Source organism: Nocardioides stalactiti (assembly GCF_014180715.1).
In the GTDB taxonomy this organism is placed as follows: domain Bacteria; phylum Actinomycetota; class Actinomycetes; order Propionibacteriales; family Nocardioidaceae; genus Nocardioides; species Nocardioides stalactiti.
Genome location: NZ_JACEFC010000017.1, coordinates 1 through 51,795 on the forward strand (window position 1 = coordinate 1; position 51,795 = coordinate 51,795).

The following is a 51,795-nucleotide window of genomic DNA, read 5'->3' on the forward strand; positions in this document are numbered from 1 at the left end:
TGCTGACCCCGCGCAACCCGTCGCCGCGCATCAGCCGATGCACAGTGCACCGGGCGATCCGATGCCCGCGCCGGTTCAGCTCGGCGTGCATCTTGCGGACCCCGTACACGCCGTAGTTGTCGACATGTACGCGACGGATCATCTCCAGGCGTTGCTGATCGGCGACTGCGCGTGGAGACGGTGGCCGGGTCTTGGCGGCGTAGTAGCTGCTCGGGGCGATCTGTATCCCGGCCCGGCGAAGGACCCGGCAGATCGGCTCGACCCCGAACCGGTCGCGGTGCTGATCGATGTAGTCGACCACCACCGCGCTACTCACTTCAGCTTGCGGTCGAGCTCCGCCGCGGCGAAAAACGCTGCGGACGTCCGCAAGATCTCATTCGCCCGACGAAGCTCACGGACCTCACGCTCCAACTCAGCGATGCGCTGGGCGTCCTCGCTGGTGACACCGGGACGGTGCCCCTGGTCGATCTCGGCCTGCTGGACCCAGTTGCGCAACGTCTCGGGATTGATCCCGAGCTGCTCACCGATCCGGCGCAGTGCACCGGACCTGGTCGCAGGGTCACGCCGCAGATCGACTGCCATCCGAATCGCTCGCTCCCGAAGCTCGTCGGGATACTTCCTCGGTGCTGCCATGACTCTCATCCTTCCGTGGAATGAGAGCCTCCATCAGACCGGCACGCGACATAGCGCGCCGTTGACGCTTGGCCCCGCGGATGCAGATGGCTCAGATTGGCCCTGAGAGCGGCCGGTGGAGGTCGAGCGCACTGTCACCCAACCTCGGCGTCTCGGCATGCTGGCACAATCCTGACGTGACGTCGCTTGCCCCGGATTTGGAGAGCTGGTTTCTCCACCACGACCTAGTCTTTAAGGTTCTTGGCGCTGAACGGGCCGCCCAACTGTCATTGCAGATGCCACATATGGACCAGGCCTTTGCGCGTGCAAGAACGCGAAATCTCTTAGAGGGCGCGCTCGCTCTTGCGTTTCAGGCGCTGGAAGTGCCGTCCCTTAACGAGCTACATCTCAAGGGAGAGTTGGCGGTTGGCAGGCTGATCTGGTTGGAGCAGAGTTTGCACTTCCGTGGGATCGAGGACGCCTACTACAAGTCGAAGCGAGATTCGCTCGACCATCGAGGACTGGTCTGGGGGAAGTTGGCAACCGATCCGACGCTGGAGTTCGAGGCTGAGGTAAACGCCTCCCGTGTTACGTCTGACACTGGCGCACATCTCATGTCACACACGCGGAAGGGCTTCATGCTCGCGTTCATCGACGATGCCGGGGAGGGGCGCATATCTCTTCGCGCCGTTGCCGTCGGGCAGCGGCTTTTTTCATACGGTAACCGAGTCATTTCGCAGGCCATTGGCGACGTGGCGCACGTTTGGCCGCAGCAAGTCGATCAATTCAAGGACGTCGACTTCTCTCGCGGAGCAGCGTCCGATTTGGACATGCTTCGGACGGTGCCCGAGGAGGCTGTGAAGAATTGGTTCGCTGAAATCGTCGGGCAGTCAGAGGTGCCAAAGGACTGGGGTGGGGAGCAGTACGATCTGTGGACGCGCTTCTTGTCAATCGACGGGGAACCGGTGCGGGCCGCAATAGCGTTTAAGGGTCCTGCAGCGTTCCGACCCATGCAGATCGCCGACCTCGGAAAGAATGGGGACCAGATTCAGCGTCTTGCAGAGAGTCCTGCGGATCTCCTAGTGGTCCAGCATTGCCACACCATCACGTCTCGGGTGGAACACATGCTCCGGACTTACGCCACCTCCCCGGCTCTGGTCCGCAAGTACATGCTGATTGACGGGTATGCGACAGCTGCGATCCTCAAGCACTTCGAGTACTTGCCTGTCGAGTAGGTCACCAGCGACGAACTGTGCGAACGGTCCTATCAGTTCGGTGGCTAGTCCTTCGCAGATCCACGCTTTCAGCGAGCTCGCTCGCGCCGGATAGAGGCAGGTATCACCGACTCGTGCAGCAGGCCGGGTCTCGTCCTCAGCGGTGTCTGCAACTGAGAGCGACGTAGGCTCCGATCATGGACGAAGAGGTTGCCGACACGACCAAGTTGCATGCCCAGACGCTTGAGGCGTGGAAGGCGGTGCAAGACCCTGCCTCGATTGAGTTTCAGCCCGTCACCGTCACTCAAATTGCCAACCGCGGTCCGTTCGAATCAGTTCGGCTGATTTCGGAGTACCTCCTTGCCACCCAAGGCGACGACTGGGTAGTCAAGCGCGACGGCGACACCGGCGAGCTATTCGTCCTTGCACCACAGCCCGCGGGCGAGTAGGCGACTGCCTTGTCGCAGGCCGGCGGTTTGACGCACGCATCGATATACGACCGGTGCTCTGGGTGCACCAAGGGCGCTCGAGGGAAACTAGGTGGTCGAGCCGCCGGAGATCGCGCGGATCTCGGACTCGCTCATGCTCGCAAGACGATCGATCGCTGCGGCGGTCTCTTCGACACCGCGGAACGCGACGGTTAGGTCGGTCGACCTCGGGATGCCGGGGCGTCGTTCGAGGTCCTCGGCGCGGAGTCCTGGAACGCACAGCTGCAACTCAGGGGGTGCGTAAATCTCGTAGTCGAAGATGATGGGCGTAGTGACCCAGGCTTGAAACTCGCGCATGGTCAGCCCGCTCGTTGCGGCGAACCTGCCGAGTTGTGGACGACCTTCGGGACGTACGGCGGGATGCCCGAATGCCCACGCAAAGTCAAGGTCTGCGGATGATCGACCGAGCGCGATCGGTGCACCAGCGATGGCATCAACGGTGTCCTCGTAGACCGCTCGCGCAAGGCTTGATGGCGGCACGACATAGTCCTCTTCGAGTTCGTCCACATCGCCGAAATTCGCGGTGTTCCCGTCGATTTCGCACAGTAGAAGATGGCGGGTGAGCAACCACTTACGCAGCGTCAGATTCAACCCTTCGTCCAGTGATCTGTCTCCGGCGAAGAACCACGCGGCCACATTGGGCATAGCTTGCTCAAGCTGGTTCATCCATCCGTTGTTGCAAGCAACACAGACAGACTTTCGCTTGAGGCCGTTTAGACGCACCGTCGAGTTCCTGCGATCCCCGCTGAACCGGGACACTTCGCCATTGTCGCGATCGATGCCGAAGGCCCTGGCCACGGGTCGGCTCAGGAGATGCTCAGCACTCCGCCTGATGTTGCTGCCACGCTCGGCAAAACAGAACATGCATGGCTTCGACTGGGACACGATCCTCATCGTGCCTGTCACCACCGACAACGGCTCATGAGGTCTGTGCCGAAAACGGTCGTCGGCAGCCGAGGTCCATGTCTGCTCGTTCGCGGGTGCGCGACGACCTTTGGGTCTCTTGGGTCCGCCGCGACTCAGCTACTCGGCATCGCGACCTTCGCGCGCTTGCCGGACCAGCCACTGGAGCTCGCGATGATCGGCGATCCTCTCGAATACTCCGCTGCCGGCTTCCGCCTCGCGCAACAGGTTCATCGCAAACAGCCAGTACAGCTGTTCCGCCAGAAGGTGCTCGCCCGCCGTCGCGTTCAGCCGGAAGCCGGCGCCGTGGTGGGCGAGGTCGTTGCGGGCGCGCACCACACTGGTGAGCCACTCGTCGAGGGTGCCGACGATGAGGCTCGCGAACGGCGGGCCAGCGTTCGCGACGCTTGCTCGAACGCGCTCCTTGAACGTCGCCTCGCCCTTCTGAACGGTGCGTCGAACTTCGTCGAACGACTCCAGAGCGGCACACGTGTTCGAGATGCGATCTTCGAGGTACATCGTGTCGGTGTACCTGGTGGCCATCACCCGTCGGAGCTCGGTCGGGTACGTGGCTGCGATTAAGAGCCATCGGGTGATCACGTCGGGGCCACCAAGTTGAGCGAGGTTGAAGTACATCTCGCGGCGCTCGACTGGTTCGGTGTCAATGCTGCGGTGAGACCAGCGCGAGTAGTAAGTGATGTCGTCTCGGAACTTGGGGATTGGTTGGCCTGCAAGATTGTGTCTGGCAAGGTTGGGGTGCTGAAGAACGACCTTCTCGATATCAGCGGTCTTTCCGGTGCCGATAGTTACGAGTGCCCGGATGTCGGTTGCGATGTCGGTGAACTTCTCGAGCCGACTCATCTCGTCGGCCGCGATCGCCAGGCGCCAAGAATGGTTGACGCCGCTGTGGATGTGCCGGTCGCCGGTCGGTTCAAGTTCGTTGAAGACGCGTATCTCGGTGTCCGCGAACCTTGCGCTGAAGGTGGGCGCTTGCCGGGCAGTGATCGTGACATACGGACCATCCGGATCCCCGTCCAGATGGGGATGCCTCGTGATGAGGCTGTCAGTATCAATCCACTCGGTGAGATGTCGCATATGAACAATTGCGCGGTCGGCTTCGACATCGTCGCTGTCGATATACCAGGCGCCGACAAGTACGCCGTTCGTCGCGACATGTTCGGGCGACTCCTCGAGCCCTGACAGGTCGATACCGTTGAGGCTGAAGGAATTCAATAGTGTGTACGCCTGTTGCCGCACCACGCCGTGGATGACAGAAAACTGATTCTGAAGCTTGGTCCGCCGCTCCCTGTACTTCTGGACCCGTCCACTGGCGAGGACGTTGTCCTTCAGGTTTAGTGGAATGAGTTCCCCGAGAAGATCGAGGTCGCCACCCTTCTCTGGGTCCCAGGTGAACCGGCCGGGAACCTTGTGGTCTTCATGATCTGGCAGCCACCAGTAACCGAGCGCGTCCAAGGACTGGTTATCGCCGTCGTTCGTGCTCCGGGGCGCCACTGGTCCCTCCTCGCTGCCGACTTGTCCCGGCCACTTTGCCACCGGCACGGTCTCTTCGCCCGCACTGTTGCTCTCCTCCTTTGCGCGCTACAGGCCGGCCACCGCTTCGGGGCGCGACCGACTTGACGGCATGGGATCCGTGCTCACGCTGATGCGCTCCCGCCGACCCGCTGCAATCTAGGCGGTTCGACGCGGCGGGTGCGTCAGAAGCCAGCGCCATCGCGGTGGTGTCGGAAGTGGTCGTGGTAGATCAGGTGGCCGGCCTTCACCGTCAGCGTCCCCAGGTCGTGCCCGTGGTGGTCGAGAACGCCGAGGTCGTCGGTGATGACGATCGCACCCTTGTCGAAAAGGACGTGGTGCGTGGGGCAGAGGCACAGCATGTTGTCGACGGTGTCGGGTCCGTGGTGCGGGGCGCCGAGTGGGCGAATGTGGGCGCCTTCGGCGTAGTTGCCGACGGGCAGGTCGAGGATCTGATCACAGATCTGACAGGCGTAGCCGTAGAGCTCCTTGACCCAGTGCGACACGGCGGTGTCACGCACCACGCGCACTTGGACGCCGGCATTGCGTGACGGCTTCTTCGCTCCCAGCGGCGGAGGTCCGGGCTTTCGACGCTTGGCTCCGTCCTTGACCAGAGCGCCTCCTGGTGCTCCGACTGCGGAACCCGGAGCGTCACCTGGAGCAAGGGAGTAGGGCTCTGCCTCGGACGGCGACAGCTTGACGAGCCGGTATCTGCAGATCCGGTATCCCTGGAGTCCGGTCTCGTACCAGTGCGATTCGACCCGATACAGGCCGTCGTACCTGAAGCCAGTCGCGGGGGAGTGGAGAGGGTCTCCGCCGCTACCCCGGATGACACGGACGGGGAGTCCATTTTCCTCGCTGAGGATCAGGCCAGCGTTTCCGTGCTGCGAGAAGCTCTGATGATCGATCTGAGTCTTCGTCTGCGTGTCGTTGCCGCCGGCGCCCGTGTAGATGATGACGTCGCCGTGGTCTTCATCATCCGCGTAGCCGCCGCTGACGACGATGCTGTTGGCGCCAACGTGGCCGTTCCCGCTGATGCCCTGCATCTGGACTTGGTGGACGCCAGCTCTCATCGCGGCGCCGCGGTCCGCGTAGGTGGTGCCGACAGGATTTCCCGGGATCTCTCCGAAGACGTACGTCGTCACCGCGGGATCCGACTGTCGACCGTCGAGGAGGGAGTTATCGAATGTGGCACGGACCTAGCTTGCGTGACCACGGGTGTCGACGTCAGGCGAACAGCACACGTCGTGGGACCCCGCTCAAGGTGATGCAGTGACGCGTGGGGCTGCTCCGCCGTGCGCGTGGTCGCGGTTAACGCCTTGGGGCCGTCACACCCGCCCCTCCCAGCTCGCGTGCGCGTGAATGAGAATTCGTCCGCGCCTCCTCGATCGCGATTGGCATCGGCCTGCAGTACGGCGTGCCGCTGGAGACCTACGTGTCGAAGTTCAGCAACCTGCGCTTCGAGCCCGCCGGCCTCACCGACGACCCGGACGTGCGGATGAGCCAGTCGATCATGGACTACATCTTCCGTCGCCTGGCGCTGGACTACCTCGACTTCGACGCCCGCTCGGCGCTGGGCATCTACTCCGCCGAGGAGCGCCAGCGCCACCTCGAGACCGGCTCGTATGAGCCATCGAGGAGACCGGCTCCGCCGCCGAGCTCATCGAGCAGCCCGTGGTCGTCCGCGGCACCGCCGCCCCGGCCGAGGCCGAGGTGGTCGAGGCCGAGGCCGAGATCGTCATCGGCGACAAGTCGCCCGCGGCCCCCTAGGTCCGGACGTCCGCCGAGCTTCTCGAGCAGATCACCGGCCACGCCGTCGACAGACCCCTCTGCATGACGTGCGGCACCAAGATGCGGCCTGCGTGCTCCTGCTACGTCTGCGAGGGCTGCGGCAGCACCAGCGGCTGCAGCTGAGCTGAGCTAGTACGGCGAAGGGCGGTCGCCCGAGAGGGTGGCCNCAGCGGCTGCAGCTGAGCTGAGCTAGTACGTCGAAGGGCGGTCGCCCGAGAGGGTGGCCGCCCTTCGACGTCCTGTTGATCTGCAGGTCCACGCGCAGCCCGTATGGGGCTATATGCTCTCAGGCGTAGCTGCTGGAGAGGGCACGACAACGGAGGCGCGTGCGTCGATCAAACTAGACGGTCCCGCAACTTCGGGTTGCGAGATACGACGATCTAGTCCCGACGAAACTCCAGCCGCTCGTAGTCCTCGACCGTGCCATCAGGGCGTGTGCGGCGCCCGCGCTCCGCGGCTTCGACCGTCTGGTTTCCCTGCGACTCGTACCGATTCAGGTCTCGCCCGACGCGCGCTGCGGCCTTGATGTCCTCGAAGAGAGGGCTTTCCTCCATGGTGACCTCCGTTAGCCGCTGATGAGTGGACGTGAGGAGAAGTTTCTGCTCCTGCACTGTGGGCAATACGCAGGAGGCCGCTTGGTATCGGCGTGGCTTGTCCACTCGTGCTTGCATTCGTGACAAGTGCATCGGTACCGAATCGTTGGCATGGCCGGACTCCTGGCGCGGTGAAATCTACGACACAGAATCTACGTTGGGCGTTGTTGAGCGACAAGACAAATTTGGCTCCTGTGAATGAGATGGACCCCAAGAAGCGGATCATTGACGAGAACCGAATCGGCACTGGATTTCGTTCCTATGCGTTCCCTTGGCCGGCGAGTGCTGGATGGGTCAATTTTTGGGCCGCGTTGTACGCGACCTCGAGCGGGGTGGGAGACGTACGTCTCGAAGTTCACCAACCTGCGCTTCGAGCCGGCTGTCTGACCGGCGACCCGGACGTCCCGATGTCGCAGTCGCTGATGGACTACGTCTCCCGTCGGCGGGCGCTGGACTACCTCGACTTCCAGGCCCGGTCCTCGCTGGGCATCTACTCCGCTGAAGAGCGCCAGCGCCACCTCGAGACCGGCTCGTACGAGCCGATGGAGGTGAGCGGGTCGGCCGCCGAGGTCATCGAGAGGCCCGCCGTGCGCTGCGCTGCGGGAGCCCCATGCTGCAGCCGAGGATTCGACTGAGAAACGGCCGCCGCAAATTTGGCGCAGCGTTTCTCGTCGCGGGCGCCCGGCTTCAGTAAAGATATGACCGTCATGCGGATCATCGACAACGTGAACGAGTTGCTGGGTGACGATCTCAAGAAGGAGATCGCGCCTGGTTCGAGGCTGCGCATTGCCGCGTCAACCTTCTCGATCTTCGCCTTCGAGGCGCTCCGCAAGGAGCTCGAGCCGGTCGGGGAGTTGGAGTTCATCTTCACCTCGCCCTCGTTCGTCACGGACAAGGTCACTGACAAGCTGCGCAAGGAACGGCGGGAGTTCTTTATCCCGACGGCAGGCAGCGGCGAGTCGAGCCTCTACGGCTCCGAGTTCGAGATTCGGCTGCGCAACAAGCTGACCCAGCGCGCGATCGCGAAGGAGTGCGCGGAGTGGGTCCGGCGCAAGGTCCGCTTTCGGTCGAACTCCACCGGCAACCCGATGCAACAGTTTGCCGTGGTCGATGACAAGGCTGCGTACATGCCGCTCCAGGGCTTCACGACTGCGGACCTCGGCTACGAACGGGGCAACGCGGTGTCGAACATGGTGCATCGAATCGACGACGCCCCGATGACGTCGCAGTACATCGCGCTGTTCGACCAGATCTGGAACAACCCAGCGCAGCTCGACGACGTGACCGAGGCGGTTGTCGAGCATATTGCCAGCGTGTACGCCGAGAACTCCCCAGCCCGGATCTACTTCCTGATCCTTTACAACCTCTTCGCTGAGTTCCTCGACGACATCAGCGAAGACGTGCTCCCGAACGACCGCACGGGCTACCAAGAGACCCTGGTGTGGAAGAGCCTCTACAACTTCCAGCGTGACGCCGCCACCGGCATCATCAACAAGCTCGAGACCTACAACGGCTGCATCCTCGCCGACAGCGTTGGCCTCGGTAAGACCTTCACCGCGCTGGCCGTCATCAAGTACTACGAGCTGCGCAACAAGTCCGTACTCGTGCTTGCTCCGAAAAAGCTGTCGGAGAACTGGACCAACTACAACGCCAACCTGACGACGAACATCTTCGCCAGCGACCGGTTCAACTACGACGTGCTGGCCCACACCGACCTCTCGCGTACTCGCGGGGAGTCGATGGGGCTCCGGCTGGACCGGATCAACTGGGGCAACTACGACCTGGTGGTCATCGACGAGTCGCACAACTTTCGCAACGCCGACTACGCGGAAGAGAAGGAGTCGCGGTACCAGCGCCTGATGCGCCAGGTGATCCGCGAAGGGGTCAAGACCAAGGTCCTGATGCTCTCGGCCACACCGGTCAACAACCGGTTCAACGACCTGAAGAACCAGCTCCAACTCGCGTACGAGGGAGAGTCGGAGAACCTCGCCCAGCACCTCAACCTCTCGACAACGGTCGAGAAGGTCTTCAGCGATGCGCAGCGTGTGTTCAACGACTGGTCGAAACTGCCACCCGAGGCCCGAACCACCGACCAGATCCTCAAGATGCTCGACTTCGACTTCTTCGAGCTTCTGGACTCGGTGACCATCGCCCGATCTCGGAAACACATCCAGGCCTTCTACGACACCACGGAGATCGGAGCGTTCCCCGAGCGGCTTCCACCCGTCTCGATCCGGGCACCGCTGACCGACCTGCCCGGTGTCGCGACGTTCAACGAAATTTTCGAACAGATCCAGGCACTAACGCTCGCGGTCTACACACCGCTCGCGTACGTTTTTCCGAGCAGGATCAGCAAGTACGAGGACCTCTACAACGTCAAGGGCGGTACCGCGCGGTCCAACCTCGGTCAGCTGGGCCGCGAGCAGGGGCTGAAGAAGCTCATGACGGTCAACCTGCTCAAGCGTCTGGAGAGTTCGGTCGAAGCGTTCAGGCTGACCGTCGGGAAGATCGAGGCCGCCGTCGACAAGACCATCGGGCGACTCGAGACTCGCCCAGGTGCCATGTCTGAACTCGATGTGGACTTCGCCAACCTGGATCTCGACGTCGACGACGATGACGACGCCAACGTCGAAGCCCTGTCTTTCGGCGAGAAGATCAAGATCGACCTGGAGGACATCGACGTCGAGTCTTGGCAACGCGACCTGTGGAACGACCGCGAGACCCTTCGCGAGTTGCTGGAGGAGATGGAGAAGGTCGCACCCGACCACGACGTCAAGCTCCAGCGACTCAAGAAGTTGATCGAGGACAAGGCCGCCAACCCCATCAACCCAGACAACCGCAAGGCGCTGATCTTTTCGGCCTTTGCCGACACGGCCAACTACCTGTTCCGCGAGCTCGCGCCCTCCTTCAGCAAGGCGGGCCTCGAGAGCGCGATCATCACCGGGGGAGCGCACGCAGCTAAAACGACCCTCGGTCCTGGCCACGACTTCCAGCAGGTCCTGACGCTGTTCTCGCCCCGCTCGAAGCAGCGCCACCTCACCATGCCGAAGGAGACCGCCGAACTCGACGTCCTCATCGGAACTGACGTCATCAGTGAAGGTCAGAACCTCCAGGACTGCGACTACCTGGTCAACTACGACATCCACTGGAACCCCGTCCGGATCATCCAGCGGTTCGGCCGCGTCGACCGCATCGGCTCGACCAACGCACAGATCCAACTCGTCAATTTCTGGCCTGACATCTCGCTCGACGAGTACATCAATCTCAAGGAGCGCGTCGAGAACCGCATGGTCATCGCGGACCTAGCGGCCGTGGGCGATGACAACATCCTCGACCCCGCAAGTGCTGACGCGGCCTACCGAAAGGAGCAGCTCCGCAAGCTCCAGGACGAGGTCATCGAGCTCGAAGACGTTCGCGCAGGCGTCTCCATCACAGATCTCGGCCTCAACGACTTCCGGATGGACCTGCTCGGGTACATCAGCGAGCACGGTGAACTCGACACCCTCCCGAAGGGCCTCCACGCTGTCGTCCCGTCCGACCGGGCCAAGGGACTCAAGCCGGGCGTCATCTTTGCCCTTCGCAATGTGGACGCTGACGAGAGCATCGACCGCGGCAACCGCCTCCACCCTCACTATCTCGTCTACCTGGACGAGGCCGGCAACGTGATTGCAGACCACACCGAGGTGAAGCACCTACTCGACGTGATCCGAGCCGGCTGCCGCCCGTACGACGAACCGGTCGGTGCGGTCACACGTGTCTTCAACGCCGCGACCGGCGAAGGCGCCGAGATGGGCAAGTACTCCGAACTTCTCACTGCTGCTATCCGCTCGATGATCGAGGTCACCGACGAACGCGACCTGGACAGCCTCTTCACCGACGGCCCAACCACAGCCCTCAGCCAGGCCATCGGAGGCGTCGAGGACTTCGAGCTGATCGCCTTTCTGGCCGTCGTTGATCCAGAGCAGGGGATCGCATGACGGCGCTTCTCTACCGGTGGCCGCAAGCGGCGGAAGTCGGACGGGTCGTTCCAAAGAGCAAGTTCTACGAACACGCCAGCCTCGGATCAACGGTCAAGGACCGCTTCGTCTCCGACGTACGACGCATCACGTGGGCCTATAAGCTTGCCGACTCCACTATCCATCTTCCAGGCAACGCTGAGGTCCCAGAGATCCAGGTCTTCGAGATTGCAGCCAAGGACGGCGACGTTGCGGAGGGCGTGGTCGCCGCGATCGACAAGGCGGTCCGAACGCCGATCATCTTCGAGATCAGCCAAGGGGATGGCGCGGGCGGAGCCGTCCGCATGGTCGCCGCTCACAAGCAGCTGGGCGCCGGTGCGCCGAAGCTCGGACCCTACTTCAGCACCGACTGGCAACCCGCGTCCGACGATCGAGCCCCGCTGCCGACAGCCATCGACCTGACGAGCATGTACACGGCACTGCTGCAGCCGCTGACGCCCGTCGCGTCGCGCGCTGGCGAGAATGTGTCGGACGTGGTCGGCAGACTCACGACGGTGCGGGCGCTCGAGCGCGAGATCGCCGCCTTGGAGCGGAAGCTCCGGAACGAACTGCAGCTCAATCGAAAGGTCGAGCTTCGCCGAACCTTGAAGACCAAGAAAGCCGCACTCGTAGATCTGACGAGTGCAACCGATGGCCCCGCCGTGGGCAACAGGAACTGAGGACCACCGTGGAGAAGCTTCGAATGACGTCACCGGACCTGAGCGCGGGCAACGTCGCCAAGATCGCCGAGTTGTTCCCGGGCGTCATCACCGAAACTGTCGACGCGGAAGGAAACGCGCTCAGTGCCGTGGACTTCGATCTGCTCCGCCAGGAACTGTCCGATCACGTAGTCGAGGGCCCGCAGGAGCGATACCAGCTCGACTGGCCCGGCAAGCGCGCTGCGGCGTTCGCGGCCAATGCTCCGATCGCAAAGACGCTCCGACCCATTCGGGACGAGTCGGTGGACTTCGACACGACGCAGAACCTGTTCATCGAGGGCGACAACCTCGATGCGCTGAAGCTGCTCCAGGAGTCGTACCTCGGCAAGATCAAACTCATCTACATTGACCCGCCGTACAACACTGGGAACGACTTCATCTACGAAGATGACTTCGCGGAGACGATCTCCGAGTACCTGGAGCGTTCGGGCCAGAGATCTGACTCTGGCGAGCGGCTCGTCGCGAATCCGGAGGCCAACGGCCGCTACCACTCGAGCTGGCTAAGCATGATGTACCCGCGCCTCAAGTTGGCGCGCAACCTGCTTGCCGACGATGGCGTGCTTATTGCTGCGATCGACGATCACGAACACGGGAATCTTCGAGAGCTGCTCGACCTGGTGTTCGGCGGCGACAATTTCCTTGCGAACGTCGTGTGGCAAGGCGGTAGCAAGAACGACGCTCGTTTCACGTCGCAAGGCCTCGACTACATGCTCATCTATGCGCGGAATGTCGCTGGCCTGGTTGAGGCTGATGTGCGATGGACGGAGCCTAAGAAGGGCCACGCTCAGGTGATGGAAATTGCGCGAGAGGTCTGGGACGCATCCGGCCACGATTCTGCCAAGGCCACGCCGGCGTTTCGGAAGAGGCTCAGAGAAATGCGTGCTGACCTTGAACCAGCCGTATTTCGATACGACCAGATTGATGAGACGGGCCGACCCTTCCGTACAGACAATCTGGCGAAGCCATCTGCCACTGGTACGTCTCGATACGACCTCGCTCATCCGGTTACGGGGCTGCCAGTCAAGATGCCGAGGGAGGGATGGCGGTTTAGCCCTGCCACGATGGCCGATCGTATCGCCCAGGGTCGCGTGATCTTCGGGCCTGATCACACCAGCACGCCCGCGCTGAAACGGTATCTCGAGGAGATGGATACCCAGGCCATCAAGCCGGTGTTTACGCAGGAGCGGGCTAGCGCGGCATACGCACTAAAGAAGTTGTTGGACTCCGACGCCTTTCCCTACACCAAGGACGTGGGGGTTCTGGCCAGGTGGATCGACGCCGTAACGCAGGGCGACCGCGAGGCCGTCGTTCTGGATTTCTTTGCGGGGTCCGGATCGACTGGGCACGCCGTCATGAGCCTCAACGCAGCGGACGGCGGGCGCCGCCGATTCATCTTGGTTCAGCTGGACGAGGCCGTTAATCATGCTGGCTACAGCACCATCGCTGATATCGCTCGCGAGCGTCTTCGCCGCGCCGGTGCGCAGCTCAAGGCCGACGCCGGCCTCCTGGGTCAGGAGTTCGACACCGGGTTCAGGTCGCTCCGGGTTGACACGACAAACATGGCCGACGTGTTGCGGACTCCAGACGACACGGACCAACAGGCGCTTTCCGGCCTCGAAGACAGCGTGAAGCCCGGGCGCACCGGCGAAGATTTACTGTTCCAGGTCCTGCTCGACTGGGGGCTTGATCTCGCCGTCCCGATCGAGGTCGACCAGACCGAGGGGAGAACCGTGTTCGTGGTCGATGAGGGTGCACTGGTGGCCTGCTTCGACGATGACGTCACCCCAGAACTTGTTCGCGCGCTCGCCAAGCAGGAGCCCCTCCGCGCCGTATTCCGCGACTCTGGGTTTGCCTCAGACGACGCGCGGATCAACGCCGACCAGGCTTTCAAGGAGCTCTCGCCGGCGACCGACGTGAAGGCCATCTGACCTGATGAAGCTCCAGTTCAAGATCCAGCAGTACCAAACCGAAGCAGTCGACTCGGTCGTCGAGGTATTCGCCGGGCAGGCACGTCGAACTGGCGTCTCCTACCGCATCGACCCGGGCAAGGTGAAGCCCAGCGCGGCGCCGGCCCTGTTCGAGACCAGCACGGCGCCCGACTCAGGACTTCGTAACGCCGAGATCGAACTTTCGGCGGCCCAGCTGCTCGCCAACCTTCATAAAGTGCAGAAGTCCCGCAACCTGCCGTTGGCGCCGAAAATCGTTGACAGCAAGGCCGCGCCAGGTGCACCCAACCTCGACGTCGAGATGGAGACCGGGACGGGCAAGACCTACGTCTACATCAAGACGATCATGGAGCTGAACAAGCGCTACGGCTGGTCGAAGTTCATCATCGTCGTGCCGTCCGTGGCGATCCGCGAGGGTGTGAAGAAGTCGTTCGACGTGACGGCCGAGCACTTCCAGCAGACCTACGGGACAAAGCCCCGGTCGTTCATCTACAACTCGTCGCAGCTACACGAGATCGAGCGGTTCAGTTCTGACGCCGGCGTGCAGGTCATGATCATCAACATCCAGGCCTTCAACGCCACAGGCAAGGACAACCGGCGCATCTACGACGTCTTGGACGACTTCCAGTCCCGCAAGCCGATCGACGTGATCAGCGCCAACCGGCCGATCGTCATCATCGACGAGCCCCAGAAAATCGGGGCCCCTAAGTCGCTGGAGGCACTGTCGAGATTCAACGCACTGATGGTGCTGCGCTACTCGGCCACCCACAAGGTCGAGCACACCAAGGTGCACCGGCTCGACGCACTCGACGCGTACAACCAGAAGCTCGTGAAGAAAATCGCCGTCCGTGGCATCACGGTGAAGGGCCTGGCAGGTTCGACGGCGTACCTCTACCTCGATGCCATCGAAGTCAAGAAGGGCCAGCCGCCCACGGCCCGAGTGGAACTCGAAGTCCAGACCAAGGGCGGCCCGATCAAACGGCAGCTCAAGCGCGTCACCGTGGGAACGCGGCTGCATGACCTTGCAAACGGCATTGAGGCGTACAAGGACCTTGTCGTCACCGACGTCAGTGCGATCGACGACACCATCACGCTGAGCAACGGCGACGTGGTCGTCGCTGGGCAGCTGTCGGACCGCGACGTCACCGAAGAGACCAAGCGACGCATCCAGATCCGCGAGGTCATCCGCGCGCACATCGACAAGGAACGGGAACTCTTCAGCCAGGACATCAAGGTCCTCTCACTCTTCTTCATCGACGAGGTCGCCAAGTATCGGGACTACGACCGTGAGGACACGCTGGGCGATTACGCCCGACTGTTCGAGGAGGAGTACGCCGCACTCGTCGAGGAAGTGCTCGGGGAGCTGGAGCTCGATGGCGCAACAGCGGCCTACAAGAAGTACCTCGACCGGGACAAGCCACGCGAGGTGCACCAGGGCTACTTCTCGATCGACAAAAAGAGCAAGCGCCTCGTCGACGGCGACGTTCACAAGACTGGCGACGAGAAGGGACAGTCCAAGGATGTCGCGGCGTACGACCTGATCCTGAAGAACAAGGAGCGCCTGCTCTCGTTCGACGAGCCGGTGCGGTTCCTGTTCTCGCACTCGGCCCTCCGCGAAGGATGGGACAACCCCAACGTCTTCGTCATGGGCATGCTCAAGAAGAGCGACAACAGCATCTCTCGACGGCAGGAGATTGGACGTGGGCTGCGGCTGGCCGTCGACCAGCACGGCGAGCGCATGGACAACCCGGTCACGGTTCACGACATCAACGAACTGACGGTTGTGACCGACGAGTCCTACACCGACTTCGTGGCCGGACTTCAGAAGGAGATTGCCGAGTCGCTGGCGGCACGGCCACGGAAGGCCAGCGTCAAGTTCTTCGCCGGCAAGACGATCCACACCGCTAACGGCGAGTCGGTCGTCGAGGAAGCTCTCGCCCAGGCGCTCTACAAGTACCTGGTCAAGAACGATTACATCAACGATGACGACACGGTCTCCAACGCCTACATCGCGGCCAAGGAGAACGGGACCCTCGCCGCGCCGACGTTCGATGTCCTGAAACCCGTGATTGACTTCGTCTGGCCGTTGGTCGACGCGCTATACATCGATCTGCCCGTTCCTCCAGACGCTCGAAAGCCGAAGAAGATCCCGCTCAACGAGGCGAACTTCAAGAAGAAGGAGTTCCAGGAGCTCTGGAACCGGATCAACCACAAGGCCGTCTACCAGGTCGAGTTCGACTCTGCCGAGTTGATTGGCAAGTGCGTGGCATCTCTCGACACCCACTTGAACGTCGCCGCCATGCAGTACGTCATTCAGGCCGGCCAGCAGCGAGAGTCGCTAGACGCTGACGACCTGGCCAGCGGCGCGGGATTCGACCTCTCCAAGACGTCAACGCAGACCGAGACTGTGTCCGCGGGGTCTCAGGTGCAGTACGACCTGCTAGGGGAGATCACTGAGAAGACCCAGCTCACCCGGCGCACCGCCGCTGCGATTCTTGGCCGGATCAACCCGAACACCTTCGCCAAGTTCCGCCTCAACCCGGAGCAGTTCATCACCGAAGCCGCACGCCTGATCAACGAGCAAAAGGCCACGGTCATCGTTGAGCACCTCGCGTACGACGCGCTCGAGGACCGTTTCGACACCGCCATCTTCACGGAGAACCAGAGCGCCCAGGATTTCGCGAAGGTCGGCGAGAAGCTCAAGAAGCATGTGTACGACTACGTCGTCACGGACTCGAAAGTCGAGCGGGATTTCGTCACGGAACTGGACACGAGCACGGAAGTCGAGGTGTATGCCAAATTGCCCCGCGGGTTCTTCATCCCGACCCCGGTCGGGAACTACAACCCGGACTGGGCGATCGCGTTCACGGAGGGTTCGGTCAAGCACGTGTACTTCGTCGCCGAGACGAAGGGCTCCCTCTCCACCCTGCAGCTGAAGGGCGTCGAGGACGCCAAGATCGAATGCGCCCGTAAGTTCTTCGCAGACGTCAACAAGAAGTTTGAGGGCCAGGTGAAGTACGACGTTGCCGACAACTACTCGAAGTTGATGGAACTGGTCGTGGGATGACGATGTCACGGAACTACACCAAGCTCACGATCAAGCTCCTGTTCGGGCAAGCCCGGGGGTGTGCCTACCCCGAATGCGAAACCCCTTTGATCTACGAGGGCCGCGGTCGGGAGACGGTCGTTGCCAAGATCGAGCACATTCGTTCGGAATCGCCTGGCGGGCCGCGCCACGACCCGGCATTCGCCGGCGACCTGAATGGCCCCGAGAACCTGCTCCTGCTGTGCGGCGTGCACCACAAACCTGCGGACCGCCACGACGCCATCTATTCGGTTGAGGAACTCAAGTCCTGGAAGGAAGCGCAGCGATCAGCGTCAGGACAGGGCGTTGATCTCTCAGACGCTGAGGCTGCCCGCTTCATTCAGCTCGCCGCCAACGAGCGCGCAGCCATCGAGACTCTCGCCCGGATTGGGTTCCGCCTTGAGCAAGCAGCCGCCGCGGCGGTCGACTCCCTGGGGGCGATCGACGACGAGTACCAACGGGCCCGCGAGGCGGGCTTCGCGGCGCTCGGCCCCATGTATGAAATCGACGACGAGGGAAACCGAGGAGCCCGGGTCCAGAGCAGCTTCAATCTCCCACATGCGCAGATCAGGGGGTTCCAGAAGCGGTACGCGGCCGAGGTGCAGCGACATAGGGGCGGCGCGGGGGAACTTGCGGCGCTCCTCGGTGAAGAAGTTGCAGTGATTCGAATGATGGACCCACAACTTGGTTCCCTTGCTGCCGCCGCTGTGCCGTCGGCGTCCGGAATGGTGGAACATCTCGACGCGCCAGACATCCTGGCGGAGTATCTCGGGAACTTCCGGGCAGCGCTGCAGGAGCTGTATGGCGCTGCTCGCGAGAGGTTCTAGGGCTGTGGCGAAGTTTGACGATCCTCGGCTTTCGGCGCTCAACGCCGAGGCGGGTTTCCAAGACGCTGGCATGCGGCATGCGCTGACCAGTGCACTCGAGAACGGCGAGGTCGCACGCGCCTCCTACAACGTCGGTGCTCATGTCTGGGTGGCTGCGGTGCTCACGGACCGAGCGCTGATCCTCGTCAAGGGAGCCGTGCGAGCCAAGGTCATGCGTGTCCCCCTGCCCCTCGAGATCGTCCGCGGGCCCGCGGGACCGAAGAAGGGGGCTCGGGTGCGCACCCCACTCGGGGTGAAGACGCTCTGGGGTTCCAACCTCGACGCCGACATGGCGGCCCTCCTGGCTGGGCAGGCCGGAGCGATCGCTGAACCTGTGGTGCGCCCTGTATCGGTTCTCAACAAGGTCCCGGGGGATGCGCCTCAGCTCGTCGAGACGCTGGGTGAGCACGATGCGGTCGCGCCCACGATCGAGGAGAGGAAGGTGCCTGTTCGCCTCACTCGGCGCGAGCGGTCCGAAGCCCGGCGGCGCGCTGGAAAGAAGCCCCGAAGGCCCCGTCTGCAGAAGGCTTGGGGAGCGTGGGTCGGGTTCGCGCCACCTTCGACGATTTGGGACATCTCGTACAACTGCGTGATGTGCGGGCGGGCGTTATCTAACCCCAACAGTCAGAGGCATCGGGTGGGAACGGACTGCATCAAGCGCTGGGGGTCCCAGGCGCGCAAGATTCGCAACCCGGCCCTTACCGCCTGGGAGGATCGGAAGGCGCGCGCAGGAATTGAACGTATCGGCCGTCAGGTCGAGTTCGACGCCGCATACGCGCGTCAACGAGCCGAGCACGAGGCGGCGCTGACCGCCTGGCGCGAGGTTCGAGCCGGACGCGTCTAGAACGATGAGACTTGACCGGCGAGCCCCAACTTCACGACTTCGGACCTGCCAACTCCCGCTACCTTGGCCAGCTCTCGGCGGCGGCAGCAATATCGCCGAACCGACGTCACGGCGCCGACAGGAGAGCTGACTCGTGTTCCTCATCGACGGTGCGTTGCATTGGAGCGCGTCTGATCTCACCGCCGCGGCACAATGCGAGTACGCCGTCCTCCGAACGCTTGACTACAAGCTTGGATGGGCCGACCCGGTAAAGATCAAGGAAGACGCCCTCCAGACGCACATCGCCTCACTCGGGGATCGACACGAGGAGCGGCTTCTCGAGCAGTACAAGATGGGCGGCCAAGTGTCGGTTCTCAACCACGTCGAGCCGCCTTACACGACTGCGAAGCTGGAGTTCGCGGCCGCGGCCACCGTCAATGCGTTCCAAGGCGACGTCGATGTCGTCCACCAGGCGGCATTCTTTGATGGAGAGTTCTTCGGCTACGCCGACTTCGTCGAGCGGGCAGATGACGGTTGGTTGGTCTGCGACGCGAAGCTTGCGCGCCAAGCAAAGCCCACGGCGTTGCTGCAGATCGGCGCCTATGCCGAGCAGTTGCGGCAGCTGGGGCTTCCCTTGTCAGCGACCGTCTCGTTGCTGCTGGGCAGTGGCGAGCGCGCCGACTTCCAGGTCGCCGACGTGGTGCCGGTCTTCATGGAGCGACGGGAGCGACTGCGCCAGATCCTCGCCTCGCATCGCAACGGTGGCCAAGCAACCAGCTGGGGCTCGGGCAGCGTGATCGCTTGTGGCAGTTGTGCGGAGTGCAACTACGCCGCCGAACAGAGCAACGACCTGGTCCTGGTGGCTGGCCTTCGCATGGATCAACGTCGGAAACTGCGGGCCGCTGACCTGGTGACGATGGGCGATCTCGCGGCCGCGACATCAAAGCCTTTCGGGATGGCACAGGCGACCTTTGACAAGTTGCGGGCACAAGCAACCCTCCAGTGGAATCAGGTGCAGGCAGGGGACGGTGCCCCGGTTGTATTCGAGCTGACGGGCTCCGCGCCTGAGACGCTGTCGAGGTTGCCTGGGCCGTCGGTCGGAGATCTGTTCTTCGATTTCGAGGGCGACCCGCTGTACGACGAAGGCGATCCGACGCGCGTAGGTCTCGAGTACCTCTGGGGCACCATCACGACCGACGAGACCTACCTTCCGTTGTGGGCGCACGACTCAGCTCAGGAGCGCGATGCATTCGTCACGTTCATGGAGCAGGTCGCGCAGCGACGCGTCGAGTTCCCCGACATGCACATCTACCACTACGCGCCGTACGAGACCTCTGCGCTCAAGCGCCTCGCTATGCGGTACCAGACCAAGGAGAAGGAGCTCGACGATCTGCTTCGCTCGGAAGTGTTCGTCGACCTGTACGCGACGGTGCGCGGAGCCGTCCGCGTCTCAGCGCCGTCGTACAGCATCAAGAAGCTGGAGCCCCTCTACATGGGAGACCAGCTTCGGTCTGACGATGACGACGCCGTTGGCGACGGAGGCGCCTCCGTCGTGGCATACCACGAGTACCGCGCCACGCGCACCGAAGACCCGGAGGGGGCTAAGGGGCGCCTGGAGGCACTCGCTGACTACAACCAGTACGACTGCCTCTCGACGTTGCGCCTGCGCGACTGGCTGTTGGAGCGGGCAGAAGACGCCGGCGTTCGCCACCTCATCCAGCCGCGCATCAAGGTCGTTGAGGGCGAGGAGCTCTCTGAACACGATCCAATCTTCGTCAGTCTGATGGAACGGTCCGGGCCGGAACTGCGTGCCAATCGCAATGCGGAGGAGCAGGCCTTCGCCATGTTGGCGAACGCTCTGGACTACTACCGGCGTGAGCGTAAGCAGTACTGGTGGGAGCACTTCGAGCGGCTCTCGCACCCGATCCATGACTGGTCCGACACCCGGAACGTGTTCACCGTCGAGTCAGCTGAAGTCGTCGAGGACTGGGCAGTGCCTGGAGGGCGAGCAATCAACGCTCGGCGGCTCACTCGTTTGACCGGAGATTGGGCGCTAGGCAGCACGAGCACTTCGGATGTCCAGGTGGTGTACCGGACGCCCGCGCCTCCAGGATCGTTCGGGCCCGACTCAGGGGCGTACGGCGCCGCTGGCTGCGCCGGTATTGAGGCTGACGACGAGGACCCGCGGATGATCTCGGTCTGGGAGAGTCGCAAGCTTGCCGACACCTTTGGGGACCTCCCGGTCGCACTGGTTCCCGGCACGCCGCCCAACACCGTGAAGCTCGAAGCGGCCATCAGAGAAGTCGGGGTGCACGCCGCTTCTGCGCCCTCGCTCCCGACGAGTGCAGTTCTCGACATCCTCGCCCGCCGTACGCCGCGTCTCGTCGGCGCTGGACCGCTTCCGGTCGACGGGTCGCCGCTTGAGAACGTCGTCGCTGCCCTTATTGGCATGAACGACTCGTACGTCGCCATCCAAGGGCCACCCGGAACCGGCAAGACCTACACCGGGTCGCGGGTGATTAAGGAGCTGGTGGAGCAGCACGGCTGGCGAATCGGAGTGGTGGCGCAGTCGCACGCCGTTGTCGAAAACATGCTCGCCGGCATCGTGAAAGCAGGGCTCGATCCAACCTCGGTCGGGAAGGGAAAGACCAAGAGTGACAACCCATCGTGGATGCCATTGACCAACGTGGCTGCGTTTCTCGACGAGCACGCCGCGGCTGGTTGCGTCGTTGGTGGCACGGCCTGGGACTTCGCCAACGACAACAGAGTCGCACCAGGCAGCCTTGACCTGTTGGTCATCGACGAGGCCGGCCAGTTCTCCCTCGCTCAGACGATCGCCGCCTCCGTCGCCGCTTCCCGGATCCTTCTCCTCGGAGACCCCCAGCAGCTGCCCCAGGTCAGCCAGGGCACCCACGCCGAGCCGGTCGATGAATCCGCTCTGGGTTGGCTCATGGAGGAACACCCGACCATCCCGGCGGACCGCGGCTACTTCCTGGCCGAGTCGTATCGGATGCATCCCGACCTCTGCAACCGCGTCTCGGTTCTCTCCTACGAAGGCCGGCTCAATGCAGCGCCCGCCGCATCCGAGCGATCGCTCGACGGCATCCCCTCCGGCCTCCATGTCGTCAATGTCGATCACTCGGGCAACCGCACCGAATCATTTGAGGAGGCCGCGGAGATAGTGGCGCTGGTGCGCGCCAGTATCGGTGCCCAGTGGTCTGACCCCGACGATCCTTCGACCCCGCGTCCGCTCACCGCCTCCGACTTCCTGGTCGTCGCCCCCTACAACGCCCAGGTTGCAGTCATCCACGACGCGCTCGCGAGGGCTGGTCTGGGTGCTGTGCGGGTGGGAACCGTCGACAAGTTTCAAGGTCAGGAGGCGCCCATCGCGATTGTCTCGATGACAGCGTCCTCGCACGGTGATGTTCCTCGCGGGATGGGCTTCCTGCTCAACCGCAACAGAGTCAATGTCGCCATCTCACGTGCTCAATGGCGAGCGATTCTTGTTCGCTCTGAAACTCTCACGGCCTTCATGCCGAGCAGTGCCCACGGTGTGCTCGAACTGGGCGCGTTCATCGGGTTGTGTGGCACCCCCGCGCTGGGGTCGCCGCCGGCCGTCAGTTCGGATCTGTGTGATTAGGTAGTTCGTTGCGTCGGGCGTTCTGACTAAGGTTCTGACCTATGGGGGAAACGTACGGTCGTCGCACGACGACATTCCTTGGTCGATCCTGGGCCAGTGGATCTTCCATCCCGACTTCCGTCCACGACCTGTCGTCGTACCCACCATCGCTTCCCGGAGCGGCAAGTGCCCTTTGACAACACGCTGCCCCCAGTAGGGGATTGGCCCATCGACGCGATTCGCGGGCATTTGGCTCGCTGGCAGCCTAGGTTCACCGACGTCGACCTCGACACGATCGAGGCCGAGATGGCTCGCCTTGGCATCACCCGAATCCAGGCGAGGAGCGGGAGTGATGTGCGGCTCCGCAATGCCTACAACCGACCAGATCAGAACCTCATGACGGTGACGAGAAGCGCGGTCGAATACCCAGACGGCGCCGAGCCGTCCGCCGACGGCAGCCCGGAGCCTTACGACTGGCAAGGGCACCGCCGGTGGAGGTTGTATCTGTCGCCTGCAAGGGGCAGGGGCGCGTCCAACTACTCCAAGCCAGTCGTCTCGACAGCCGTGGCCATCACTCCAGAGACAGGTCCAACTGTGCAACTCCTGCGCCTTCTTCAGTCGGCTAAGAACGTAGTCCTTGAGGGGGTGCCGGGAACGGGCAAGACGTTCGCAATCCAGGACCTCGCCAGGATGTGGCCGGCGGCAACGGGGAGGGAGCTCGTGCCGTTCGGAGAGGCCCCCTATCTCGCGACGGTGATGCACCCGTCGACCTCGTACGAGGATTTCATCGAGGGGATGCGCCCCACCTTGCCGGAGTACATCGAGGGGACCACCTGGTACTTCGACCAGTCCGCTGCTGGATCGGGTGAGTTCAAGATCGATGACGGCTTCTTCCTGCGGGCCTGCCAGGTTGCCGTCCGAGATCCAGATCGTGATGTCCTGGTCCTGCTTGACGAACTGAATCGCTGCAACATCCCGAGCGTGCTGGGCGACCTCCTCCTGACGCTTGAGGCTTCGCGGAGGGCCGAGTTTGTGGGCGACGATCCGGCAGCTGCGACTGCTGAACATTGGAGTACCCAGGTCGAGGTGACCCTTCCGTACTCGCGACGAAGGTTCTTCGTTCCCGACAACCTCTACGTGTTGGCGACCACCAACACCACCGATAGGTCGGTCGCGCCGATCGATGCGGCAGTCCGTCGGAGGTTCCATTTCGTACGACTGGAGCCTGACTTCGACGGCCCACGGTCAAGAGCCGCCGATAGGTTGGCCGGTCCGGCGCGGCATCTCCAAGAAGCGTCAATCGAGAGGCTCGCGCACCTGAACGAGCACGTGCTCATGCCCTGTGTCGGGCCAGACGCGATGCTGGGCCAGTCCTATCTCTACTCACTCGAGTCTCGACTCGAAGCGACAGATTCGAATGAGGCCGCGGTTCGCAGTGCGGTAGCCGAGGTCTGGCGCTATCAGTTGCTCCCTCAATTGATCGACGGTCTACGTTCGTTTGGGGCTGAGGACCTGCTTGAACTGAGTAGCCGTGCAGAGTGGCTGGCTGATCACGTGGACGCGACCGTTTCGACACAGGCGGCTGCCGCGCTCGACGAGTTCGCCGCCTTCCTGAGCGAGATTGGGCTAGCTGTCCAAGTCGGCGGCACCGGGCTTGCCCGTGGTGCCCGGGTCGTCGACGCCGACGCGGTCTCACCGCAGCCGGAGATCGAAAACGACCTCACCGGTGACGCTGATGAGGCCCTTGCTGGCGAAACAAGCGAGTTCTGAGGGATGTCCCTGTCCTTCGCGGCGTCGCCGATGGGCAAGCGAATCGGGATCTCGGTTGCGTCGGTCGGCGACCGGCAGTTGGTGGTCACCGTTTCTCCGAAGGCATGGCGTGAGGACGCGACGCGTCAGCAGTTTCTGACCAAATTGAGCCCGGGAAGTACCGAGCTCGCCCTCTTTGAGGGCGACCGGGTCCACTTCAGCGACCCAGATGCCGAGACGGAAGCGACCGCAGTAGCGGCGCTGCGAGCGAGCCGAAGCGGGACAGGCCTGTGGAAAGACGGTGACTCCTTGCTGGTTCCGGACGTCCCCATGAATTTCCCGGGCGAGAATCCCGCAAGTTCGCGTCCGGCCCCAGAATCGACCGCGCACTTGTTGCGACTGTTCCAACGTATCGAACTCTTCCGTTCGACTTCGGACAGCCCGTTTGTTCGAGAACGGAACTCTTCGCTCTACCGACCGCTCGCGGTTCGACACTTTCTCGACGAGGTTGAAGCGCGCCTGCATCAAACCCGACGCGGATATCGCCGTATCACAGAAGACCGCTGGACGGTCCGCGGTCGGGTCAAGGCCTCTAGTGTTGGCCTCAACCGAGCCACGGGCGGCACCAAGGTCACGTGCACGTACGACGAACTCACGGAATCGACCCAGTTGTTGGGTGCCATCGTGACGGCCCTCGAGCTGATCGCTGAGGGGCACGGTCCGAGCTCCCTGCTTCCGAAGCCTTTCAACGAGAAGCGCTTGCGCAGCGATGCGGTCCGCCTTCGGCGGGCACTCGAAGCGGTCGAAGCTCTCCCGCTGAGCACCGTGTTGAACACCTTGACCCGGCTACGTCCGACGAGGCTCGATCAGCCGTGGCAAACGGCGTTGCGGTTGGCCGGTGTGGTGATTCGGGGCGGAGCGCTGGTCGCGAAGGCCGGCCGCGACCGTCAGACTCAGGCGGTCGAGCTTTCGGTGCCGACCGACAAGGTCTGGGAGTCGATCGTGAATCAGGCTTTGAAGCGCGCCGGGATCGGTCAGGTTCTCGACCAAACGGAGCAGTCGGCTAGGTTCGATCTCAACCGTGACCCGTGGGTCTCAAGACCGGGGGGAACGGAAGCGCTAGGCCGTCCCGACAACGTTGTCTTGCGGGCCGACTCGACGGTAGTCGTTGACGCAAAATACAAGCTGACTGACCAGCCGTCACTCGCCGACCGCTACCAGATGTTTGCCTACTCGCATCTTGTGCGGAGCGGGCGCCGGCCTGTGGGTTCGGTAGTCCTCGTGTACCCAGGTTCAGGCGCAACCACAGTCCAATATCGTGGCCGAGACACTGCGGACGATGCAGTTCGACTGGTCAGCGTGCAGCTCCCGTTTCCGGCTCCTTCGGACGTGGCGACGGCACACCTTTGGGACGGTTACCTCGGTCGGGTCTCGAAACGTCTCGCGGAACAGGCGGACCCGTCGATCTGATTCATCAAAGGACCTGTGCGCGAGCAAGGTCCCTCCTGTGGTCGAGGCGACGAAATCCCGGTTGCACAAGGTCGCTCTGCGAAGCCGGGGACGGGACTGCCCACGAGTGGGTGATTTGAGGCCTGCCCTGCCGTCGGAGGCGATGGCCGAGTTCCGTAGGACGGTCACGTTACCTTGCTGATCGCGGTGATCGGATGACGAAGGGGGCCGACATGGACGAGGTCAGGCCAGAGGCAGCGGGCAGGGCGCTGGACGAGGTGTGGGGCGAGCTCGAGGCAGGGCTGGCGGCCTACCTTCGCCAGATGACGGACCCGAGCGAAGGGGACCACCTCGTCCTCGAGCTTGCCGATGCGGACCCGGCCGGCCGCGGATGTCCGCCGTATGCGCAGTTCGCGGCGTTCGACGACGGCACGATGTTGCGCGCCGAGATCTCTGGCAACGCCTACGTGCTGCCGCAGTACGCACTCGACGACGCTGGCTCCGCGTTCTTGCGGGGAGCGGGTTGGCAGGGCAATGAGGACGACGAGGTCGGTGAGCACAACTGGTACGTCGAGGTCCCGCTCGCCGACGCCGGCAGCGTCGCGCACCAGGTCGTGTGCGTGCTGCGCGCCCACTTCGGGATCGCGCACCCGCAGCTCCTGACCTACAACGCGTGGGGACCGGCCGCCGCGGGGGCGTCTGTCCTCGGGATATGCGCGACTCGCGACGTTCCGGTCGACGCACCGCAGCCGCCGAAGCAGAGGAAGCCGGGGCCCCGGCCCAAGAAGAAGGGTCCGCGGCTGGTCGAGCCGGCCAACCGGGACGAGCTGTTCGAGGCAGTGGGCCAGGCGCTCGCGGGCATATGCGACGAAGCTCCGGACGTCGATGACGAAGGCGACTTCTTTCTCGAGCACATGGATCAGTTCGTCCGGGTCAGGGTCCGCCACGACTCGCCGACCGTCGAGATCGTGGCGCGCGTCGCCCACGACGTGCGCTCTCGACGCGACACCGCGGTCGAGCTCGGGATCCTCAACCGCGACAACCCCTGGGTGCGATGGACGCTGCGCGACCGAGCGATCTGGCAGCAGGTCGCCGTACCCGGTCTCCCGTTCGTTCCGCATCACCTCGCCCAGCGGTTGGATGGGTTCCTCACGGCGATGGCCAACACTCGGGACGACCTCGCACTGCGCACCCGAGCGAAGGTGGGATGACCTTGAACCTGACGACCGCACAGAACGACCGCGCTGCCGGCGTCCTTCTCGCCGCCGCCGCGGGCGATGCGCTCGGCGTGCCCTACGAGTTCGCCACACCGCCCGCGCCTGGCGTCGAGGCGGCGATGACCGGGGGAGGACTCGGGAACTTCGCGCCCGGCGAGTGGAGCGACGATACGGCGATGGCCGTCGCCATCGCCCGCGTCGCTGCGACCGGAGCCGACCTCACGACGCAGGCGGCGCTCGATCAGATCGCCGACGGCTTCCTCGAGTGGTACGACGGTGGTCCTGCCGACATCGGCATCCAGACCAGCTCGGTGCTCTCGGCGACCCGGCTCCGCCTCGACGCCGGTGAAGTCGGCCTCGCTCGGGTGATGATCGAGGAGGCCGCTGCCTATACCGCTGCCCGGTCGCATTCGGCCGGCAACGGTGCGCTGATGCGGACCGCGCCCGTCGCGCTTGCTCACCTCGATGACCGCGACGAGCTCGCGCGTGCCGCGCGCCTGGTGGCCGAACTGACCCATGCCGACCCGCTCGCCGGGGACTCGTGCGTGCTGTGGTGTGAGGCGATCCGGATCGCCGTGCTCGAAGCACGGTTCGAGGTCGCCGCCGGACTCGACCTGCTTCCCGACGACCGCCGCGATCGATGGCGGGCATGGCTCGAAGACGCCCTCGACCTCGACCGCAACCGCGGCGAGCGGGTGCCGGGGGAGCGGTTCCGGCCGAACGGGTTCACCGTCACCGCGCTCCAGGCTGCCGTCGCGGCGATCGTCACCACCGATGTGCCCCAAGAGATGTCCGCCCGCCACCTCCAGCTCGCGCTGCACAACGCGGTCCGGATCGGCGACGACACCGACACGGTCGCAGCGATCGCAGGCGGGCTGCTTGGAGCGCGGTGGGGCGCGAGCGCCGTACCGCTGTCGTGGCGGCATGCCGTTCACGGCTGGCCCGGCCTTGATGGCGCTGACCTCGTATTGCTCGCTGCGCGTGCACGAGGAGATGCCTTGGCTCCCACCTATGACGTCGCAGAGCTCTTCTTCGCCTGCGTCATTGCCTTCCGGGACAAACCTGCCCCTGCTGGCACCTACGACCATCGGCTCGCTCGATGCGCGGCGCTGGCAGGTGCGTTCGGGCTCCAGGTCGTGCCCGCGCCGCGCAGGGATCTCCACCTGGTCTGGCTGTCTCCGCAGGGCAAGCCGCTCGACGACCACGCGATGTTCCAGCAGCGTGCGATGGTCGACCTGCTGATTGCCTGCGAACGTGCGCACGGAGAGCTGATCAGCCCGTTCCGCGAGTTCCAGGAGGCCCCTGACAACGTCATCGCGCTGTACCGGCGGTTCGGCGGCTCCCTCAATGAGTTCGGTGAGAAGGGCGATAGCGAGGGGTTCGCTCGGACGCTGCAAGAGCTCACCTTGGCTGACGCCGCTGCCGCGTGGGGGATTTCGGAGGGCGCTACGGTGCCGATCGACGAGGTCGAGCGGGCGGTCGAACGCCTCCGGGAGCAAGCGTGACCAGGGCAAGATTGGTGATTGTGCGAGCAGACGACAGAAGGGGCGACGAGTGAGCGGCCAGAAGCGGTTCAACCTCCTCAACTTGATCGACGCGTGCGAGGAAGCGTTTGAGTCCCGCCACGCGGACGACGTGGAGAGTGAGGGGCGGATTGCCCGGTGTGGGGCCATCGCCCGTGAGTTCGGGCTGCTGGTCCTGCCCGACGTGCCCAAGACCCGGATTCCGATGGTGCAGCTGGTGCTGCCGGGACCGCGGCGAGACGACGACCTCCTGGGCTACCTCCTCGGCGACTGTCTCCGTGCTCGGCGCGGCTGGCACAGCCCGTTCGAGGGCATGTCGGAGGGCACCGAGAGCATCATCGCGATGTACCAGCGCTTCGGGGCCCGCCTGAACGAGGCCTTGGCAGAGAAGGATCAGAAGGAATTCAGGCTCGTGCTGGACGAGATGCTGGTCGCCATCGTGGCTCAGATATGGCGCCTGGACGAGCGCGCGACGGTCGAGGTCGACTTCCTCGGACCTCGAGCAGAGGCCCCGGCTGACTTCTACTGATTGTGGAGCACGGTCGTAGCCGCGTCGGCACAATGGCCGCTGTTCGCCGAGGACGATCGAGGGGATGACAACGCGCGATGAGTGAATGGTCCGACGCGCCGCGCTTCGCGACCGCCTCTGAGCGCGACGTCTGGCAGCAGTTGCGCGACACCCTCCCCGACGACTGCCTGATCCTCGCCAACCTTCGGCTCACCGACGAGCTCAAGGACCACGAGGTCGACCTGCTGGTCCTGTTGCCCGACGTCGGATGCATCGTGCTCGAGGTCAAGGGGGGCAGCGTGTGGACGACCACCGCCGACCGTGGCGACGTTGCCTGGTGGTCCCGCTCAGGTGGCAAGGAGCGTCGCATCCACCCCGTCGACCAAATACGCGACGGGAAGCACGCGCTGCGCCACTACGTAGAGAACGATCCGCGCTGGGGCAGCCGCGGGCCGGTCGCATGGGCCCACGGCGTCGTCACGCCGTACTCCGAGTTCGACGCCGACTTCCAGCTTCCCGACCTGCCGCGATGGTCGCTCCACGATCGCAACGACGTGGCCGATCTGGCAGGGCGAGTGCATCGCAATGCCCGACGCATGACCCAGGGTCGTCGTCCGCCCACCGGCGACGACGTCGACCTGATCGCCGAGATCCTCGGTGGCCGCCTGCATGCTTCGTACGACGTCAACGCCGAGGCCGACGACCGGGCCGCGACATCTGACCGGCTCACCCAGGAGCAGGCGACCATCCTGGGGGTGACGCGGCTGATCAACCGGGTCGAGATCCGCGGGGGAGCGGGCAGCGGGAAGACGGTGCTAGCGCTGCGGCAGGCGAAGGAGCTGAGCCTCGGGATGCGGGGCAAGAAGGCCGAACGAGTTGCCCTGCTCTGCTATTCGATCGGGCTGGCCGAGCACTTCAAGCGCGTCACTGCGACCTGGCGCCGGCAGGAACGGCCGGCGTTCGTCGGGACGTTCGAGGAGCTGGGTCGCACCTGGGGTGCGCCGAGCGGCACCCGCGAGGACAGTGCGTTCTGGGAGGAGGAGCTGCCCGCCCTCATGGCAGGCCTCGCCGCCGAGCTGCCGGACGGAAAGCGTTTCGACTCGATAGTGGTTGACGAGGCGCAGGACTTCGCCGACAACTGGTGGCAGCCGCTACTGCGCTCGCTGCGGTCCGACGAGGACGGCGGGATCTACGTCTTCTCCGACGAGCACCAGCGGGTGTTCAGCCGCTTCGGTCGGCCGCCCGTCCAACTCGTGCCCCTCGTGCTCGACCACTGCCTGCGCAACACGCGCCAGGTGTTCGAGGCCTTCGGATCGATGGCTCCCAGTCGCATGTATGCACGTGGCGGGGACGGCCCCGACGTCACGTTCGTCCCCTGCGAGACCGAGGACGCGATCGACGTCGCGGACCTGGAGGTGCTGAAGCTGTTGGACGAGGGGTGGCGCGACGGCTCCATCGCGCTCATCACGACCGGCCACCGCCACCCCTCCCAGGTCGACCTGGTCGAGGGCCTCGGCCACGAGCGCTACTGGGACGCCTACTTCGCGCAGGAGGACGTCTTCTTCGGGCACGTGCTCGGCTGCAAGGGCCTCGAGCGGCCGGCTGTCGTGCTGTGCCTCAACGAGGACGGCAACCGTGATCGTGCCCGCGAGCGGTTGTATGTCGGGATGTCGAGGGCGACCGACCGGCTGGTCGTGGTCGGCGATCCGGACGTCGTACGGCGGGTGGGTGGGCCGGAGGTGGCCCGGCGGCTGGGTGCCTGAGGCCGCGCGCATCGAAGGGTGACGTCAGCGGTCGCACTCGCCCTCGGGGTGCTCCATCCAACAGCTCTGGCACACGGGATGGCGGGAGGGCTCGGGCTTGGCTGAGCCGCCACCGCTGCCGGCGCGCGATGTCTTGTACACGTGGCCTCCGTGGGACTCCAGGTACACGCTTCCCGGTCGAGTGCGGCCATCCGCGTAGTAGATCGTGCCTGGCGCGACTGACATCAGCACAGTGCCGGCTTCGTCCAGGACGTTGACGCCGCGGTTGTAGCCAGACTGGTAGTACTCGAACTTCACGCCGCCGAACGCATCGATGTCTTCGTCGATCACTTCCCGGTCACGGGAGTTCCACAGCGGATTGAACTTGATGAGCTGGGCGCGCGTCATCGCATCGCCGGTTCGCAGGTCCTTCACGGCGTGATCGTCCCAGCCCCGTCCGACAAATCGGCCTAGGTGCCGGCCGACATGCGTGTCCCAGCCGGGTCGAGGCCGGCCTTCCGTCGGACGTACCTCCTACCTTCACCTTCCCGGACGGTGGAGGAGGTCCCGATGCTCGACGAGCTGTTCGCGATGGACGGATCACCGGGATCCGCGCAGGTCACGAAGAACGAAGCGCGGGCGTCGATCGATGCCCTCGTGTCCGAGGCCTGGCAGTACAAGCGGAGTGCCGACTTCCGCGACCTGCTGGAGTTCGTCGGGAAGTTCCGTTTCCAGGCGCCGTTCAACGCGCTGCTGCTCCACATCCAGCGGCCGGGAGCGTCGTTCGTCGAGACGGCGCAGCGTTGGCGGGACCGCTACGGGCGCCGGGTGAAGCCGGGGGAGCGGCCGCTGATCGTGCTGTGGACCTTCGGGCCGGTGATGTTCGTGTACGACGTGAGCCAGACCGAGCCCGACGGAGATGCGCCCGTCCTGCCGCTCCGGGTGGCGATGCCGTTCGCGATGCCACCGATGGTGGGCGTCGAGCAGGCGCTGGTCTCGACGATCGACAACGCCAAGCTCGACCGGGTGCGGGTCACCGCGGCGCCGTCGGGCTCGCTGTCCGCCGGGTGCATCCGGGTGTCGAGCGGCGCGACCCAGCCGGTGCAGGTGTCGAGGCGCCCGCCCGTCGTGGAGAACTGGCCCGTGCGCTACGAGATCGAGCACAACGAGACGTTCTCGCCGAGCGAGGTCTACGCGACGATCGCGCACGAGCTCGGGCACCTCTACTGCGGCCACCTCGGCACGCCGAACCCCAAGTGGTGGCCGGACCGGCGGCACCTGCCGGAGGCGGTGCGGGAGTTCGAGGCCGAGGCGGTGGCGTTCATGGCCTGCCGGCGGATCGACCCCGACGCCGTCCTCCCTCCGCACCTGGCGCAGTACCTCGAGTGGCCAGAGGTCCCCGAGGGCGTCAGCCTCGACCATGTCGTGCGCGCGACCGGCCGGGTGGTGGACATGGCCAGCAAGCGTTTGCCGCGACGGAAGGACAGCTGATGGACGAGGCCTGGGACTATGTCGAGAAGGCGTGGGCCAGGTGGACGGCGGGCCTCGCCTATGCATTCGACCACCTGACCAACGGTCGCGCCCTGTTCATCTACCCGGAACCCGAGCCCGACCAGCTCTATCCCCTCCGCGGGCCGAGCATCCGGATCATGCGGTGGGGTGGTGGGGCGCCGATCGCGATCGAGCGGGACCCGCGCGAGGACCCGACCGGAACCGAACACGCCAGGATCCGGTCCTACCGCGTCGACCCCGGGCAGGAGCACGAGGTGGCGCAGCAGCTCACCGACGCGGTCCGGTTCCGCTTCGGGTGTGTGCACCCCAGCTTCGTCCGCTTCGGTGGGGTGGAGGTCGGTGCCGACGCCGACCTCTGGGTCCGCGAGGTCATGATGAGGCTGACGACCGCTTCGATCCGCTACGCCCAGCTCAGGCAGCCCACCGCGCGGTGGTCGCCGTACGCCGGCGACCAGCCGAGCCTGTTTTCCCAGGTCGACCTCGACCCGAGCACGCCGACCCTCTGGGACTAGTCGGAGGAGCACCACTCATGGCCGCAGGCGATGCAGTGGAGGTCCGGGTCACGTCCAGGGCCGATGAGGCAACCGCCAGCCATGACGTTCGGTGGCCACGACGTCGAGAAGGTCGGGAACCCGTAGAGGATCGCCAGCACATCGGTGGATCCGCACGACTCGCACGGCGGCAGCACGAGCGGCTCGGGTTGCGGGCGCGCCGCACTTTCCGGATCCGAGTTCATGAGGCGAGTGAACTCCGCACGTCCGACGGAACCGCGCGGAGCTGGTTCGGACGACGGGCTCACTCGGTCATGGGCGCCACGCCAACCCGCGCCACCGCGCGCCGGCGGATTCCCTCCAGTGGCCGAGCCCAGCAGCCCGGTCGACCAGGTCCTCCACTGCTTCGAGGCCGCGCAGGATCTCGCGGTCAGTAGCCCGCTCGGAGACGCTGACGCGCAGCCCTTGAGTGTCGTGCTCGATCAACTCCAGGATCGCTTGGTCCAGGTGCATCTCGTCTGGCGCGACGTCTCGGACGACCGTGATGCCGTCGGCAGCGAGCCCTGCGATGCGCCGTCGGATGCGGCGACGTACACGCTCGGCTTCCCGATCGTGGCGCTCGCGAGGGCAACCATCGAAAGGCCCGACCTGCGCAGCCCGGCCCAGGACGACGGCGTGGACGGTGACCATCGAGCACTGCGTGCAGCGGAGCCACCGGCACGAAGGGTCGAGGACGCCGCGGCCGGCCGCCGTCGCCGGTCGTCTGCCGCGGTACGACGCGGCAACCGTCCGAACTGCTCCGCACTGGCAGCAGAGCGCGGTGATCCTCGGACGGCCTGGTCGTGTGTCGTCCGCGCTCACAGGCGCACCCAGCTCAGGCCGTTCCATATGTCGGCGCAGGTGACGCAGTCGTCGGCCTGTGCCTCCGTCGTCTCCTCGACCTCGGCGGGATCGAGCCTCGGCACGAGCTCGACGACCCCGCAGTAGGCGCGAGCCCGCCCACCGATTGCGGCGGCGGCCCGGTAGTCGTCCACAGGGAAGAGGTGGGTGCGTGATCGCCGGTAGTCCGAGGTCGGCGACGGCGTCGGACAGGTAGAAGCGTCGGAGTCGCGCTGCGGTTGGCGGGCGGTAGAGGATGTGTTCAAGGTCTGGGTGCCCTTCTTGCACTCGGTCCTAGGCCCCGGTCGGTGTTGCCGCACCGGCTGGGGCCGCCTTCGGATCTCGAAGGATCGGCCCGATTCTCGCGTTGAGCTCCGACACCCTTTGGGCACCCCGGGCCTCTATCCACAGCAGGCTGGGCGAGACAGTCCTCGCGACCCACAACGGGGGAGGTGGTTGCTTCAGAAGGTCCGGGCGTGGATGAAGTCTCCGCTGACGGGGTCGATCAGGACCACGAAGCGTGATGGCGCCGGAGTGGGAATCCGGTCGTCGGACTTCGACCGCGGATCGTAGGCGCCGACCAGCGGAACCTCGACCGAGTCGAACACGAGCACCCACGCCGGGAGGCGGTCGATCTTCAGGTCGATGTCACTCGGCTTGGTGACGTCTGACTGCCGCTCGCTGCCGTAGCCCTTGATCGTCAGCGTCATCAGCTCGGCTTGCTCCGGGTCGCCGGTCACCATGCCGGGGAACTCGTTGTGAGCGACGCGGATCACTTCTTGCAGCCCCGTCAGTTGGCCGGCGTCGGCGTCGGCGTCGGCGTCGGCGTCGGCGTCGGCGGGCGCGGGCAGCGCCGCTTTGGCTGACGTCCGATGCGTGACGCTTGCCATCGAAGGGATGGGAGCCAGTGGAGTGGCGACGGACAGAACGGCTGCTGCCAACAACGATGATCGGTTCATCAGTCCCCCCGGATTGGCTGACGATCAAATTCAGATTGGGACAGTCATAATGTCGCGACGCTCGACGTCAGTCAAGGATCGCGAGATGCGCTCGTCCGACGGCACTGCCGGTCTGCCCGACCGCCCCCGCCCGGTGGCTAGCCTGGGCTCCATGCCTTCAGTCCTCATCACCGGCGCCTCTCGCGGCATCGGCCGCACTACCGCTCTCCGCCTGGCCGCGTCCGGTTGGGACGTCTACGCCGGCGTACGACGGACCGAGGACGGCGACGAGCTGCGCAAGGAGAGCTCGAGGATCACCCCGGTCGTCGTGGACGTCACGGACGCGGAGCAGGTCGCGGCTCTCGCCGCGCAGGTGCCCACCCTGGACGCACTGGTCAACAACGCTGGTGTCGCGGTCATGGGCCCGCTGGAGGGCCTGCCGATCGAGGACGTACGACGGCAGCTGGAGATCAACGTCATCGGCCAGGTCGCGGTGACCCAGGCTCTGCTTCCGCGACTGCGCGCCTCACGCGGCCGGATCGTGTTCACCTCCTCGCTCAGCGGCCGCGTCGTGACGCCGCTGACGGGTGCCTACAACGCATCGAAGTTCGCGCTCGAGGCTGTCGCCGACGCGCTGCGCATGGAGCTGCGCCCGTGGGGGATCAAGGTCTCGCTCGTCGAGCCCGCCCAGGTCGCGACCGACATCTGGCACAACGCGGCCGACGACCTCGACCAAGCAGAGGCCTCGATGACTCCCGCCGCGCGGGACCTCTACCGCGACCACTTCGCCGGCTTCCGCAAGACCATCCCGCTCTCCCAGAAGCTCGCCGCTCCGGTCGACGACGTCGCCCGGTCCATCGAGAAGGCGCTGACCGCCCGCCGCCCCCGCGCCCGGTACGTCGTCGGGATTGGCCCCCGGGCGCAGCTGGTGATGACCGGCGCCTCGCCGACGGCCGTCCAGGACGCGGTGCTCCGCAAGGCCCTGGGAGTTCCGTCGCGGCGCTGAGCGAGCTGGGCGCTTTTCTGGTTCGACGTGGCTGTCTGGTCCGTCGGGATGGCGGTGCAGAAGTAGGCTCCGGCGTACGACGGCAGGACCGGTACGACGCGCTACGCCGAGGCCGTCGTGAGGCTGGCGACGATGTTGGCGAAGATCGCGTCCCGGACCTCCGGGGCCTGACCGAGCTGACGGGCCCGGCGAGCGGCGAGCGCGAGGCGGTCGGCGACCTCGTTGAGCGGGTGGCCGCTGTGGCCCTTGACCCAGGTGAGGGTGACGTCGCGGTGGGGGAGGAGCTTCGCCAGCTCTGCGGCGACCACGCCGGCGCCGAGCGGCAGGTGGCCGACGGCGCCATCCCGCTGGAGGGTCTGGACGACCTTGATCGCGTCCCGCGAGTCGACCAGCAGGTGCACTGCCTGGTCCGACGGCAGGGAGGCCAGCGCCATCTTGATCGCGCCGAGCTCGGCCGTGAGGGCGCAGGCCGGGCCGGCGAGCTTGGCCTTCGCGCGGAAGTCCCCGGTCTCGGAGACCCACGCCATCCCCATCCCGCGGCGGCCGCACGATCCGTCGGTGGCGACTGTCAACCGGCGACGGGAGGCGTCGGACACCGCCGGCGGCGTCACGAGATCCGACGCCGCGTCGTACGCCCGGACGCCGAGCGACCCGATCTGGACATAGACCCGGAGCCAACTGACGTCGACGAGAGCGGCGCGTACCGACTGAGCCTGGTCGTCGGTGTCGAGGGTGAGGTGCAGCTCGGTCGGCTGGCCGCCCGCCTCCCCGATCGCGCGACCGATGGCGTGGGCGACGGCCTGCTCGACAGTGCCCAGGAAGCGGTTGGCCACCGGGTCGGCGCCGTCGTCGGCGACGGCGAACGCGATCCCCTTCGGGCCGGTGGCTACCGCGACGCCGACGCGACGAGCCGAGAAGCTGGGGTGCTTCCTGACTGCTACGCGGGCCATCGGTTCCATGGCCGGATTAGGTCACGAACCTCCGACGGAACCACGACACCTACGCGCGGCTGCAGCGCTCCTCGATCGCAGCGAGGACAGCCAGCTCCTTCTTGTTCGGCTGCCCGTCGACGGCGGTGATCCGCCGTACCGCGTCGGCGACGCGCTCCGGTCGCCCTGCTCGACCTCGAGCTCGCGCCGCGATCACGCCGGCTAGTGCTCCGGCTCCGCGTCCACGAGCGTGCAGAACAGCAGGCAGTGCTCGTCGTCGGCATCCACGGTCGTCATACTCGCTTCCTCGAGGTCGACCGCGTCGCCTGGGTTGCCGGTCACGTAGACGATGCGCTCGACGTGCCAGCGGTGATCAGTGCCGTGCAGCTCGGCTGCGCGATGGGTCCAGGACGACGTCGGCCAGCCGTTGAGGCTGAGGCTCAGGTCGACAGAGACGAGGTCACCGGTCGAGAAGTCGCCGGCGGTCTCGCCGGGTCGAATCCACCGCAATGCCCGCAGAGCGCCCAGGTCGAGCACGACGGCATCGGTCGCGTCCAACACCCGAGCGATGGCGCGATAGCGGTTGCCTTCGATGTGCTCGACCCGCGGGCTGCTGTCGGGTTCGACGCTGGTCGGCGTCGAACGCTGAACGAACTCCACGGACGCCACGAGCTCGCCACCGACGCGGACCGGCCAGTACTGCCCGTCCCAGACCTGCCACCCCTCATACATCAGGACGACAGTGCCCGCCGGGACCTCGGGTCGGCTCATGCTCACACTCCACGATGCTAGGTGGACGGCCGACCGTACCGACTGCGCAAGCGCTGTTGGTCCTCAACGGAGAACCGATGGAACTCGCGATCGCTCACGGTGAACACGTACAGCTCCTCGGCCGCGGCGCCGACGGCCCAGTCCATCAGGTCGTCGAAGGTCCCGAAGCGAAATTCAGATCGCTCTTCGTGGGCGTACTCCACGGTGCAGGACCAGGTTGGATCCGGCGAGAGGTCGGGGAGGTCGAGGTCAGCGAGCTCGGCCGGGTCCGCCGGCTGGAACCACGCTCGCCCGACGAGCAGGGTGCCTACCAAGGGGGGGGTGGTCCCTTCCTCTGTCGGTCCTAGAACTGACCGTCCAGCTCGGCCTCGACCTGCTGGAGTGATCGGCGCCGCCAACTGGTGGTGCCAGCGGCGTCCGGGAAGGAGAGCGCCTGCGGGTGCCATCCCGACAACAGGACGGCGTCGGACGGCACGCCCCGGCGCAGTCCGATGACGTCGATGCCTGGAGCCTTGTCGGGGATGAACATGGGGCCGGCCATCACGACGACCGGCGTTCCAGCGGGGATCGCCTTCGCGAACTCGGCGACCGGTGTGACGGTGGAGGGTCCGCCGTCGTCGGGCACCCCCTCCTGCTCGGCCCCGCGGGACAGGGCGAGGTAGAGGTAGCCGTCGTCGTCAGCGGCGGACCCGTCGTCCTTCCACAGGTGCGTCACCTCCACCTGCATCACGACGGAGTAGTCGCGGATGTCGTAGCCCTCCTGGTCGCTTCCGCGTTCCAGCACCTCATATCCGTCGGTGAAGCCGACGACCTTGCCCGATGCGACGACGGCGCGATCGCGGGCCATCTCGCTCGGGCTGCCGTACACGAAGGCGTTGCCCTCGCCGCCGGCTCGCTCGAAGACCGATGTGTCGACTGGGTCCTGGGTCGGAGCAACGGTGTCTCTCGCTGGCGACGAGTGAGTGGACATCTCGCCTGAGCAGGCTGACGCCCCCAGCAGGAGTGCCGTGCCCACCACGAAGGCGGCAGCATCTTGTCGTCGCGCCATGTCGATCGCCTCGTTCTCGAGATCTCAGAAGTGCCGGTTGAAGTGGAAGTTGATGTGGTGACGCCCGTAGGACTTCGTCCATTCCTCGCCGCCGTCCCACAGACCTGAGCGCATGCAGCTGTGTCCCGGGGCGTCCGGGTTGGCAATGCCTTGGCCGTAGTGGCTGGCTGAGGCGGTGTGCCCAAGCTCGTGGCAGGTCGCATGCCGTACCTCGGCTGGCGGGCTGTCGGCGTAGTCCTGGATCAGGCCGTAGTCGATGCGTACGCGGAACTGGTCGCATCGACCGTTGTCGTTGTAGTTCAGGCAGTCGGCCCAGCCGTCGGCGTAGCCGTCGATCGAGCGCTGCTGCCACCGGACGTCGGACTGGTCGGTGCAACCGGCCCCGTGGAAGTCGGTCGTGACGGCCGTCTGGTTCTCGAGCGTGCCCTCGGACCAGTGAATGCGCTCGGCGACGATGTTGTTGGGCGCGTGCGTCTCGCCGAAGCAGTAGGTGTGTGCGCCGCCGTCCGGCAAGGGATCGAAGTCGACATCGGCGTGAGCTGCGTTGATGGCTCCCAGCGAGACTGCGCACAGGTTGGCAGCGACGATCACGCCCATTGAGCTTCTTCTCACCAATCCCCCCGGACGGACCTGCCAATAATTCAGATTGGGACATTGATTCTCGAGTGAGATGTTGGGGAAGTCAAGGGGGACTACGCCGGCGCGACGTCGACGACGTACGCGTCGTGGTCCGACAGCATCGACCGGCCAGCCTGCGCACGAACCCGATCGGCGGACCGGACGGTCCAGTGGTCCGGTACGGCGATGTGGTCGATCGACTGGTCGTTGTGGTCCTGGTTGCTGAGCTCGTCGGTCGCGATGGTGAGTCGCAGCTGCCGGGCCGCGGTGCGAAGCAGGGTGCGGCTGGCGGGGGAGACGGCGTACCCCTTCGGAGCGAACGACGTGTTCCAGTCGCCTCCCCAGATATCGGGCGCTCCTTCGAGGACGACGTTGTCGATGGCGTACGCCGTCTTTGCGGGGCCGGCGTCGCCGCCCCACGGGAAGTAGCCGGCGCAGCCACGCCACGGCAGCACGGACGAGCACACCCGGATCCCGTCGACGATCGCGAGCGCTGACGCCGGATGCGGGTCCGGGAGGTGCCACAGGTCGCGGGCATAGATCGCCGCCCAGGACTGGCCGCGCGCCATCTTGTGGAAGGTGTGGTGTCCGACCATCCCCGGGAGCTCGAGGTCGGGATGGACCTCGGTGAGGAGCAGTACGTCGCAGGCCAGCCCCTCGAGGAACTCGCGATGGCGCGCCGTACCGCGTGCGTCGAGGTTCCAGGTGCCGATCCGCATGCGCACAGCATGGCGGTGTCGTCCGACGTTTCCGGCGTTTGTGTCGGCTGCTCGGGCTAGCGTGATGCCCATGCACATCGCTTGTCGGCCGCCCGAGCTACCGCGGCGGTAGCGACCTCCCCGCAATCCCGCGGGATGGACGCTGCCGCAGGAGACCTCGGAGCGTCACATGTCCCGTACCGACAAGACCCAGCCCTTCCGCGTCCGCCTGTGGGACGGCACCCTCTCGCGCGTCGCCGTGCATGACCACAGTGACGGCGTCTGCGACCTGCCCGCGACGATGCGGGACGACCTCGCGCAGTGGTCGACGCCCGGGGCGATCGGCACCTCGTGTCACTGGGAGCTGCACTGGACCGGCGTCGGTGTCTGCCCCTGCTCGCTCTGCCACGACGGTGCCGAGCGGCGTGCTGAGCGGCGGGCGGACCGTCGGCGTGCTCGGCTGGATGCTGCCGAGGCGGTGAAGCTCGCGCGTGCGGGGTGGCGCGAGATGTGACACGCGGACCCGCGGTCACGTGGACCGTCGCTTTCCCTCCGACGTTAGGTCGCCTACGCCTGTTCGACCTCGGCCAACCGTGGAAGCGATCGGACGTCCGCGCTGCTGAGAAGGACTCCGGCTGCGACGGCGACGACCGCAGTGAGTGACGCGAGCGTGGGGCTCGAGCCCGCGTTCTCGACCATCAGCCCGGCGAGCAGGATGCCCCACGGGACGGCGATGCCTGTCGCGAGCTCGTCCGCAGCGAACACGCGGCCCTGGAGGTGAGCTGGAGTGACGACGGCGAGATCCGACACGGTCGCGGCGTTCGACGCGGGCGCGGAAAGCGATCCGACGACGACCGCGGCAAGGATCAGTGGTGGGTGATCGATCGCCAGGTTGATCGCAGTCATCGTGGCCACGGTGAGACACACAGACGTCGACGCCAGCCGCCCGATAGTCATGCGGGCGACAAGATGAGGCGCGAGGAGACTTCCGGCGAGCAGCCCGATCCCCGCCGCTGCTGGATAGAGGCTGATCAGCCAGTACGGATGATCGTCGCGTTGGAGGATGACGATCATTGCGAACGTGAAGGCGTTGAGGCCGAAGTTCACCAGCCCGTGGCTGATGACGATCGCCAGGAAGGCCCGTTGTCCGCGGAGGTAGCGGAATCCTGCGCTCAACGCCTTCCGATAGACCTCCGGGCGCGCGGCATCAGGCCGAGCGAGCGGCGTACGGATCAGTGCGATGCCGATGATCGCGACGGCGAAGCTCGCAGCGTTGATCCACAAGGGGAGTGGCAGGGCGAGGCTCAACAACAGGGCTCCGAGCGGCGCCCCAGCCAGGTCGGCAGCTGCGCCGCGCCCCTCGATCACAGCGACGGCTGTCGGCAGCTGCTCCTGCCGGACCAATGTCTTGAGCGCACCGGCCTCAGCGGTGCGGTACAGGGCGGTCGCGGCGCCGCCGGCAAGGCTGAGGGCGGCAAGGGCGGCCACGTCGAACCACCCGAGGGTCACCAAGATCGCGAGCATTGACCAGGTGACCCATCGGGTCACTTGGCCGACGAGCATCGCGGCGCGCCTGCTGTGCCCATCGACCAGGTTGCCGACGAACGCCAGAGCAGTCAGGTTGCCGATCATCCCCGCCGTGGCCACGACGCCAGCGGCGAACGCGGACTCGGTCATCGCAAGGACGATCAGGGGAAGAGCGAACGACGCCGCAGCTCCGCCGATCGTGCTCACGGTCTCGCCGATCGTTAGGCAGAGGTAGTCGCGCTGTCTCCACAGCGGATGTGCGTTGTCCGAGCTCATCCGACCTGGTTGAAGGTGACCCGTGCCATCCGGTGGTCCGTCTTCGGCCAGGGGATCGCCAGCGCACAGAGATCGGGAGTCTTCCCGCAGTCGATCAGCTCGTTGTCGGAGCGCTGGAACAGCCGGTAGACGACGATCTCCCGCGTCCACTCGCCAGCGCTGTCTGCTCGGACGCGGGTGCCGTAGGCGTAGAGACAGTCTCCGCCGTCGACGTTCGGTGAGTCGGCTGGTGGCGCTGCTGGACACTGGACGACGACCGCTCTGGCTCCGGGCGGGAACCCGGCGCCTTTCACGGTCGCGCTACCGCGGTTGCCTCGGTCCGGGAGGTCCAGACGTTGGATCGTCAACTGCGGTGCCTGCTCGGCCACGGCCCCCGGCCCCCACTCGATGGATGTGGTCGTCACGACGCCCGCCGGATCGATGAGCGCGAGCTGACACCCGTCGGCGATGCAATCGACCTCACGGCGTCCGTCCACCCCGATCACGGACCGAAGGTCGAACTCGGTCGAGAACCTGCCCCGGGCGTCGCTCTGGACTGCTGTCGACGCCGCGGACACGTCGCACTCGTCAGGCACCTCCTTGGGAGCCGTGGAGAAGGTGGTGCACTGGGCCACCTCGTAGAAGGTGCGGGGTTCGGCGCCGGTGACCTTGACGCTCACCGGACCGGGCAGGACCTCCGCGTCGAGTGAGAGAACCGGCCCGCTGGGGACAGGGGCCGTGGCCGGAGGGGCGCTGCAGGCTGCAAGGGCGGCGACCATCGCGAAGGGCCCCGCGAGGTCTCGGGTGATGCGGGTCTTAGGCACCGGTCAGTACCCGAAGAACTCGTCGACGGTCCCACCGATCCGATAGCTCCAGCTGGTCTCCTTGCGGATCCAGTCGACCCCCTTCTGCCAGGTGTGGAACTCCGCCTCCAGGTAGCACGAGGGGGCGTCGGGAAGGGAGAGCTCCCCGAGGTCGTCGCGCTTGACCGGGTCATCGTCGGTGCCGGGGCTGTCGGCACCGACCTTCCGCTGCAGGATCCGCGCGCAGCGCTCGTCGCCGCTTCCTTCATACAGCGCCTTCGTCCCATGGGCACCCGCGTTGGTGTTCGAGCAGGTCTCGTTCGAGGCATTGGTGTGAAGCGGCACGTGGAGGTCGGCGCCCCACTCGTTCGAGTTCTCGACGTTCTCGTTGAGAGTGCCGCGCCCCTTGCTGACGTAGTAGAAGCGCTCGAGCAGATTGCGCCCCGCTCCGTCGCCTGCCACCGCGGCATTCGCGATCTTGTTGGAGGCCCCGTTTTCCCAGTAGCCGTCGCAGCCCGAGTTGCTGATGCAGTCACCGCCCGGGATGTCGTCGTTCCCGTCATGGCACGCAACCGAGAGATAGACCTTCTTGCCGTTCCAGTACGTCGGCAGATACTCCGTGTCGGCGTGAGCATCGCCGGCCGACACGACGGGCAGGGCGGTCGCGAGGAGGGCGACTGCGGGAAGGGTCTTGATGAGGCTCACGTCATTTCCCGATCCGTGTCAGGTCCTCGGTGGCACAGATGTCGCCACCGACCGCCATTGCGTAGGCCAGACAGTCGCCTTCGACGGTGAAGCCGACCGACTTGATGTCGCCGTTGCTGTGAGCGGTGAAGACGAGGTTGCGATACATCTCGTACTGCTCTGCCTTCTGTGATCGCTGCATCGATTCGACGAAGTCTGCGGGCAGGCTGACGGTGGCCTCGCCCTCGGGCGAGATCCGCGCGGCCACGCGCTCCCATGCCTCAAGGTCAGGGAATCGGGACCGCAGGACGTCGCCGACGGCCTCTTCCAAGCTGTGGTCCGCAGACTTTGCGATCGCGTGGCCGCGCGTCTCGTGCCCCGTCGTGCGGTTGCAGCCCAGGTACGCGATCGTCCGTCCCGGCGCTCGGGAGGTGAGCGGCGGCTCGGCCGGGCACTTCGGCGGAGCGATCGGAGGATCGCTCCGCATCAGCCTCTCATCGTCGCGCTGGCGTTGTTTCCCGGTGGCCGTCGCAAGCCCGGTGAACCGGATCGTCCATCCCTCCAAGGCGTCGTCGTTCTCACTGATCAGTCGATGGGCGGCTCCGAACCCGCCAGATGCGTCGATCTCGATCGTCCTGCCACCGGCGTACTCGGCGATGGGCGAATCGACGACCTTGCGAACGGCGGGCGGCGGGGCAGGGTCCGGCTGGTCACTCGCAGCCTGCGATGGGCCTGAAGCGACGAGCGCGGTTGCAGACAACACGGCTGCGGCAGACGCGGCCAAGGGCTTTCGGTTCATCAGTCCCCCCCGGATGATGACGATGAATTCAGATTGGGACACAGATGGTGCGTCGGGGGGCGATGAAAGTCAAGGTCGGCACCTCTCTCCGAAAAGCTTGTTCGGGATGGGCATTTCTGCGTAAGGACTTGCCCGCCAGCAAGGTCTATGTCCGTGAGAGGCAAGTGGTGCCCTCGGATGGGAGCAGAAATGAACCTGATCAACATCGCGGCAACCGCTGCCGTGAGCGTCGCTGTGATTGCAATGCCGGGGCCGCCCGTGGTCCACGCGGACTAGTACCCCACGGCGCCGTGCGTGGCGAACCGAGATCTCGACCGTGTCGATCTCGGGATGTCGCGGCATCGGGTGCACGAGATCTTCGGCGGCTACCGCGGCAAGCTCGTCGACTACCGGCGCAGGGGAGTGTCCTCCGGCCAGGACGACACGTACCGCGAGCAGGTCATCCGCTCCTACGGCACCTGCGGTGGAGACGGGGTCCTGATCGGCTACGAGAGTCGGAGGGTCGACGGGGAGCGCGGGCGGTTCCGGGTCGTGAAGGTCAGCACGATGTCGCTGTAGGCGTTCGGGCGGCGGCGGCTCGTGCGAGCTCGACCAGAGGGTCGGTCACTCGCAGGCGACGCCGTCGCCGTCCGCGTCGAGGTCGTAGGGGTCGCTGCCGGTGACGTGGACGAATCCGGTGTACTTCGGTCCGTCGCCGGAGCCGCCCGCGCAGTCGTAGTCGGACGCCGGTGTCAGGCACGGGTCGTAGCCGGGCGTGCAGTTCGAGGGCGGTTCGACAACCGTGCGAACGACGGACGAGACCACGATCGTGATGGTGGAGCCCGGCTCGGCACGATCGTCGCCGCCCGGGGTCTGGCGGAGAACGACGCCGTCCTTGCCCGACGTACGCGTCTCCATCTTCACGATGACCTTGAACCCGGCCTCCTGGAGGCGGTCCACGGCGGCGGCCTTGAGGCGTCCGACGACGCCGGGCACCTCGGGATAGGCCTTGGCCACGACGAGAGCGACCTCGGAACCCTCCAGGACGGACCTGCCGACCTTCATGCTCTGGCTCAGGACCGTGCCGGGCGCCTCGGCCGAATAGACCTGGCTGATCTCGCTCACCACGAGGCCGGCGTCGGTCAGAGCGTCCTCGGCCTCGTCGCGGGTCAAGCCCTTGAGGCGCGGTACGACGGACCGCGGCGGCTCAGTCTCCGTCGGCGAGCTCTCGACCGTCTCGGTCGGGGGAGCGGAGGTGGTCCCCACCGCCTCCGCGGGCTCCGATGTCGTCGGCTCGGACGCGGTCATGTTCACGTCGCGGCCAGTGCTCCGCTTCGCCTCCTGAGTGGACGTCCCACCGGCGACGACGCCCAGCGCAACGACCCCGCCGAACATGACGATCACTGTCGCCACCAGGGTGATGATCGCCCACGCGGGGAAGCGGGTCTTGGTCGGACGTCGCTCGACGACGATCCCATTCGCGGGCTGCCGGTAGCTCGACCATTGCTGGCTGCCGCGGCTCCAGCCGGCGGGACGGGGAGCGGTGTGGCTCGTCCACTGGCGCCCGTCCCAGTAGCGAAGCAGCGTGGGGTCGCGAGGGTCCGGGTACCAGTCGGCACCCGGGGTCGGGGGGAAGTTCGGGTTCATTGCGGAGGCTCTCCTTCGACGTCGAGGATGACGAATGAAGTGCCTCGGCGTCAGGCAAACCCGACAAGTCGGGGCCTGCCAGTGACCGCTGGCCGGTCGGCCAAAGAACGGACCGTTCGTGACGTGTGGGCTACTGAAAGCATGGTGGCGTCACAGCAGTCACATGAGTCCCGAACGGTCCGTCCGTTTTGCCGTCAGCCCTTCACGCACATGAGCGTGGTGAGCCGGGCGACGACCTCGACGAGGTCGGTCTGGGCCTCGATGACGGACTCGAGGTCCTTGTAGGCGCCGGGGATCTCGTCGAGCACGCCCCGGTCCTTGCGGCACTCCACGCCCGCGGTCTGAGCCTCCAGGTCCTCGACCGTGAAGGCCCGCTTCGCCGCGTTGCGCGACATCCGTCGACCCGCGCCGTGCGACGCGGAGCAGTACGACGCCTCGTTGCCGAGGCCGCGGACGACGTACGAACCCGTGCCCATCGAGCCCGGGATCAGGCCGTACTCGCCGGCGCCCGCCCGGATCGCGCCCTTGCGGGTCACGACCAGGTCGACGCCGTCGTAGGTCTCCTGCGCCACGTAGTTGTGGTGCGCGGAGATCTGCTCGCCGTAGGTGACGTCCTTGCCGCGCTCGGCGAACGCCCGCGAGACGACCTCGCAGAACAGCGCCATCATGACCGCGCGGTTCCGGGAGGCGTACTCCTGCGCCCAGTAGAGGTCGCGGAGGTAGGCGTCCATCTCCTCGGTGTCGGACAGGAACACGGCCAGGTCGCGGTCAGGCAGACCCAGGTTGTGCTCCAGGCCCTTGGCCTTGTAGATGTGCCGCTCCGCGATCTCCTTGCCGATGTTGCGCGAGCCGGAGTGCAGCATCAGCCACACCTGGCCCTCGTCGTCCGACGTGAGCTCGATGAAGTGGTTGCCGCCGCCCAGCGAACCGATCTGCTGCTTGGCCTTCTTCTCCCGGTCCTGGACGTCCTCGTGCAGCGCACCGAACGACTTCCAGAACCGGTCCCAGCCGGCGTACCGGCCGTGGTTGAGCTTGAGTCGGTTCACGTCGGGCATCGACTTGTGCGCCGAGAAGCCGACCGGGATCGCCCGTTCGACCGCCAGCCGCAGCGGGCGCAGGTCGTCGGGCAGGTCCGCGGTCGTCAGCGACGTCCGCACCGCCTGCATGCCGCAGCCGATGTCGACGCCGACCGCCGCGGGCGACACCGCGTTCTTCATCGCCACGACCGAGCCGACCGTCGCGCCCTTGCCGAGGTGGACGTCCGGCATCACCCGCAGGCCGTGCACCCACGGCAGCCGCGAGATGTTGCGCAGCTGGTCGAGGGCCTGCTGCTCGACGTCCTCCACGCGCGCCCACATCAGGGTGTCGGCCTTCGCGCCGGGCAGGCGCACGGGCAGGGCGTCGGTCTCCATGGTGTCCATCGTGGTCATCCTCCTTCGGGCATGCGGACAAAGCACCCCCTGCAGGAGTCGAACCTGCGACCTCCGCATTCGTAGTGCGGCGCTCTGTCCAGCTGAGCCAAGGGGGTCTGGTGTGTTGGGCCGCGACGAAGGTAGGGGAGCGGCGCCCGTGGGGCCTAGCGACTTTGACGGGCTGAGCTGCTCGGTCAGGGGTGGCGGTCGCCGTACGGTGTTCCCGTGAGTACGACGCCGCCGGGTTGGTATCTCGACCCGCATCAGCTCGGGATGTATCGCTACTGGGACGGCGAGCGATGGACGTCGGACGCGGTGCACGCGGGTCGGGCCAACTTCGGATCCTTCTCCTTCGGTAGTGAAGCGGCGTTGACGAGCTGGATCGTGCGCCACAAGCGACTGCTGATCCTGTGGGTTGCAAGCGGGCCGATCATCTCCGCCCTCAGCATCGGTGGGCTCGTGGCGATGTTCTACTTCGATTGGGGCGGTCAATCGTGACGGCGGCCGAGCGGCTTCGCGAGAAGTACGAGGCTGCGCGCCGGCGATTGTTCGCCGCGGGGGAGTAGGGCGTCGGGCCAAGGGCGAGGTTCTCCACAGCCGGCAACCGGGCAGGGGCGAACTGTCGGTGGCGTGTGATCTGATGTTGGCATTGGAACAGCAGCAGTCACTCGGGAGGTTGCGATGGTCGCGCAGGTGGTCGAGCGCCAGCATCCGATCCTCGCGTGCGCTCAGGCGATCGGGGCGGCGCTGGCGGATGTCGCCGACGTGCAGCCGACCTACATGGCTCCCGCTGACCAGCGCGCTGCGCTGCTGGAGCTGACGACCGTACGGCGGCAGCTCGACGAGCTGCAGCTGCGGGTCGTGGCCGCGGCGGGTCCCGCCGTCGAGGCGGAGGGTGCGCGGGACGTCGCGGCGTGGCTGGTGATGAAGACGCAGGCCGATGGCGGGTCCGCGCGGGCTGAGCAGCGGCTCGCGAGGGCTGTGGACGACAAGTGGCTCGGCGTGCGCAACGGGTTGGCGGCCGGGGAGGTCTCGGTCGACCAGGCGCGGGTGATCGTCGCCGGGCTCGAGGCGCTCCCCGCCGAGGTCGGGCCGGACGTGATCGCGAAGGCCGAGGCGCACCTCGTGGCGCTCGCCGGCATGCACACGCCGCGCGAGCTGCGGGTCCTCGCCCGGCGCATCCTCGAGATCGTCGCCCCTGAGATCGCCGAGGCCGAGGAGGCCAAGCGGCTCGAGCGCGAGGAGCAGGACGCGCGCGACAAGATCCGCTTCAGCTGCCGCTACCCCGGCGACGGCACGGCCCGCGGCACCCTGGTGCTCCCCGACGCCGACATGACGCGGCTCGTGACCTACCTCGAGTCGTTCGCGAGCCCCCGCAAGACCCCGGGCGCGATCGGCGGCGACGAGGACCGCGTCCCCTACCACCGCCGGCTCGGCCAGGCCTTCTGCTCGCTGCTCGAGCACCTCGACCCCGCCCACCTGCCTGCGCACGGCGGCCACGGCACGACCCTGATGGTGACCATGACGCGGGAGTCGCTGCTCGCCGACCTCGGGGTCGCGGCGGTGGTCGGGGGAGGCGAACGACTCTCCGCGAGTGCCGTACGACGCCTCGCGTGCACCGCCAAGATCATCCCGGTCGTCCTCGGCGGCAAGGGCGAGATCCTCGATCTCGGGCGGTCGCGCCGCCTCTACAGCTCAGCGCAGCACAAGGCGATGCGCCTGCGCGACCAGCACTGCCGAGCCGAGAACTGCTCGATCCCCGCGACCTGGTGCGAGGCCCACCACCTCAAACCGTGGTCCCAAGGAGGCAAGACCGACATCGGCGACGGTGCCCTGCTCTGCAGCTGGCACCACCACGTCATCCACGACCGAAGGTACGAGCACGAGGTCCTGCGAGGCGGCGCCATCAGGATCCGCCGGCGAGCCGGCGGACCGCAGCCCTCCCACGAAAGTGAGCGAATCGGATGAGCGTCGTCAGGAAGTCCATCTCCCTCGACGAGCGGGTCGCCGAGCAGATCGACGCGGCCGCACGCGAAGACGGCATGACCTTCTCCAGATGGCTGTCGGCCGCGCTGGAGGAACAGTTGATCCTTCGCGACGGCCGACGTGCGATGGCGGAGTGGGCGGAGCGTCAGCCCCTCCCCGAGGAGGCTCGCGAGTGGGCCCGCAAGGAACTGGACCGCGCACTCGGCGAAGGCTGATCGTGCGTCAGCCGCAGCTGTCGCAGATGCCGATGGGGAGCAGCGCCATGTTGCACTTCGGGCACACCTTGGGCGGCGGCGGGTTCGCCTTCGCCTTGCGGGCGACCGAGGCCGCCAGCTTGGGGGTCAGGGCCGGGTGGCCGCCGTCGGCGGGGAGGCCGTCGGCGTTCGCCCATTGGTAGCAGGCGAGACGCGACTGGGCGGCGTGCTTCTCCCGCTGGATCTCGTCGTCGATCGGGTCGGCTCCCGTGGCGGTGAGGACGGCGTCATACCCGTCGCCCACCATGCCGGAGTCCTTGCGGACGACAAGCGACGTCAACGGCGGGACGCCCTCGGTGACACAACGGGCGGCGACCACGCGGAGCGCGCCCGGCACCCAGTTGTGGACCGGCGACTTCGTCGGTACGCCGCTGCGCTCCTGGATCTCCGCGCCGAGCTCGGCGTACTCCATCACGGCGTGGTAGCGACCGGCGACGCCGCTCAGGATCTCGAAAGCTGCTTCCGCCCAGACTTCGCGGTCGGTCATGTGCACAGTCGTCCTTCACTAGTGCTCTCGCCGCAGCAGAAGGCCGCGCGGGAGACTCGAGGTCGTGCAAACCGGACACCGTCCGAGCGAACACTCCCTCCAGTGTGCTCCCTCCCGGTCCCGAGCGCTGCATCGGCATCACTCCGACGGCGGCGCCGGTGCCCCGGTACGACCGTGAGCGTGGCCGTGGGCCCGACCGTGGACGCCGCCCCGCCGGCGTACCGGACGCACGGTCCGCGCCTGCCGGTCGTCGGCGAGCAGCTCGTTGCGCAGCGCGTGCCGGGCGCGGTGCAGCGCGATGCCGGCCGCATTCGCGGACGGCAGGCCCAGCTCGTCCGCGACCCACGCCAGGCCCCGTCCCTCGACCGACAGCTCCAGCACCCGGCGGTAGCGCCGGGGGAGTCGCGCCAGCGCTCGCTGGACCCGGTCCAGCCCCAGCCACTCGTCCTGCGGCTCCGGCGACGCGTGGTCGAGCGTCGCGTCGTGGCTGCTCACCAGGACCTCCCGCCGACGCTGCGACGCGCGGCAGTGGTCGAAGTAGGCGTTGCGCACCGTCCGACGCAGGTAGGCCCGCAGCTCGACGGGGGTGGCCCCGCGCCCCAGCCCCTCCCACACCCGGACCATCGCGTCGGCGAGGACGTCGTTCGCCGTCTCAGGATCCGCCCCGAGATGCCGCAGGTAGACGTGGAGCGACACCTTGTTGGCGTCGTACGTCTCCACGAACCTGCGCGTCATCTCGACGCCGACCCGCGCCTCCGCGTCCCCACACTGTTCCCCCAACGCCCCGCTCCTTCGATGCTTTCGTTCTCCAACTCGAGAACTTCAACACCGCAGCGGGGCGCCCGACATCGTCTGATCCGCGCAACCTGAGCGTGCTGTTTGTCGCCTCCCTCTAACGCCCGCTCCAGGAGAACGGCGTCGTTCCACACTTGAAGAAGTAGACGTGCCGGTCGATCGGCGCCGGGACCGTCGCCGAGCCCGAGTAGCGCACCCCGGTCTCCGGGTGGCGCCAGCAGCCCGGCGGGAACACCACGTCGCGGGTCGTCGCGCCCTTCGTGACCACCGGGGCGACCAGCACCGACGGCCCCAGCAGGTACTCCTGGTCGACCTGGCGCACGCCGGCCATCCCCGGATAGGCCAGCCACAGCGGACGGGTGATCGGCATGCCGGTCCGCTTCGCCTCCCGCCACAAGCCGAGGATGTAGGGCTCCGCGGCGCGGTGCAGGCGCAGCGACGCCCGGTGGATCCGCGCCGCCTCGGCATCCCACGACCACGGGAACTTCTGACCCAGCACCGGCCCGCCGTGGACCCGGTTGCCGGGCGTCAGCGCGGCGTACCAGGACCAGCGCAGGAACAGCTCGCGGGACGGGGAACCCGACAGCAGGTCCATGTAGCCGCCGGTGTCGCAGTGGAAGCCGTAGGCGCCGCCGATCGCACGGTTGAGCATGTCGGTCGTCAGCGCCCCGATGCCCGTCGTCCGGCTCCAGCTCGACTCGTAGTCGCCGCACCAGTTCGCGGACTCGTACGCCGCCGAGCCCGGGCGCCCCGAGTAGCCGGAACGCACGTAGAACATCGGCTCCGTCCGACGCGGGTGCTCGCGGTGCCACTCCTCGATGATCCGGCGGGTGGTGCGGTGGAAGTCGATCGGATAGCGGTTGTGCGCCACCCGGCCGGTCGTCCCGTCGGCGAAGTGCATGTTCCACATCGTCTGCTCGCCGAAGTCCTGCATGAACCCGTCGGCGCCCGCGTCGAGCACGGCCCGCACCCGCTGGCGCCACCACGCGACGGTCTCCGGGTTCGTGAAGTCCAGCTGGACCGCGAGCTTGCCGGGGGCGAGCGTGTCGGAGAAGACGTACGGCGAGCCGTTCGCGCGCGTCGCGGCGTACCCCTCGTCCTTTGCGGTCTGGAACGCGTCGTCGTCCTCCAGGCCCTGCCCGTCGTTGCCCGCCCACGCGCGGAAGTAGACGATCGGGTGCATCCCGTGGCGCCGGATCAGCCGGATGATGTCGTCGAGGGTGCCGATCCGCTGCAGCAGCCACCACGCCTCGAAGCTGAACGCCTCGTAGGGCAGGTCCAGCTCGTCGATCTTCGCGATCGACGCTCGGATCTCGGCCTCGTAGGCCTCCGGGGTCTTGCCCGTCGTACCGCCGCTCAGGGTCTGGGCGAAGATCGGCGCCACCTGCCACCGCGGCGGCACCGGCGTCCGGCCGGTGATCGCGGTCAGGGTGCTGATCGCCTTCGGCGCCCGGCCCGGCGCGACCGTGAACTTCAGGCCGTTCGACGCGGCATCGACCAGCCACGCGTCGTCACGGTCCGAGCGCATCCGCCAGCGCGACAGCTCGCTCTGCTCCAGGAAGAACCCGTAGGGACGGGAGGAGATGAACTGGGCCTGCTGGTACCACCCGCTCTGCGCCTGGCCGCCCAGCACCGGCAGGTCGAAGATCGTCTGCTCGATCCAGTTGAAGAAGCTCTCACCGGCCTGGTCGATCGCGTTGCGCCGACCGCCGAAGCCGTGGAACGCCTCGTCGCTGCCCGACGCGAACCCGGCGCCGACGAACGCGATGTTGGTGTCGGGATGGAACGTCACGCTCGTGCGGACGGCGTCGCCCTCGTCCGGCCGGACGGTCACGACCGCGGTCCGGCCGGACGGGTCGTCGGTGGCGACCCGAAGCCGGACGCCGCCGTCGTCCAGCCGCTGCG

The 51,795-nt window shown here is 66.1% G+C and carries 49 protein-coding genes, 1 tRNA gene, 1 pseudogene and 1 other annotated feature; of the genes and pseudogenes, 25 read left to right on the plus strand and 26 right to left on the minus strand.

Features of this window, described 5'->3' with window-relative positions; all coding sequences use genetic code 11:
• Positions 1-301 (minus strand): IS3 family transposase (locus tag H0487_RS24200; RefSeq protein ID WP_183093191.1); only part of this gene is annotated, 301 nt, incomplete at its 3' end.
• Positions 212-355: a sequence feature (AL1L pseudoknot), on the minus strand. Its footprint overlaps the gene before it by 90 nt.
• Complete coding sequence (locus H0487_RS05330; protein WP_183093192.1) at positions 313-633, minus strand: transposase; 321 nt, start codon at positions 631-633, stop codon at positions 313-315. It overlaps the preceding feature by 43 nt.
• A 176-nt stretch (positions 634-809) precedes the next feature.
• On the opposite strand from H0487_RS05330, the gene H0487_RS05335 reads away from it, so the two are divergent.
• Entirely contained in the window at positions 810-1,847 is a 1,038-nt protein-coding gene (locus H0487_RS05335) for a hypothetical protein (RefSeq protein ID WP_183093193.1), read from the plus strand.
• 176 nt (positions 1,848-2,023) lie between these two features.
• On the plus strand, positions 2,024-2,275 hold the full coding sequence (locus tag H0487_RS05340) for a hypothetical protein (RefSeq protein WP_183093194.1): 252 nt from the start codon (positions 2,024-2,026) through the stop codon (positions 2,273-2,275).
• An 87-nt stretch (positions 2,276-2,362) separates the two neighbouring features.
• Here H0487_RS05340 and H0487_RS05345 read toward each other — a convergent pair whose 3' ends face one another.
• The 3 genes from H0487_RS05345 to H0487_RS24205 all read right to left on the minus strand — a co-directional run bounded on the left by H0487_RS05345 (position 2,363) and on the right by H0487_RS24205 (position 5,892).
• Positions 2,363-3,199: a hypothetical protein gene (locus tag H0487_RS05345; RefSeq protein ID WP_183093195.1), complete on the minus strand. Its 837-nt coding sequence runs from the start codon at positions 3,197-3,199 to the stop codon at positions 2,363-2,365.
• A 138-nt stretch (positions 3,200-3,337) separates the two neighbouring features.
• The gene (locus tag H0487_RS05350; protein WP_183093196.1) at positions 3,338-4,729 is read right to left on the minus strand and encodes an ApeA N-terminal domain 1-containing protein; all 1,392 of its coding nucleotides are present in this window, start codon (positions 4,727-4,729) and stop codon (positions 3,338-3,340) included.
• A 203-nt stretch (positions 4,730-4,932) separates the two neighbouring features.
• Complete coding sequence (locus tag H0487_RS24205) at positions 4,933-5,892, minus strand: YDG/SRA domain-containing protein (RefSeq protein ID WP_220793108.1); 960 nt, start codon at positions 5,890-5,892, stop codon at positions 4,933-4,935.
• Between the two features lie 233 nt (positions 5,893-6,125).
• On the opposite strand from H0487_RS24205, the pseudogene H0487_RS22865 reads away from it, so the two are divergent.
• From H0487_RS22865 to H0487_RS05425, 15 genes and pseudogenes are all read left to right on the plus strand, one after another.
• Positions 6,126-6,661: pseudogene (locus H0487_RS22865) on the plus strand (TSCPD domain-containing protein); the annotation flags it as partial.
• Between the two features lie 877 nt (positions 6,662-7,538).
• Positions 7,539-7,766 (plus strand): hypothetical protein, encoded by a 228-nt coding sequence (locus H0487_RS24450; protein ID WP_376766666.1) that lies wholly within the window; start codon positions 7,539-7,541, stop codon positions 7,764-7,766.
• A gap of 63 nt (positions 7,767-7,829) precedes the next feature.
• Positions 7,830-11,108 (plus strand): helicase-related protein, encoded by a 3,279-nt coding sequence (locus H0487_RS05365; RefSeq protein ID WP_246382998.1) that lies wholly within the window; start codon positions 7,830-7,832, stop codon positions 11,106-11,108.
• Positions 11,105-11,806 carry a DUF4391 domain-containing protein gene (locus tag H0487_RS05370; protein ID WP_183093197.1) on the plus strand — a complete coding sequence of 234 codons (702 nt, stop codon included), beginning with the start codon at positions 11,105-11,107 and terminating at the stop codon, positions 11,804-11,806. Before H0487_RS05365 ends, H0487_RS05370 begins: the two co-directional genes overlap by 4 nt.
• A gap of 23 nt (positions 11,807-11,829) precedes the next feature.
• Positions 11,830-13,773, plus strand: coding sequence for a site-specific DNA-methyltransferase (locus H0487_RS05375; protein WP_183093198.1), 1,944 nt, complete (start codon positions 11,830-11,832; stop codon positions 13,771-13,773).
• A 4-nt stretch (positions 13,774-13,777) separates the two neighbouring features.
• On the plus strand, positions 13,778-16,858 hold the full coding sequence (locus H0487_RS05380) for a type III restriction-modification system endonuclease (protein WP_183093199.1): 3,081 nt from the start codon (positions 13,778-13,780) through the stop codon (positions 16,856-16,858).
• Positions 16,859-16,860: 2 nt separating this feature from the next.
• The gene (locus tag H0487_RS05385; protein WP_183093200.1) at positions 16,861-17,703 is read left to right on the plus strand and encodes a hypothetical protein; all 843 of its coding nucleotides are present in this window, start codon (positions 16,861-16,863) and stop codon (positions 17,701-17,703) included.
• 4 nt (positions 17,704-17,707) lie between these two features.
• Positions 17,708-18,586: a hypothetical protein gene (locus H0487_RS05390; RefSeq protein WP_183093201.1), complete on the plus strand. Its 879-nt coding sequence runs from the start codon at positions 17,708-17,710 to the stop codon at positions 18,584-18,586.
• A gap of 133 nt (positions 18,587-18,719) precedes the next feature.
• On the plus strand, positions 18,720-22,205 hold the full coding sequence (locus H0487_RS05395; RefSeq protein WP_183093202.1) for a TM0106 family RecB-like putative nuclease: 3,486 nt from the start codon (positions 18,720-18,722) through the stop codon (positions 22,203-22,205).
• 165 nt (positions 22,206-22,370) lie between these two features.
• Positions 22,371-23,954, plus strand: coding sequence for an McrB family protein (locus H0487_RS05400; RefSeq protein WP_183093203.1), 1,584 nt, complete (start codon positions 22,371-22,373; stop codon positions 23,952-23,954).
• A 3-nt stretch (positions 23,955-23,957) separates the two neighbouring features.
• Positions 23,958-25,403, plus strand: coding sequence for a 5-methylcytosine restriction system specificity protein McrC (locus H0487_RS05405; protein ID WP_183093204.1), 1,446 nt, complete (start codon positions 23,958-23,960; stop codon positions 25,401-25,403).
• A gap of 212 nt (positions 25,404-25,615) precedes the next feature.
• Entirely contained in the window at positions 25,616-26,593 is a 978-nt protein-coding gene (locus tag H0487_RS05410; protein ID WP_183093205.1) for a TY-Chap domain-containing protein, read from the plus strand.
• Positions 26,590-28,104 (plus strand): ADP-ribosylglycohydrolase family protein, encoded by a 1,515-nt coding sequence (locus H0487_RS05415; RefSeq protein WP_183093206.1) that lies wholly within the window; start codon positions 26,590-26,592, stop codon positions 28,102-28,104. The genes H0487_RS05410 and H0487_RS05415 overlap by 4 nt, the downstream gene beginning before the upstream one ends.
• A gap of 49 nt (positions 28,105-28,153) precedes the next feature.
• Positions 28,154-28,651, plus strand: coding sequence for a hypothetical protein (locus H0487_RS05420; protein WP_183093207.1), 498 nt, complete (start codon positions 28,154-28,156; stop codon positions 28,649-28,651).
• 77 nt (positions 28,652-28,728) lie between these two features.
• Entirely contained in the window at positions 28,729-30,393 is a 1,665-nt protein-coding gene (locus tag H0487_RS05425; RefSeq protein ID WP_183093208.1) for a nuclease-related domain-containing DEAD/DEAH box helicase, read from the plus strand.
• A 24-nt stretch (positions 30,394-30,417) separates the two neighbouring features.
• Here the strand turns inward: H0487_RS05425 and H0487_RS05430 are convergent, their stop codons facing one another.
• Positions 30,418-30,807, minus strand: coding sequence for a hypothetical protein (locus tag H0487_RS05430; protein WP_183093209.1), 390 nt, complete (start codon positions 30,805-30,807; stop codon positions 30,418-30,420).
• A 135-nt stretch (positions 30,808-30,942) separates the two neighbouring features.
• Here H0487_RS05430 and H0487_RS05435 point away from each other — a divergent pair, with 135 nt between their 5' ends.
• Both H0487_RS05435 and H0487_RS05440 read left to right on the plus strand, forming a co-directional pair.
• On the plus strand, positions 30,943-31,863 hold the full coding sequence (locus H0487_RS05435) for a M78 family metallopeptidase domain-containing protein (protein ID WP_183093210.1): 921 nt from the start codon (positions 30,943-30,945) through the stop codon (positions 31,861-31,863).
• Entirely contained in the window at positions 31,863-32,396 is a 534-nt protein-coding gene (locus H0487_RS05440) for a hypothetical protein (RefSeq protein ID WP_183093211.1), read from the plus strand. Before H0487_RS05435 ends, H0487_RS05440 begins: the two co-directional genes overlap by 1 nt.
• 291 nt (positions 32,397-32,687) lie before the next feature.
• Here H0487_RS05440 and H0487_RS05445 read toward each other — a convergent pair whose 3' ends face one another.
• The 3 genes from H0487_RS05445 to H0487_RS05455 form a co-directional block, all read right to left on the minus strand.
• Positions 32,688-33,065 carry a hypothetical protein gene (locus H0487_RS05445; protein ID WP_183093212.1) on the minus strand — a complete coding sequence of 126 codons (378 nt, stop codon included), beginning with the start codon at positions 33,063-33,065 and terminating at the stop codon, positions 32,688-32,690.
• 167 nt (positions 33,066-33,232) lie between these two features.
• The gene (locus tag H0487_RS05450) at positions 33,233-33,409 is read right to left on the minus strand and encodes a hypothetical protein (RefSeq protein ID WP_183093213.1); all 177 of its coding nucleotides are present in this window, start codon (positions 33,407-33,409) and stop codon (positions 33,233-33,235) included.
• 306 nt (positions 33,410-33,715) lie between these two features.
• Positions 33,716-34,213, minus strand: coding sequence for a hypothetical protein (locus H0487_RS05455; protein ID WP_183093214.1), 498 nt, complete (start codon positions 34,211-34,213; stop codon positions 33,716-33,718).
• 151 nt (positions 34,214-34,364) lie between these two features.
• Between H0487_RS05455 and H0487_RS05460 the strand changes: the two genes are divergently transcribed.
• Positions 34,365-35,198: an SDR family oxidoreductase gene (locus tag H0487_RS05460; protein ID WP_183093215.1), complete on the plus strand. Its 834-nt coding sequence runs from the start codon at positions 34,365-34,367 to the stop codon at positions 35,196-35,198.
• Between the two features lie 101 nt (positions 35,199-35,299).
• Here the strand turns inward: H0487_RS05460 and H0487_RS05465 are convergent, their stop codons facing one another.
• The 7 genes from H0487_RS05465 to H0487_RS05495 form a co-directional block, all read right to left on the minus strand.
• The gene (locus H0487_RS05465; protein WP_183093216.1) at positions 35,300-36,148 is read right to left on the minus strand and encodes an RNase H family protein; all 849 of its coding nucleotides are present in this window, start codon (positions 36,146-36,148) and stop codon (positions 35,300-35,302) included.
• Between the two features lie 49 nt (positions 36,149-36,197).
• The gene (locus H0487_RS05470) at positions 36,198-36,344 is read right to left on the minus strand and encodes a hypothetical protein (protein WP_183093217.1); all 147 of its coding nucleotides are present in this window, start codon (positions 36,342-36,344) and stop codon (positions 36,198-36,200) included.
• Positions 36,345-36,349: 5 nt separating this feature from the next.
• Positions 36,350-36,898, minus strand: a complete 549-nt coding sequence (locus H0487_RS05475; RefSeq protein WP_183093218.1) for a hypothetical protein — start codon at positions 36,896-36,898, stop codon at positions 36,350-36,352.
• Positions 36,899-36,915: 17 nt separating this feature from the next.
• Positions 36,916-37,212: a hypothetical protein gene (locus H0487_RS05480; RefSeq protein WP_183093219.1), complete on the minus strand. Its 297-nt coding sequence runs from the start codon at positions 37,210-37,212 to the stop codon at positions 36,916-36,918.
• 29 nt (positions 37,213-37,241) lie between these two features.
• The gene (locus tag H0487_RS05485) at positions 37,242-37,745 is read right to left on the minus strand and encodes a hypothetical protein (RefSeq protein ID WP_183093220.1); all 504 of its coding nucleotides are present in this window, start codon (positions 37,743-37,745) and stop codon (positions 37,242-37,244) included.
• A 225-nt stretch (positions 37,746-37,970) separates the two neighbouring features.
• Positions 37,971-38,543 carry a hypothetical protein gene (locus H0487_RS05490; RefSeq protein WP_183093221.1) on the minus strand — a complete coding sequence of 191 codons (573 nt, stop codon included), beginning with the start codon at positions 38,541-38,543 and terminating at the stop codon, positions 37,971-37,973.
• 95 nt (positions 38,544-38,638) lie between these two features.
• Positions 38,639-39,283 carry an exonuclease/endonuclease/phosphatase family protein gene (locus H0487_RS05495; protein ID WP_183093222.1) on the minus strand — a complete coding sequence of 215 codons (645 nt, stop codon included), beginning with the start codon at positions 39,281-39,283 and terminating at the stop codon, positions 38,639-38,641.
• 169 nt (positions 39,284-39,452) lie between these two features.
• Here H0487_RS05495 and H0487_RS05500 point away from each other — a divergent pair, with 169 nt between their 5' ends.
• On the plus strand, positions 39,453-39,776 hold the full coding sequence (locus tag H0487_RS05500; protein WP_183093223.1) for a hypothetical protein: 324 nt from the start codon (positions 39,453-39,455) through the stop codon (positions 39,774-39,776).
• A gap of 53 nt (positions 39,777-39,829) precedes the next feature.
• On the opposite strand, the gene H0487_RS05505 is transcribed toward H0487_RS05500, so the two are convergent.
• The 4 genes from H0487_RS05505 to H0487_RS05520 form a co-directional block, all read right to left on the minus strand.
• The gene (locus H0487_RS05505) at positions 39,830-41,065 is read right to left on the minus strand and encodes an MFS transporter (RefSeq protein WP_246382999.1); all 1,236 of its coding nucleotides are present in this window, start codon (positions 41,063-41,065) and stop codon (positions 39,830-39,832) included.
• Positions 41,062-41,724: a hypothetical protein gene (locus H0487_RS05510; protein ID WP_183093225.1), complete on the minus strand. Its 663-nt coding sequence runs from the start codon at positions 41,722-41,724 to the stop codon at positions 41,062-41,064. The genes H0487_RS05505 and H0487_RS05510 overlap by 4 nt, the downstream gene beginning before the upstream one ends.
• 147 nt (positions 41,725-41,871) lie before the next feature.
• Positions 41,872-42,552, minus strand: coding sequence for an N-acetylmuramoyl-L-alanine amidase (locus H0487_RS24210; protein WP_183093226.1), 681 nt, complete (start codon positions 42,550-42,552; stop codon positions 41,872-41,874).
• A 1-nt stretch (position 42,553) separates the two neighbouring features.
• Positions 42,554-43,372 (minus strand): hypothetical protein, encoded by an 819-nt coding sequence (locus tag H0487_RS05520; protein WP_183093227.1) that lies wholly within the window; start codon positions 43,370-43,372, stop codon positions 42,554-42,556.
• A 288-nt stretch (positions 43,373-43,660) separates the two neighbouring features.
• Here H0487_RS05520 and H0487_RS05525 point away from each other — a divergent pair, with 288 nt between their 5' ends.
• Positions 43,661-43,888, plus strand: a complete 228-nt coding sequence (locus H0487_RS05525; protein WP_183093228.1) for a hypothetical protein — start codon at positions 43,661-43,663, stop codon at positions 43,886-43,888.
• Positions 43,889-43,933: 45 nt separating this feature from the next.
• Here the strand turns inward: H0487_RS05525 and H0487_RS05530 are convergent, their stop codons facing one another.
• From H0487_RS05530 to H0487_RS05540, 3 genes are all read right to left on the minus strand, one after another.
• Complete coding sequence (locus H0487_RS05530; protein WP_183093229.1) at positions 43,934-44,956, minus strand: PASTA domain-containing protein; 1,023 nt, start codon at positions 44,954-44,956, stop codon at positions 43,934-43,936.
• Between the two features lie 194 nt (positions 44,957-45,150).
• Positions 45,151-46,377: an RtcB family protein gene (locus H0487_RS05535; RefSeq protein WP_246383000.1), complete on the minus strand. Its 1,227-nt coding sequence runs from the start codon at positions 46,375-46,377 to the stop codon at positions 45,151-45,153.
• Positions 46,378-46,410: 33 nt separating this feature from the next.
• Positions 46,411-46,484 (minus strand) — tRNA-Arg (locus tag H0487_RS05540).
• 109 nt (positions 46,485-46,593) lie between these two features.
• Between H0487_RS05540 and H0487_RS05545 the strand changes: the two genes are divergently transcribed.
• From H0487_RS05545 to H0487_RS05555, 3 genes are all read left to right on the plus strand, one after another.
• Positions 46,594-46,866: a DUF2510 domain-containing protein gene (locus H0487_RS05545; protein WP_183093230.1), complete on the plus strand. Its 273-nt coding sequence runs from the start codon at positions 46,594-46,596 to the stop codon at positions 46,864-46,866.
• Between the two features lie 183 nt (positions 46,867-47,049).
• Positions 47,050-48,336 carry an HNH endonuclease signature motif containing protein gene (locus H0487_RS05550; RefSeq protein ID WP_183093231.1) on the plus strand — a complete coding sequence of 429 codons (1,287 nt, stop codon included), beginning with the start codon at positions 47,050-47,052 and terminating at the stop codon, positions 48,334-48,336.
• Complete coding sequence (locus H0487_RS05555) at positions 48,333-48,569, plus strand: hypothetical protein (RefSeq protein WP_183093232.1); 237 nt, start codon at positions 48,333-48,335, stop codon at positions 48,567-48,569. Before H0487_RS05550 ends, H0487_RS05555 begins: the two co-directional genes overlap by 4 nt.
• A gap of 7 nt (positions 48,570-48,576) precedes the next feature.
• On the opposite strand, the gene H0487_RS05560 is transcribed toward H0487_RS05555, so the two are convergent.
• The 3 genes from H0487_RS05560 to H0487_RS05570 form a co-directional block, all read right to left on the minus strand.
• The gene (locus H0487_RS05560) at positions 48,577-49,095 is read right to left on the minus strand and encodes a hypothetical protein (protein WP_183093233.1); all 519 of its coding nucleotides are present in this window, start codon (positions 49,093-49,095) and stop codon (positions 48,577-48,579) included.
• A 138-nt stretch (positions 49,096-49,233) separates the two neighbouring features.
• Positions 49,234-49,830 carry an RNA polymerase sigma factor gene (locus H0487_RS05565; protein WP_183093234.1) on the minus strand — a complete coding sequence of 199 codons (597 nt, stop codon included), beginning with the start codon at positions 49,828-49,830 and terminating at the stop codon, positions 49,234-49,236.
• Positions 49,831-49,987: 157 nt separating this feature from the next.
• The coding region (locus H0487_RS05570; protein WP_183093235.1) for a TIM-barrel domain-containing protein at positions 49,988-51,795 on the minus strand (1,808 nt) is incomplete at its 5' end.

Excerpts from the sequence above, each read along its gene's own strand:
- H0487_RS05330 (WP_183093192.1), bottom strand. The coding sequence starts at position 633 with ATGGCAGCACCGAGGAAGTATCCCGACGAGCTTCGGGAGCGAGCGATT.
- H0487_RS05340 (WP_183093194.1), top strand. The coding sequence starts at position 2,024 with ATGGACGAAGAGGTTGCCGACACGACCAAGTTGCATGCCCAGACGCTT.
- H0487_RS24450 (WP_376766666.1), top strand. The coding sequence starts at position 7,539 with ATGTCGCAGTCGCTGATGGACTACGTCTCCCGTCGGCGGGCGCTGGAC.
- H0487_RS05365 (WP_246382998.1), top strand. The coding sequence starts at position 7,830 with ATGACCGTCATGCGGATCATCGACAACGTGAACGAGTTGCTGGGTGAC.
- H0487_RS05370 (WP_183093197.1), top strand. The coding sequence starts at position 11,105 with ATGACGGCGCTTCTCTACCGGTGGCCGCAAGCGGCGGAAGTCGGACGG.
- H0487_RS05375 (WP_183093198.1), top strand. The coding sequence starts at position 11,830 with ATGACGTCACCGGACCTGAGCGCGGGCAACGTCGCCAAGATCGCCGAG.
- H0487_RS05380 (WP_183093199.1), top strand. The coding sequence starts at position 13,778 with ATGAAGCTCCAGTTCAAGATCCAGCAGTACCAAACCGAAGCAGTCGAC.
- H0487_RS05385 (WP_183093200.1), top strand. The coding sequence starts at position 16,861 with ATGTCACGGAACTACACCAAGCTCACGATCAAGCTCCTGTTCGGGCAA.
- H0487_RS05405 (WP_183093204.1), top strand. The coding sequence starts at position 23,958 with ATGTCCCTGTCCTTCGCGGCGTCGCCGATGGGCAAGCGAATCGGGATC.
- H0487_RS05410 (WP_183093205.1), top strand. The coding sequence starts at position 25,616 with ATGGACGAGGTCAGGCCAGAGGCAGCGGGCAGGGCGCTGGACGAGGTG.
- H0487_RS05415 (WP_183093206.1), top strand. The coding sequence starts at position 26,590 with ATGACCTTGAACCTGACGACCGCACAGAACGACCGCGCTGCCGGCGTC.
- H0487_RS05425 (WP_183093208.1), top strand. The coding sequence starts at position 28,729 with ATGAGTGAATGGTCCGACGCGCCGCGCTTCGCGACCGCCTCTGAGCGC.
- H0487_RS05435 (WP_183093210.1), top strand. The coding sequence starts at position 30,943 with ATGCTCGACGAGCTGTTCGCGATGGACGGATCACCGGGATCCGCGCAG.
- H0487_RS05440 (WP_183093211.1), top strand. The coding sequence starts at position 31,863 with ATGGACGAGGCCTGGGACTATGTCGAGAAGGCGTGGGCCAGGTGGACG.
- H0487_RS05445 (WP_183093212.1), bottom strand. The coding sequence starts at position 33,065 with ATGGTCACCGTCCACGCCGTCGTCCTGGGCCGGGCTGCGCAGGTCGGG.
- H0487_RS05455 (WP_183093214.1), bottom strand. The coding sequence starts at position 34,213 with ATGAACCGATCATCGTTGTTGGCAGCAGCCGTTCTGTCCGTCGCCACT.
- H0487_RS05460 (WP_183093215.1), top strand. The coding sequence starts at position 34,365 with ATGCCTTCAGTCCTCATCACCGGCGCCTCTCGCGGCATCGGCCGCACT.
- H0487_RS05465 (WP_183093216.1), bottom strand. The coding sequence starts at position 36,148 with ATGGCCCGCGTAGCAGTCAGGAAGCACCCCAGCTTCTCGGCTCGTCGC.
- H0487_RS05475 (WP_183093218.1), bottom strand. The coding sequence starts at position 36,898 with ATGAGCCGACCCGAGGTCCCGGCGGGCACTGTCGTCCTGATGTATGAG.
- H0487_RS05485 (WP_183093220.1), bottom strand. The coding sequence starts at position 37,745 with ATGGCCCGCGATCGCGCCGTCGTCGCATCGGGCAAGGTCGTCGGCTTC.
- H0487_RS05490 (WP_183093221.1), bottom strand. The coding sequence starts at position 38,543 with ATGGGCGTGATCGTCGCTGCCAACCTGTGCGCAGTCTCGCTGGGAGCC.
- H0487_RS05495 (WP_183093222.1), bottom strand. The coding sequence starts at position 39,283 with ATGCGGATCGGCACCTGGAACCTCGACGCACGCGGTACGGCGCGCCAT.
- H0487_RS05500 (WP_183093223.1), top strand. The coding sequence starts at position 39,453 with ATGTCCCGTACCGACAAGACCCAGCCCTTCCGCGTCCGCCTGTGGGAC.
- H0487_RS05505 (WP_246382999.1), bottom strand. The coding sequence starts at position 41,065 with ATGAGCTCGGACAACGCACATCCGCTGTGGAGACAGCGCGACTACCTC.
- H0487_RS05525 (WP_183093228.1), top strand. The coding sequence starts at position 43,661 with ATGTCGCGGCATCGGGTGCACGAGATCTTCGGCGGCTACCGCGGCAAG.
- H0487_RS05530 (WP_183093229.1), bottom strand. The coding sequence starts at position 44,956 with ATGAACCCGAACTTCCCCCCGACCCCGGGTGCCGACTGGTACCCGGAC.
- H0487_RS05535 (WP_246383000.1), bottom strand. The coding sequence starts at position 46,377 with ATGGACACCATGGAGACCGACGCCCTGCCCGTGCGCCTGCCCGGCGCG.
- H0487_RS05550 (WP_183093231.1), top strand. The coding sequence starts at position 47,050 with ATGGTCGCGCAGGTGGTCGAGCGCCAGCATCCGATCCTCGCGTGCGCT.
- H0487_RS05555 (WP_183093232.1), top strand. The coding sequence starts at position 48,333 with ATGAGCGTCGTCAGGAAGTCCATCTCCCTCGACGAGCGGGTCGCCGAG.
- H0487_RS05560 (WP_183093233.1), bottom strand. The coding sequence starts at position 49,095 with ATGACCGACCGCGAAGTCTGGGCGGAAGCAGCTTTCGAGATCCTGAGC.
- H0487_RS05565 (WP_183093234.1), bottom strand. The coding sequence starts at position 49,830 with ATGACGCGCAGGTTCGTGGAGACGTACGACGCCAACAAGGTGTCGCTC.